The 54,363-nt window shown below is 74.9% G+C and carries 60 protein-coding genes and 1 riboswitch (2 of these 61 only partly in view); of the genes, 29 read left to right on the forward strand and 31 right to left on the reverse strand.

The annotated features are described in order from the left end of the window. The 3 genes in view from ACI79C_RS10090 to ACI79C_RS10100 are tightly spaced (at most 35 nt apart) and all read right to left on the reverse strand, a layout consistent with a single transcriptional unit that may run on beyond the window. A protein-coding gene (locus tag ACI79C_RS10090; protein WP_456945511.1) for an SDR family NAD(P)-dependent oxidoreductase crosses the window boundary here: on the reverse strand, window positions 1–60 show its 5' end (the start). The gene continues 732 nt to the left of window position 1, outside the view; only the first 60 of its 792 coding nucleotides appear in the window; it begins with the start codon at window positions 58–60; the stop codon falls past the left edge of the window. Window positions 61–95: 35 nt separating this feature from the next. After that, the gene (locus ACI79C_RS10095; protein WP_456945512.1) at window positions 96–1,223 is read right to left on the reverse strand and encodes a carboxylate-amine ligase; all 1,128 of its coding nucleotides are present in this window, start codon (window positions 1,221–1,223) and stop codon (window positions 96–98) included. Beyond that, the gene (locus ACI79C_RS10100) at window positions 1,220–3,193 is read right to left on the reverse strand and encodes an alpha-amylase family protein (protein ID WP_456945513.1); all 1,974 of its coding nucleotides are present in this window, start codon (window positions 3,191–3,193) and stop codon (window positions 1,220–1,222) included. The genes ACI79C_RS10095 and ACI79C_RS10100 overlap by 4 nt, the downstream gene beginning before the upstream one ends. 103 nt (window positions 3,194–3,296) lie before the next feature. Here ACI79C_RS10100 and ACI79C_RS10105 point away from each other — a divergent pair, with 103 nt between their 5' ends. The 3 genes from ACI79C_RS10105 (at window position 3,297) to ACI79C_RS10115 (ending at window position 6,885) form a co-directional block, all read left to right on the forward strand. Further along, window positions 3,297–4,250, forward strand: a complete 954-nt coding sequence (locus ACI79C_RS10105) for a S1C family serine protease (protein ID WP_456945514.1) — start codon at window positions 3,297–3,299, stop codon at window positions 4,248–4,250. Between the two features lie 95 nt (window positions 4,251–4,345). Beyond that, a complete protein-coding gene (locus tag ACI79C_RS10110) occupies window positions 4,346–5,278 on the forward strand; it encodes a GGDEF domain-containing protein (RefSeq protein ID WP_456945515.1) in 933 nt (310 codons plus the stop codon). 209 nt (window positions 5,279–5,487) lie between these two features. Next, a complete protein-coding gene (locus tag ACI79C_RS10115) occupies window positions 5,488–6,885 on the forward strand; it encodes an FAD-dependent oxidoreductase (protein ID WP_456945516.1) in 1,398 nt (465 codons plus the stop codon). Between the two features lie 31 nt (window positions 6,886–6,916). Here ACI79C_RS10115 and ACI79C_RS10120 read toward each other — a convergent pair whose 3' ends face one another. After that, window positions 6,917–7,723, reverse strand: a complete 807-nt coding sequence (locus tag ACI79C_RS10120) for an SDR family oxidoreductase (RefSeq protein ID WP_456945517.1) — start codon at window positions 7,721–7,723, stop codon at window positions 6,917–6,919. Window positions 7,724–7,847: 124 nt separating this feature from the next. On the opposite strand from ACI79C_RS10120, the gene ACI79C_RS10125 reads away from it, so the two are divergent. Beyond that, window positions 7,848–8,471, forward strand: a complete 624-nt coding sequence (locus tag ACI79C_RS10125; protein WP_456945518.1) for a CAP domain-containing protein — start codon at window positions 7,848–7,850, stop codon at window positions 8,469–8,471. A 133-nt stretch (window positions 8,472–8,604) separates the two neighbouring features. Here the strand turns inward: ACI79C_RS10125 and ACI79C_RS10130 are convergent, their stop codons facing one another. Together ACI79C_RS10130 and ACI79C_RS10135 are read right to left on the reverse strand one after the other, a co-directional pair. Then, a complete protein-coding gene (locus tag ACI79C_RS10130) occupies window positions 8,605–8,787 on the reverse strand; it encodes a hypothetical protein (protein ID WP_456945519.1) in 183 nt (60 codons plus the stop codon). 45 nt (window positions 8,788–8,832) lie between these two features. Continuing rightward, the gene (locus ACI79C_RS10135; protein ID WP_456945520.1) at window positions 8,833–9,804 is read right to left on the reverse strand and encodes a helix-turn-helix transcriptional regulator; all 972 of its coding nucleotides are present in this window, start codon (window positions 9,802–9,804) and stop codon (window positions 8,833–8,835) included. Between the two features lie 92 nt (window positions 9,805–9,896). Here ACI79C_RS10135 and ACI79C_RS10140 point away from each other — a divergent pair, with 92 nt between their 5' ends. Next, a complete protein-coding gene (locus tag ACI79C_RS10140) occupies window positions 9,897–10,421 on the forward strand; it encodes a DinB family protein (RefSeq protein WP_456945521.1) in 525 nt (174 codons plus the stop codon). A 9-nt stretch (window positions 10,422–10,430) separates the two neighbouring features. On the opposite strand, the gene ACI79C_RS10145 is transcribed toward ACI79C_RS10140, so the two are convergent. From ACI79C_RS10145 to ACI79C_RS10155, 3 genes are all read right to left on the reverse strand, one after another. Then, window positions 10,431–10,679 carry a hypothetical protein gene (locus ACI79C_RS10145; RefSeq protein WP_456945522.1) on the reverse strand — a complete coding sequence of 83 codons (249 nt, stop codon included), beginning with the start codon at window positions 10,677–10,679 and terminating at the stop codon, window positions 10,431–10,433. Between the two features lie 44 nt (window positions 10,680–10,723). Beyond that, window positions 10,724–11,668: a hypothetical protein gene (locus ACI79C_RS10150; RefSeq protein ID WP_456945523.1), complete on the reverse strand. Its 945-nt coding sequence runs from the start codon at window positions 11,666–11,668 to the stop codon at window positions 10,724–10,726. Window positions 11,669–11,748: 80 nt separating this feature from the next. Then, window positions 11,749–12,189, reverse strand: a complete 441-nt coding sequence (locus ACI79C_RS10155) for an ArsI/CadI family heavy metal resistance metalloenzyme (RefSeq protein WP_456945524.1) — start codon at window positions 12,187–12,189, stop codon at window positions 11,749–11,751. Between the two features lie 130 nt (window positions 12,190–12,319). On the opposite strand from ACI79C_RS10155, the gene ACI79C_RS10160 reads away from it, so the two are divergent. From ACI79C_RS10160 to ACI79C_RS10175, 4 genes are read left to right on the forward strand one after another with little or no spacing between them, the layout of a single operon-like run. Continuing rightward, window positions 12,320–12,661 carry a metalloregulator ArsR/SmtB family transcription factor gene (locus ACI79C_RS10160; protein ID WP_456945525.1) on the forward strand — a complete coding sequence of 114 codons (342 nt, stop codon included), beginning with the start codon at window positions 12,320–12,322 and terminating at the stop codon, window positions 12,659–12,661. After that, on the forward strand, window positions 12,658–13,776 hold the full coding sequence (arsB, locus tag ACI79C_RS10165; protein ID WP_456945526.1) for an ACR3 family arsenite efflux transporter: 1,119 nt from the start codon (window positions 12,658–12,660) through the stop codon (window positions 13,774–13,776). Before ACI79C_RS10160 ends, arsB begins: the two co-directional genes overlap by 4 nt. Beyond that, window positions 13,773–14,177 (forward strand): arsenate reductase ArsC, encoded by a 405-nt coding sequence (locus tag ACI79C_RS10170; protein ID WP_456945527.1) that lies wholly within the window; start codon window positions 13,773–13,775, stop codon window positions 14,175–14,177. Before arsB ends, ACI79C_RS10170 begins: the two co-directional genes overlap by 4 nt. A 46-nt stretch (window positions 14,178–14,223) precedes the next feature. Then, a complete protein-coding gene (locus tag ACI79C_RS10175) occupies window positions 14,224–14,433 on the forward strand; it encodes a hypothetical protein (RefSeq protein WP_456945528.1) in 210 nt (69 codons plus the stop codon). A gap of 57 nt (window positions 14,434–14,490) precedes the next feature. Here ACI79C_RS10175 and ACI79C_RS10180 read toward each other — a convergent pair whose 3' ends face one another. Then, on the reverse strand, window positions 14,491–14,754 hold the full coding sequence (locus ACI79C_RS10180; RefSeq protein ID WP_456945529.1) for a DUF2283 domain-containing protein: 264 nt from the start codon (window positions 14,752–14,754) through the stop codon (window positions 14,491–14,493). A gap of 86 nt (window positions 14,755–14,840) precedes the next feature. Next, window positions 14,841–15,206 carry a YciI family protein gene (locus ACI79C_RS10185; protein WP_456945530.1) on the reverse strand — a complete coding sequence of 122 codons (366 nt, stop codon included), beginning with the start codon at window positions 15,204–15,206 and terminating at the stop codon, window positions 14,841–14,843. Window positions 15,207–15,490: 284 nt separating this feature from the next. Between ACI79C_RS10185 and ACI79C_RS10190 the strand changes: the two genes are divergently transcribed. Further along, window positions 15,491–16,048, forward strand: a complete 558-nt coding sequence (locus tag ACI79C_RS10190; RefSeq protein WP_456945531.1) for a dihydrofolate reductase family protein — start codon at window positions 15,491–15,493, stop codon at window positions 16,046–16,048. A gap of 596 nt (window positions 16,049–16,644) precedes the next feature. Next, window positions 16,645–17,034 (forward strand): hypothetical protein, encoded by a 390-nt coding sequence (locus ACI79C_RS10195; protein ID WP_456945532.1) that lies wholly within the window; start codon window positions 16,645–16,647, stop codon window positions 17,032–17,034. Window positions 17,035–17,219: 185 nt separating this feature from the next. On the opposite strand, the gene helR is transcribed toward ACI79C_RS10195, so the two are convergent. Further along, window positions 17,220–19,373, reverse strand: coding sequence for an RNA polymerase recycling motor ATPase HelR (helR, locus tag ACI79C_RS10200; protein ID WP_456945533.1), 2,154 nt, complete (start codon window positions 19,371–19,373; stop codon window positions 17,220–17,222). Window positions 19,374–19,656: 283 nt separating this feature from the next. Here helR and ACI79C_RS10205 point away from each other — a divergent pair, with 283 nt between their 5' ends. Together ACI79C_RS10205 and ACI79C_RS10210 are read left to right on the forward strand one after the other, a co-directional pair. Next, the gene (locus tag ACI79C_RS10205) at window positions 19,657–19,953 is read left to right on the forward strand and encodes a hypothetical protein (RefSeq protein WP_456945534.1); all 297 of its coding nucleotides are present in this window, start codon (window positions 19,657–19,659) and stop codon (window positions 19,951–19,953) included. Between the two features lie 8 nt (window positions 19,954–19,961). Beyond that, the gene (locus ACI79C_RS10210) at window positions 19,962–20,426 is read left to right on the forward strand and encodes an SRPBCC family protein (RefSeq protein ID WP_456945535.1); all 465 of its coding nucleotides are present in this window, start codon (window positions 19,962–19,964) and stop codon (window positions 20,424–20,426) included. A gap of 31 nt (window positions 20,427–20,457) precedes the next feature. Here ACI79C_RS10210 and ACI79C_RS10215 read toward each other — a convergent pair whose 3' ends face one another. After that, the gene (locus ACI79C_RS10215) at window positions 20,458–22,071 is read right to left on the reverse strand and encodes a gamma-glutamyltransferase family protein (protein WP_456945536.1); all 1,614 of its coding nucleotides are present in this window, start codon (window positions 22,069–22,071) and stop codon (window positions 20,458–20,460) included. Between the two features lie 177 nt (window positions 22,072–22,248). Between ACI79C_RS10215 and ACI79C_RS10220 the strand changes: the two genes are divergently transcribed. Further along, a complete protein-coding gene (locus ACI79C_RS10220; protein ID WP_456945537.1) occupies window positions 22,249–23,088 on the forward strand; it encodes an SRPBCC family protein in 840 nt (279 codons plus the stop codon). A gap of 108 nt (window positions 23,089–23,196) precedes the next feature. On the opposite strand, the gene mgrA is transcribed toward ACI79C_RS10220, so the two are convergent. Together mgrA and ACI79C_RS10230 are read right to left on the reverse strand one after the other, a co-directional pair. Further along, the gene (gene mgrA / locus ACI79C_RS10225) at window positions 23,197–24,231 is read right to left on the reverse strand and encodes an L-glyceraldehyde 3-phosphate reductase (RefSeq protein ID WP_456945538.1); all 1,035 of its coding nucleotides are present in this window, start codon (window positions 24,229–24,231) and stop codon (window positions 23,197–23,199) included. Between the two features lie 105 nt (window positions 24,232–24,336). Further along, window positions 24,337–24,642 carry a hypothetical protein gene (locus ACI79C_RS10230; protein WP_456945539.1) on the reverse strand — a complete coding sequence of 102 codons (306 nt, stop codon included), beginning with the start codon at window positions 24,640–24,642 and terminating at the stop codon, window positions 24,337–24,339. A gap of 99 nt (window positions 24,643–24,741) precedes the next feature. Here ACI79C_RS10230 and ACI79C_RS10235 point away from each other — a divergent pair, with 99 nt between their 5' ends. Then, on the forward strand, window positions 24,742–24,903 hold the full coding sequence (locus ACI79C_RS10235) for a hypothetical protein (protein WP_456945540.1): 162 nt from the start codon (window positions 24,742–24,744) through the stop codon (window positions 24,901–24,903). 6 nt (window positions 24,904–24,909) lie between these two features. Here ACI79C_RS10235 and ACI79C_RS10240 read toward each other — a convergent pair whose 3' ends face one another. Further along, window positions 24,910–25,677: an IclR family transcriptional regulator gene (locus tag ACI79C_RS10240; RefSeq protein ID WP_456945541.1), complete on the reverse strand. Its 768-nt coding sequence runs from the start codon at window positions 25,675–25,677 to the stop codon at window positions 24,910–24,912. A gap of 194 nt (window positions 25,678–25,871) precedes the next feature. Here ACI79C_RS10240 and ACI79C_RS10245 point away from each other — a divergent pair, with 194 nt between their 5' ends. Together ACI79C_RS10245 and ACI79C_RS10250 are read left to right on the forward strand one after the other, a co-directional pair. Beyond that, window positions 25,872–27,218 (forward strand): SLC13 family permease, encoded by a 1,347-nt coding sequence (locus ACI79C_RS10245; protein ID WP_456945542.1) that lies wholly within the window; start codon window positions 25,872–25,874, stop codon window positions 27,216–27,218. Window positions 27,219–27,249: 31 nt separating this feature from the next. Further along, the gene (locus ACI79C_RS10250; protein WP_456945543.1) at window positions 27,250–28,242 is read left to right on the forward strand and encodes a hypothetical protein; all 993 of its coding nucleotides are present in this window, start codon (window positions 27,250–27,252) and stop codon (window positions 28,240–28,242) included. Window positions 28,243–28,306: 64 nt separating this feature from the next. Here ACI79C_RS10250 and ACI79C_RS10255 read toward each other — a convergent pair whose 3' ends face one another. After that, entirely contained in the window at window positions 28,307–29,413 is a 1,107-nt protein-coding gene (locus ACI79C_RS10255; RefSeq protein WP_456945544.1) for an NDMA-dependent alcohol dehydrogenase, read from the reverse strand. A 230-nt stretch (window positions 29,414–29,643) separates the two neighbouring features. On the opposite strand from ACI79C_RS10255, the gene ACI79C_RS10260 reads away from it, so the two are divergent. The 5 genes from ACI79C_RS10260 to ACI79C_RS10280 all read left to right on the forward strand — a co-directional run bounded on the left by ACI79C_RS10260 (window position 29,644) and on the right by ACI79C_RS10280 (window position 33,339). Next, entirely contained in the window at window positions 29,644–30,093 is a 450-nt protein-coding gene (locus tag ACI79C_RS10260) for a hypothetical protein (RefSeq protein WP_456945545.1), read from the forward strand. A 98-nt stretch (window positions 30,094–30,191) separates the two neighbouring features. Continuing rightward, window positions 30,192–30,524 (forward strand): GNAT family N-acetyltransferase, encoded by a 333-nt coding sequence (locus ACI79C_RS10265; protein WP_456945546.1) that lies wholly within the window; start codon window positions 30,192–30,194, stop codon window positions 30,522–30,524. A 27-nt stretch (window positions 30,525–30,551) separates the two neighbouring features. Further along, complete coding sequence (locus ACI79C_RS10270) at window positions 30,552–31,055, forward strand: VOC family protein (RefSeq protein ID WP_456945547.1); 504 nt, start codon at window positions 30,552–30,554, stop codon at window positions 31,053–31,055. A gap of 356 nt (window positions 31,056–31,411) precedes the next feature. Then, window positions 31,412–31,573: riboswitch (cyclic di-AMP (ydaO/yuaA leader) on the forward strand. 2 nt (window positions 31,574–31,575) lie between these two features. Beyond that, window positions 31,576–32,676 carry a LysM peptidoglycan-binding domain-containing protein gene (locus tag ACI79C_RS10275; RefSeq protein ID WP_456945548.1) on the forward strand — a complete coding sequence of 367 codons (1,101 nt, stop codon included), beginning with the start codon at window positions 31,576–31,578 and terminating at the stop codon, window positions 32,674–32,676. 222 nt (window positions 32,677–32,898) lie between these two features. Then, complete coding sequence (locus ACI79C_RS10280; protein ID WP_456945549.1) at window positions 32,899–33,339, forward strand: ArsR/SmtB family transcription factor; 441 nt, start codon at window positions 32,899–32,901, stop codon at window positions 33,337–33,339. Here ACI79C_RS10280 and ACI79C_RS10285 read toward each other — a convergent pair. The 6 genes from ACI79C_RS10285 to ACI79C_RS10310 all read right to left on the reverse strand — a co-directional run bounded on the left by ACI79C_RS10285 (window position 33,295) and on the right by ACI79C_RS10310 (window position 40,694). Further along, window positions 33,295–33,609, reverse strand: coding sequence for an STAS domain-containing protein (locus tag ACI79C_RS10285; protein ID WP_456945550.1), 315 nt, complete (start codon window positions 33,607–33,609; stop codon window positions 33,295–33,297). The two genes, ACI79C_RS10280 and ACI79C_RS10285, sit on opposite strands and share 45 nt — an antisense overlap. Window positions 33,610–34,258: 649 nt before the next feature. Beyond that, window positions 34,259–35,131 carry an Ltp family lipoprotein gene (locus ACI79C_RS10290; protein WP_456945551.1) on the reverse strand — a complete coding sequence of 291 codons (873 nt, stop codon included), beginning with the start codon at window positions 35,129–35,131 and terminating at the stop codon, window positions 34,259–34,261. Between the two features lie 285 nt (window positions 35,132–35,416). Further along, on the reverse strand, window positions 35,417–38,281 hold the full coding sequence (locus tag ACI79C_RS10295) for a vitamin B12-dependent ribonucleotide reductase (protein ID WP_456945552.1): 2,865 nt from the start codon (window positions 38,279–38,281) through the stop codon (window positions 35,417–35,419). Between the two features lie 81 nt (window positions 38,282–38,362). Next, entirely contained in the window at window positions 38,363–38,920 is a 558-nt protein-coding gene (gene nrdR / locus ACI79C_RS10300) for a transcriptional regulator NrdR (RefSeq protein ID WP_456945553.1), read from the reverse strand. Between the two features lie 383 nt (window positions 38,921–39,303). Beyond that, complete coding sequence (locus ACI79C_RS10305; RefSeq protein WP_456945554.1) at window positions 39,304–39,906, reverse strand: hypothetical protein; 603 nt, start codon at window positions 39,904–39,906, stop codon at window positions 39,304–39,306. 146 nt (window positions 39,907–40,052) lie between these two features. Continuing rightward, complete coding sequence (locus ACI79C_RS10310; RefSeq protein ID WP_456945555.1) at window positions 40,053–40,694, reverse strand: LysM peptidoglycan-binding domain-containing protein; 642 nt, start codon at window positions 40,692–40,694, stop codon at window positions 40,053–40,055. 202 nt (window positions 40,695–40,896) lie between these two features. Here ACI79C_RS10310 and lexA point away from each other — a divergent pair, with 202 nt between their 5' ends. Then, the gene (gene lexA / locus ACI79C_RS10315; protein WP_456945556.1) at window positions 40,897–41,649 is read left to right on the forward strand and encodes a transcriptional repressor LexA; all 753 of its coding nucleotides are present in this window, start codon (window positions 40,897–40,899) and stop codon (window positions 41,647–41,649) included. Window positions 41,650–41,670: 21 nt separating this feature from the next. On the opposite strand, the gene ACI79C_RS10320 is transcribed toward lexA, so the two are convergent. The 3 genes from ACI79C_RS10320 to hflX all read right to left on the reverse strand — a co-directional run bounded on the left by ACI79C_RS10320 (window position 41,671) and on the right by hflX (window position 45,005). After that, on the reverse strand, window positions 41,671–42,720 hold the full coding sequence (locus ACI79C_RS10320; protein WP_456945557.1) for a hypothetical protein: 1,050 nt from the start codon (window positions 42,718–42,720) through the stop codon (window positions 41,671–41,673). Next, complete coding sequence (locus ACI79C_RS10325) at window positions 42,692–43,441, reverse strand: phosphatase PAP2 family protein (RefSeq protein WP_456945558.1); 750 nt, start codon at window positions 43,439–43,441, stop codon at window positions 42,692–42,694. Before ACI79C_RS10325 ends, ACI79C_RS10320 begins: the two co-directional genes overlap by 29 nt. Before the next feature lie 67 nt (window positions 43,442–43,508). Beyond that, a complete protein-coding gene (hflX, locus tag ACI79C_RS10330) occupies window positions 43,509–45,005 on the reverse strand; it encodes a GTPase HflX (RefSeq protein WP_456945559.1) in 1,497 nt (498 codons plus the stop codon). A gap of 147 nt (window positions 45,006–45,152) precedes the next feature. Between hflX and ACI79C_RS10335 the strand changes: the two genes are divergently transcribed. After that, window positions 45,153–45,374: a hypothetical protein gene (locus ACI79C_RS10335; protein WP_456945560.1), complete on the forward strand. Its 222-nt coding sequence runs from the start codon at window positions 45,153–45,155 to the stop codon at window positions 45,372–45,374. Between the two features lie 9 nt (window positions 45,375–45,383). On the opposite strand, the gene dapF is transcribed toward ACI79C_RS10335, so the two are convergent. From dapF to ACI79C_RS10350, 3 genes are read right to left on the reverse strand one after another with little or no spacing between them, the layout of a single operon-like run. Continuing rightward, a complete protein-coding gene (gene dapF, locus ACI79C_RS10340) occupies window positions 45,384–46,250 on the reverse strand; it encodes a diaminopimelate epimerase (protein ID WP_456945561.1) in 867 nt (288 codons plus the stop codon). Then, complete coding sequence (gene miaA / locus ACI79C_RS10345) at window positions 46,247–47,170, reverse strand: tRNA (adenosine(37)-N6)-dimethylallyltransferase MiaA (RefSeq protein WP_456945562.1); 924 nt, start codon at window positions 47,168–47,170, stop codon at window positions 46,247–46,249. The genes dapF and miaA overlap by 4 nt, the downstream gene beginning before the upstream one ends. Further along, window positions 47,167–47,886: a hypothetical protein gene (locus tag ACI79C_RS10350; protein WP_456945563.1), complete on the reverse strand. Its 720-nt coding sequence runs from the start codon at window positions 47,884–47,886 to the stop codon at window positions 47,167–47,169. Before ACI79C_RS10350 ends, miaA begins: the two co-directional genes overlap by 4 nt. A gap of 40 nt (window positions 47,887–47,926) precedes the next feature. Between ACI79C_RS10350 and ACI79C_RS10355 the strand changes: the two genes are divergently transcribed. Next, entirely contained in the window at window positions 47,927–49,519 is a 1,593-nt protein-coding gene (locus ACI79C_RS10355; RefSeq protein WP_456945564.1) for a DUF349 domain-containing protein, read from the forward strand. A 92-nt stretch (window positions 49,520–49,611) separates the two neighbouring features. On the opposite strand, the gene miaB is transcribed toward ACI79C_RS10355, so the two are convergent. Next, the gene (miaB, locus tag ACI79C_RS10360; protein ID WP_456945565.1) at window positions 49,612–51,063 is read right to left on the reverse strand and encodes a tRNA (N6-isopentenyl adenosine(37)-C2)-methylthiotransferase MiaB; all 1,452 of its coding nucleotides are present in this window, start codon (window positions 51,061–51,063) and stop codon (window positions 49,612–49,614) included. A 44-nt stretch (window positions 51,064–51,107) separates the two neighbouring features. Continuing rightward, on the reverse strand, window positions 51,108–51,290 hold the full coding sequence (locus ACI79C_RS10365; RefSeq protein ID WP_456945566.1) for a hypothetical protein: 183 nt from the start codon (window positions 51,288–51,290) through the stop codon (window positions 51,108–51,110). A gap of 215 nt (window positions 51,291–51,505) precedes the next feature. On the opposite strand from ACI79C_RS10365, the gene ACI79C_RS10370 reads away from it, so the two are divergent. From ACI79C_RS10370 to ACI79C_RS10385, 4 genes are all read left to right on the forward strand, one after another. Continuing rightward, window positions 51,506–52,225, forward strand: a complete 720-nt coding sequence (locus ACI79C_RS10370) for an amino acid ABC transporter ATP-binding protein (RefSeq protein WP_456945611.1) — start codon at window positions 51,506–51,508, stop codon at window positions 52,223–52,225. 22 nt (window positions 52,226–52,247) lie between these two features. After that, window positions 52,248–53,141, forward strand: coding sequence for a glutamate ABC transporter substrate-binding protein (locus ACI79C_RS10375; RefSeq protein ID WP_456945567.1), 894 nt, complete (start codon window positions 52,248–52,250; stop codon window positions 53,139–53,141). A gap of 70 nt (window positions 53,142–53,211) precedes the next feature. Next, on the forward strand, window positions 53,212–53,862 hold the full coding sequence (locus ACI79C_RS10380; RefSeq protein WP_456945568.1) for an amino acid ABC transporter permease: 651 nt from the start codon (window positions 53,212–53,214) through the stop codon (window positions 53,860–53,862). Continuing rightward, window positions 53,859–54,363: the 5' portion of an amino acid ABC transporter permease gene (locus ACI79C_RS10385; protein ID WP_456945569.1), read on the forward strand. 395 nt of this gene lie beyond the right edge of the window; 505 of the gene's 900 nt are visible here — the first part of the coding sequence; its start codon is at window positions 53,859–53,861; its stop codon lies off the right edge, out of view. The genes ACI79C_RS10380 and ACI79C_RS10385 overlap by 4 nt, the downstream gene beginning before the upstream one ends.

The raw sequence follows: 54,363 nt of genomic DNA on the forward strand, positions 1-54,363 counted from the left end.
TTCGAGGCCGATCCCGCTGGAGGCACCGGTGACGAGGGCGAGCGGTCGGGGTCCGGTCATGGGTGCCCCCTACCCGGGCCGTCGCAGGCCACGCGTCAGCCGTCGCCGACCGCGCCGTCCCTGACCAGCTCCGCGGCCACCGCGCGCAGGTCCCCGGTCGCGTACCAGGTCCGCCGCTGCCGGGCCGCCGACGTCCCCCGCCGCTGCAGGCGGAGCAGCAGCCGCGCGACCTCGTCCTCCTCGTCGTGCGCCCGGAGGTCGTCGGCGAGCTCGGCCAGCAGCCGGTCGACGGCGGCCCGCGCCGGTACCGGCTCGCCGCGGACCGGGTCGTAGAGCTCCCCGCCGAGGCCGTCCTTGGCCGCTCGCCAGCGGGCCGCGCGGAGCAGCTCGGGCCGCACCTCGGGCACCGGCTCGCCGCGCTCCGCCCGGCCGGCGAGCACGCGCACGAGCGAGCGGGCGAGGGCGGCGTGCAGGACGACGTCGTCCAGCGCGGTGCACACGTCGGCGAGCCGGAACTCGACCGTGGGGTAGCGGGCCGAGGGGCGCAGGTCCCAGTACAGGTGCCGGGCGTCACCGATGACGTCCCCCCGCACGAGGGCGTCGACGACGGCCCGGTAGCGGTCCGCGCTGCCCAGGTGCTCGGGCGGACCGGCGTTGGGCCAGCGCGACCACCACGGCGTCCGGAAGCTCTCGTAGCCGGTGTCGGCACCGTCGTGGAACGGCGAGCTGCCGGTCATGGCCAGCAGCACCGGCAGGTAGGGCCGCGCGCGGTCCATCACGGCCACGGCGGTCTCCAGGTCCGGGACGCCGACGTGCACGTGGCAGCCGCAGATGTCCTGCTGGCGGGCGAGCACCGCCCAGCGGGCCACCATCTCGTCGTACCGCGGGTCGGGCGTGAGCGGCTGGTCGCGCCAGGAGCCGAACGGGTGCGTGGAGGCGGCCAGGACCGCCAGCCCGGCGCGCGCCGCCGCGGTCGCGGCCTCGGTCCGCGTGGTGACCAGCTGGGCGCGCAGCTCGGCGAGGGTCGAGCACACGCCGGTCGCCGTCTCCAGCTGGGTCGTCGCGATCTCGGCGTGGACGTGGGCGCCCGCCGCGCCGGCGAGCGCCGCGGCGGCGACCTCGGGCGCCGGGGCGAGCGCGAGCGTGCCGGGGTCGACGAGGTGGAACTCCTCCTCCACGCCCACGGTCGCGCCGGCCGCCGGCGACGGCGGAGCGCTCGTCACGGTTCGGCGAACCACGCGAAGCCCAGGCCCGGGACGACCAGCCGCCCGTCCCGGACCTCGAGCGGGCCGTCGCTGCCGTGCACCAGGGGGAAGGTGCCGAAGCCGGTGACCGTGTCGGCGTCGACCTCCTGCGCCTCGGGGCTGACGTTGGCCAGCCCGACGAACGTGCCGCTGCGCGGGTGGCGCCGCGACCACGCCAGCACCGCGTCGCTGCCGGCGTCCAGCAGGACCGACTCGACGCCGCCGCGCAGCGCCAGGATCGAGCGGCGTGCCTCCCCCAGCCGCCGGATGCGCGCGAAGACCCGGCCCTCGAGGGTGGTGGGGTCCTCGCGGCGCGCGGCGGCGGCCCAGTCCATCGGCGGCCGGTGCATCCAGCGGTTGTCCGGCGCGCGCTCGGGGTCGGCGAGGTAGCCGGTGTCGTTGCGCAGCGCGAGCTCGTCACCCATGTACAGCAGCGGGATGCCGCCGAAGCCGTAGACGACCGAGTACAGCAGCACCAGCCGCCGGATCCCGGCCTCGAGGGCGGCCTCGTCCCCGTCGGCCAGCGCCTGCTCGATGCCGCACAGCGAGGCCGCCGCTCCGGAGACGCGCGCGTCACCGGTGGCCTCGTTCTCCTGGAACAGCGCCCCGCGGGCGAAGGAGCCCGGGAAGCGGCCGGCGTAGAAGTCGTTGAGGAAGCGCCGGTGGGCGAACCCGTCCGCGCCGGCGGCCGCGGCGTCCTCGTCGGTCACCGCCCAGCCGATGTCGTCGTGGCCGCGGACGTAGGTGACCCACGTGGCGCTCGGCGGGATCGGCCGCATCCGGCCCAGCGCCGCCCGGGCCAGCCGGACGTCGCGGGTGGCCAGGCTGCTCCACAGCAGGACCATGAGCGAGTTGTGGTAGGCCAGCTCGCACTCGGGGCGGAAGCGGTCGTGCCCGCCGAGGTAGGGCACCAGGTCGTCGGGCGACACGATCGCCTCGGCCTTGAAGACGACGCCGGGTGCGGCCAGCCGGGTGAGCGCGTGCAGCAGCTGGAGCAGGGAGTGCCCCTCGGGCAGGTTCTGGCAGGAGGTGCCCAGCCGCTTCCACATGAACGGGACGGCGTCCATGCGGAAGACGTCGACGCCGCGGTTGGCCAGCCAGGTGATCTCGCCGAGCATCGCCAGGGTGACCTCGGGGTTGGCGTAGTCGAGGTCCCACTGGTAGGGCCAGAACGTCGTCCACACCCAGCCGCCGGCACCGCCGAGGGCCTCGGGCACCCAGCTGAACGAGCCCGGCGCCCGGTCGGGGAACACCTCCGGGATGGTGGCGTCGTAGGCGTCGGGCAGCGTGCGGTCGGGGAAGGCCGTGTAGAAGCCGGCGCGGGCGGGGTCGCCGGCCAGCCAGCCCTGCGCCCACGGGTGCTCGCGGGCGGTGTGGTTGAGCACGAGGTCGATGCACAGGCTCATGTCCCGCTCGTGCAGCGCCGCGGCGACCCGCTCGAGGTCGGCCATCGTGCCCAGCCGCGGGTCGACCGCGCGGTAGTCGGCCACCGCGTAGCCGCCGTCGTTCTCGCCGGGGCGCGGCCGCAGCAGCGGCATGAGGTGCAGGTAGGTGGTGCCCAGCTCGGCGAGGTGGTCGAGGTGGTCGGGCAGCCGGTCGAGGGTGCCGCAGAAGCGGTCGACGTAGCAGACGTAGCCCTGCACGCGGGCGCGCTGGAACCACGCCGGGTCGATCTCGCGGCGGCGGTCGATGCGGCGCAGTTCCTCGGGCCGCTGCGCCGCGGCGGCCAGGACGACCTGCAGCGCCCGCTGGAACAACTCGTCGGCGGCGTCCCCGTACAGCTCCGCGAGCGGCTCGTGGACGTCGAAGAGCGCGAGGTCGGCCCGGGCCAGGAAGGCGTCGCCCTCGGCCTCCCCCAGCGCGGCGACCGCCTCCTTCGCCACCTGCGGGCGCAGCGTCGCCCAGGACCGTGCCGCCGCTGCCCTGCGCTCGGCCGCCGAGACCGTCATCGGGCCAGTATCGGGGCGCTGTTCGCCCACGGCATGACGCCCGCCACATGCGCTCCCGGAGGAGTTCACTGGTGTCTGTAATCCGGTAATCAGGAGGTGCGCCATGAGCCTGGCCCCGGGCCCGGACACCGAACCGGCGCTGGACGCCTACTCCCGCGTGGTCACCGCCGTGGCCGCCGAGCTGACCCCGCACGTCGCCGCGCTGCAGGTCAGCACCGGCGACGGGCGTGGCGGCGCCGGGTCGGCGGTCGTCGTCCCCGGGGAGGGACTGCTGCTGACCAACGCCCACGTCGTCGGCCGGGCCCGCCGCGGCCGGGCCGTCTTCAGCGACGGCAGCGAGGCCGACGTCGACGTCGTCGGCGCCGACCCGCTGTCGGACCTCGCGGTGGTCCGCGCGCGCTCGGCGACACCGCCGCCGGCCGAGCTCGGGGACGCCGCCGGGCTGCGGGTGGGGCAGCTGGTCGTCGCGGTCGGCAACCCGCTGGGCCTGGCCGGCTCGGTGACCGCCGGGGTGGTCAGCGGCCTGGGCCGGTCCCTGCCCACGCGCGACGGCCGGACGGCGCGGGTGGTGGAGGACGTGATCCAGACCGACGCGGCCCTCAACCCGGGCAACTCCGGCGGGGCGCTGGCCGACTCCTCCGGCCGGGTCGTGGGCGTCAACACCGCCGTCGCCGGCTGGGGCCTGGGGCTGGCGGTGCCGATCAACGACACCACCCGGCGGATCGTCGCCGCGCTGACCCGCGACGGCCGCGTGCGCCGCGCCTACCTCGGGCTGGTCAGCACCCCGGCTCCCCTGCCCGCGCCGCTGGCCGAGCGCACCGGCCGCCGGTGGGGGCTGCGGATCGTCGACGTCGTCCCGGGCTCGCCGGCCGACCGGGCCGGGCTCAAGGCCGGGGACCTGGTGCTGGAGGCCGGTCGGCGGCCGGTCGCGGAGGCGCAGAGCCTGCAGCGGCTGCTGTTCGACGAGGCGATCGGCCGGTCGCTGCCGGTGACGGTGTTCCGGCGGGGCGCGATGGTCGACGTCATCACGGTGCCCACGGAGCTCACCGGCGGGTGACCCCACCCCTCCCCCGTTCGGGGGCCTGCGGTCACGCAGCGCTCCAGGACGTCACCGGTCCGGTCGATGCTGGCCGGGACGAACGGGGGACACACGTGGACGGGGACCGGCCGACAGGCGTCGCGCTGCTCGCGTTGCTGTACGCGGTCAGCGGGGCCCTGTGCGTCGTGGGGGCGCTGCACCCGATGTCGCCCGACACCCCCGTGGGACTGACCTGGGTGCTGGCCGCGGTCGGCCTCGCCGGCAGTGCGCTGCTGTGGTGGCGCCGGGCCCGGCTGGGCGCGGGGTCGGTGCACGCCGCGGTCGGGCTGGTGTCGGCACTGGTCGCCGTCCTGGCGTGGCGGTCGGTGACCGCGGTCGGCATCGTCGGCCTGGGCCCCTGCATGGTTGCCGTCGGGTTGTTCTGCGCCCACTACCTCAGTGCGCGCGCCGCCCGCCTGCACGTCGCCGCCCTGGTCGCGGCCGCCACCGCCGGGGCGGTCGCCGCGGCGCCGTCGGGCTTCGCGGTGCCGTGGCTGACCATGATGGTGACGGTCGTGGTCGTCGCCGAGGCGCAGGTGCGCATCGCCGGGCAGCTGCACCGGGCGGCCGGCACCGACCCGCTCACTGGGCTGGCCAACCGGCGCGCCTGGGAGGCCGACGCCGCCCGCAGCCTGGCCCACGCGCAGCGCACCGGGGAGCCGCTCACGGTGGCGGTCATCGACCTCGACGGCTTCAAGGCCGTCAACGACGAGGAGGGGCACGGCGCGGGCGACGCCCTCCTGCAGGCCCTCGCCGGGTCCTGGAGCTCGGAGTTGCGGATGGCCGACCTGCTCGGCCGCCAGGGCGGGGACGAGTTCGTGCTCTGCCTGCCCAACACCGACGCCGGTCACGCCGCCGAGCTGCTGGCCCGGCTGCGGGCCAGCCACCCGGCGTCCTGGTCGGCCGGGACCGCCACCGCCCGCCCCGGTGACCGCCTGTCCGACCTCGTGGTGCGCGCCGACGCCGAGCTGTACCGGAACAAGCGCCGCAGCCGCCGGACCGCCTGAGGCAGGACCGCTCGAAGGACCCCGTCCTCCCACCCTTCGCCGGCTCAGGGCGGGAGCCGGGACGGGGCCGGCGGAGCCCCTGGACGGCGCCTGCTCGGGAGGGGGCCGCGGCGATCCTCTCGACGGGCCTGCCCCGGGACGGGGCCGTCCGCCCCTGTCCCGGCCCTCGTCCCGGGCGGAGGGTGGGCGGGACTGCTCGGGAGGTCGGCATGGCGGGGATCGTGGTCTGCGGCGGAGGCACCATCGGCCTGTCCACCGCGCTGATGCTCGCCGACGACGGGCACGACGTGACCGTCGTCGAGGTCGACCCCCTGGAGCCGCCGGACACCCCGGTCGACGCCTGGGACGGCTGGCGCCGTGCCGGCGTGGCCCAGTTCCGGCAGCCGCACACGCTCTTCCCGCGCTTCCGGCTGGTCGCCGAGCAGGAGCTGCCGGGCCTGGTCGACCGGCTGTCCGCCGCCGGGTGCGCCTGGGGCGACTACACGTCGGCCCTCCCGCCGACGATCGAGGACCGCGCACCGCGGCCCGGCGACGACCGGCTGCGGTTCGTGACCGGCCGCCGTCCGGTGGCCGAGGCCGTCGTCGCCACGATGGCGGCCGAGCACCCCGGGGTCACGGTGCGCCGCGGGGTGCGGGTCGCCGGCCTCGTGCCCGGCCCGGCGCCGCTGCCCGGTGTCCCGCACGTCGCCGGCCTGCGCACCGACGACGGGGCCGTGTTGCCCGCCGACCTGGTGGTCGACGCGACCGGCCGCCGGACGCGGGGCAGCGACTGGCTCGCCGAGCTGGGCGCCCGGCCACCGCACGTGGAGCGCGACACCGGCGGGTTCGTCTACTACACGCGGTACTACACCGGCCCGGAGCAACCCCGACGGGTCGGCCCGCAGCTGACGCCGATCGGCAGCATCACGCTGATCACGCTGGTCGCCGACAACGACACCTGGTCGGTCACCGTGTTCGGACCGACCCACGACACCCCGCTCAAGGCGCTGCGCGACCCGGCGGCGTTCACCCGCGTGGTGGCGGCCTGCCCCCGCCAGGCGCACTGGCTGGACGGCGAGCCGATCACCGACGTGCTCGCCATGGCCGGCGTGCTCGACTGCTACCGGCGGCTGGTCGTCGACGGGGAGCCGGTGGTGACCGGCTACGTCCCGGTGGGCGACGCGTGGGCCTGCACCAACCCCTCGGCCGGCCGCGGCCTCTCGGTCGGCATGGTGCACGCCCAGCTGCTGCGGGCCACGGCGCGCGAGCACCTGGGCGACCCCGCGGCGCTCGTGCGGGCCTTCGACGAGGGCACCGAGCGGGAGGTGGCGCCGTTCTTCCGCAACCAGGTCGCCGCCGACCACGCGCGGATGGCCGAGATGGACGCCTTCCGTGAGGGCCGGGAGCCGCCACCGCCGAACCCGGTCCAGGCCCGGCTGCTGGCCGCCGCGATGCACGACCCGGAGGCCTATCGGGCGCTGCTCGAGACGATCACCTGCCTGGCCCTGCCCCAGGAGGTGCTGGCCCGGCCGGGGATGCGCGAGCGGCTGGAGGCCTACGCCGACGAGCCGGTGCCGGCCGCGCCCGGCCCCGACCGGCGGCAGCTGGTGGACCTGCTCGCCGGGTGACGGACCCCCTGCTCCGCCGAGGGGTCACCCGTCAGGGGCGGCGCCAGTCGTCGGAGTCGAGGTGGGAGCCCGCCATGGGGCCCATCTGCAGCATGCCGCCGTCCACCGGCCAGGACGCGCCGGTGACGTAGGCGGCCGCCGGCGAGGCGAGGAAGGCCACGACCGCGGCGACCTCACGGGCGTCCCCCGGACGGCGCAGCGGGACGCCGGGCCGCTCGTGCCCGGGCGCGGTCGGGTCCTCGTCCTCCTGCCCGGTCATCGGCGTGGCGATCTCACCGGGCGCGACGGCGTTCACGGTGATCCCGTGCTCGGCCAGCTCGATCGCGGCCACCCGGGTGAGCAGCCCCAGGCCGCCCTTGGCGGCGCAGTAGGCGGCCGCGCCGACCCGCGGCTGGTGTTCGTGGACGCTGGTGATGTTGACGATCCGCCCGCCTCGGCCGGCGGCGACCATGCGCCGCGCCGCCTTCTGCAGACACAGGAACGCACCGTCGAGGTCGGTGGCGAGCACCTCCCGCCAGGTGGCGAAGTCGGTGTCGAGGATCGTGCTCATGTGGCCGGTGCCGGCGTCGTTGACCAGGACGTCGACGCCGCCCAGCGCCTCGGCCAGGTCGTCCACCACGTCCGCGGCCTCCGGCAACCGGGTCAGGTCCAGCTGACGGACCTCGGCCCGCCGACCGAGCGCGCGGACCTCCTCGGCGGTGGACTCGGCGCCGTCGCGGTCGCGGTGCCAGGTGATCCCGACGTCGCAGCCGGACTCCGCGAGGGCGACGGCGGTCGCCTTCCCGATGCCGGAGTCCGACCCGGTGACGAGGGCGACGCGGGGCGCGGTCTGGGTCATGGGCCGACGCTAGGGGGGCCTCGCTGTCCGCGCGCGCCGGCGGAACCGGCCGTCGTCGGCAGAACGACACCGGACCGCAAAGCGACCGACCGGACCGGCCGCCCGTACGGGGTAGCAGACCGGGATGACGACCGCCCGCTGCCTGCTCGGGGCCGTCCTCGTGCTGCCCACCCTCGTGCTCGGCGGCTGCGTGGCCGTGGAGGTCCCGGTCTCCGCACCCACCACGGCGACCGGGACGGCCGCACCGACGTCGCCACCGCCGGAGGACGCCTCCGCGGCCGAGCAGGAGATGGCCCGGGCGATCCTCGACCGGGTCAACGACGAGCGGGCCGAGCGTGGTTTCGAGCCGGTGCAGTGGGACGACGACCTCGCCGCGGTGGCCCGCGCCTGGAGCGCCGAGATGGCGCGCACCGGCACGGTGCAGCACCAGGACATCCGTGCCCTGCTCCAGCGCGAGCAACTGGCGCGGTTCCAGGGCCTCGGCGAGAACGTCTTCCAGGCCACCGGCCCGGTGCCGGCGGGCACGATCCACGCCGGGTGGATGCGCTCGGACGACCACCGCGTCAACGTGCTCAACCCCGGGTGGGACCGGCTCGGGATCGGCGTCCACTGCGCGGACGACGGGTCGGTGTGGGCCACCCAGGAGTTCGGGCGCACGCGCGGGTCCGACCGTCCGGCCGTCGCCACCGGGACGCCGCCGGCCGAGCCGGTCGTGCACCCGGAGGACGACGGTCCCACGTGCGGCTGATGCCGGCCCCGTGGTCCGCCCCGCTGCCGCACCGCGGTCGCGGCACTGCTGGTGGGGTACCGGTCCGTGCAGCGACAGGCGGCGCCGGGGAGGGGCCTCCGGGGACGGCGGCCCGGCCTGATCACCACCCGGACTACGCGGCCACCTCGAGGCGTTCGTCGAGCAGCGCGTCGACCGCGGCCGCGGCCTCGGCCACCCGCCGGTCGTTCTCCCCCGACGGGCAGTGGTCCCAGGCGCTGCGGGCCACGCCCAGGGCGATGTAGGCGACGGCGATCTCCAGGTCCAGCGTGTCGATGCTGGTGACGGTGCGGGTCACGATGACCTCCGCGAGTGCGTGTCGTGTCTCTCGATGACCCGCACGCTAGGCCGGGGGTACGACGGTTCCGGCCCTCACGAACCGGTCCGCCCAGTCGCGGAGCAGGTCGACGAACTCCGGCGGCGAGAGCACCGTGAACTCGGCGCCGAGGGAGCCGAGCGCGAGCGCCGGCCAGTCCAGCGAGTCGGTCTCCATCCGCACCCGGCAGCGGCCCGGGCCCTCCTCCTCGACGGCGGCCCACCGCCCGATGCGCTGCCGCACCCGCGTGGCCGGTGCCTCCACCACGGCCTCCACCGTCCGCGCCGAGGTGGGCGCCCCCATGCCCGCGCGGACGAAGGCCACGGCGTCCTCGGCCGGGAGCCGCCGCGGCGCGAACCGCGCACCGGTGGGCCGCGGCCGGTCCAGCCGGTCGAGGCGGAAGCTGCGCCAGTCCCCGCGGGTCAGGTCGTAGGCGACCAGGTACCAGCGGCGGCCCAGCGCCACCAGCCGGTGCGGGTCGACCTCGCGCTCGGTCACCGTCCCGTCGGCGGCGGTGTAGCCGAACGCCAGCCGCTCGGTGTCGCGGCAGGCCTGGGCGACGGCGGTGAGGGTCAGGGGCTCGACGACGTCCCGGGCGCCGCCCCAGGGCGCGGGCTCGGTGACCGCCCCCAGCGCCTCCACCCGGCGGCGCAGCCGCGGCGGCATCACCTGCACCACCTTGGCCAGAGCCCGCACCGACGACTCCGCCGTCCCCGCGACCGCGCTCTGCGCCGCCGCCTGCAGGCCGACGGCGAGCGCGACCGCCTCCTCGTCGTCCAGGACCAGCGGGGGCAGGGCCGCCCCCGGCGCGAGCTGGTAGCCGCCATCCACGCCGCGTTGGGCCTCCACCGGGTAGCCGAGGTCGCGCAGCCGGTCGACGTCGCGGCGCAGCGTGCGGACGGAGACCCCGAGCCGGTCGGCCAGGTCGGCCCCGGCCCAGTACCGGCGCTGCTGCAACAAGGAGAGCAGGCGCAGGGTGCGCGCCCCCGGATCGGTCATGCTGCCGATCCTCCCGCAATTCAGGTCAGGATCTGGCACGAGGCCTCCGTAGCGTTGGTCCCGACGGAGCCGGAACCCCCAGGAGGACGACGATGACCAGCACGACGAGCACCGTGACCGGCGAGCGGGCGGACCTGCTGGAGGCCCTCGGCACGCACCGGTTCTTCCTCCGGTACACCGTGCGGGGGCTGACCGACGAGCAGGCCCGGCAGCGGACGACGGCCAGCGAGCTGACCCTCGGCGGGCTGGTCAAGCACGTGGCCCACACCGAGGCCACCTGGGCGGACTTCATCCTGCAGGGCCCCGGCGTCATGGCCGGCCCGGACGACCCCGAGCAGATGGCGAAGTGGGCCGAGGAGTTCCGGATGGGCCCGGACGAGACGCTCGAGGAGATCCTCGCCCACTACGAGGAGGTCGCCGGCCGCACCGACGAACTGGTGCGCACGCTGCCCGACCTCGACGTCTCGCACCCGCTGCCGGAGGCTCCGTGGTTCCCGCCGGGGGCGCGCCGGTCGGCCCGCCGGGTGTTCCTGCACATCGTGGCCGAGACCGCCCAGCACGCCGGGCACGCCGACATCCTGCGGGAGTCGCTCGACGGCCAGAAGACGATGGGCTGACCCGGACGGTCAGCGCGACGGCGACCGGCGGCCGGGCTCGGGGGGATCCCCGGGCGCGGGCGCCGGCGCCGCCCGCTCGGCCTGCACCTGGACCTCGACGTGGGTGCCGTGGGCGGCCGGGTCCCAGATCTCCTCGAACGGCGCCATCACCGACCCGCCGACACCGCGGCGTCGAGCGCGCCTGCCCAGCCACGCGTAGCCGGCCGGGACCAGCACCAGCGCGGCCGCGACCTCGAGGACCAGGGCGAGCTCCCCCACGCGGTCAGCCTACGGACCGGGCGAGCCCGTCGGCGTCGGTCGGGTCAGCCGCGCGCCTCCAGCTCGGCGACGTGGGCCAGCGCCCGGTCGCGGGCCGCCGCGGCCTCGCCGGCCTGGCGCTCGGCGGTGCGGCGGTGCCGCTCGGCCCGTCTGAGCTCCTCGGCGGTCTCGGCGGCCTCCCGCTCGGTGCGGGCGAGCTCGTCGGCCAACTCCTCGACGCGGGCCTGCAGATCGGCCCGCCGGGCGTCGAGGTCGTCGACCCGACGCTGCTCCTCCTCGGCCGCGGCCCGGGACTCCGCGGCGACCGTGGCCGCCTCCTCCGCGGCGCGGCGGGCCTCCTCCAGCTCCCGCCGGCGCCGCTCCTCCTCCGCCCGTCGGGCCTCCTCCTCGCGCCGCCGGGCCTCCGCCTCGCGCTGCCGCCGGCGCTCCGCGGCGTCGGCGCCCCGCCGCTCCGCGGGCTGCTCGGCGCGGTCCGCGCGGGGTGGGGACACCAGCCGGAGCGCCGGCCGGGCACCCGTCGTCCCCATCCCGCTGTAGGACATCGGCGTGGTCAGCCGCCCGGTCAGCAGCGCCTCCCCCGCCTCCGGGTCGGCCATCGCGGCACGGAGCGTCTCCTCCACCTGCGCCTCGACCGAGCTGCTCACCCGGTGGTCCTGGTCGCGGGCCAGCGCCGCGGCCTGCCGGACGAGGGCGGCGAGCACCTGGGCGCGCTGGCGGTTGAGCGCCTTGAGCTGGTCACCGGCGAGGTTCTCCTGCGCCTCGCGGAGCAGTCCGCCGAGCTCGACGAGCGACTCGATCTCCTCCCGGCGCGCCCGCACGAGGAGGTTGCAGACCCAGGCGGCCAGCGACGGCTTGGGGAGGGTCCCGATGTCCTTGGCCAGGGTCCGGTCCCCCTCGGCCCGGGCGTCGTCCTGGCGCTGCTTGCGCAGGGCGGTGAACTCCTCGGGCGGGACGGCGTAGAGCTCGTCGGCGACCTCGTCGAGTTCCACGGCGCCCCCTGTCGTCGTCGAGACCTGCGAACTCGGGGTGATCGGCGCGCGATCACCCCGAGTTCGTAGCACCCGGGAGCTCAGGAGGCGCAGCAGCGACCGTCGCCGGCGACCGCGGACAGCTCACGCTCCGTCCGGCCCTCCAGGTCGGGGCGGTGGTCGCCGGTCACCGTGTAGACCTCCCACGGCTCGCCACCGGGACCGGTCACCCAGACCTTGTCCTGGACGGCGTAGCAGCAGGCGGTCCCGTCCTCGGCGCGCGGAGCCAGGCCCGCGTCGGCCAGCCGGGACGAGGCCGCGGCGACCTCCTCGGTGGACGCCACCTCGACGCCGAGGTGGTCCATGCGGGTGGGCTCGCCGGCGGCGCCCTCCAGGAGGACCAGCTTGAGCGGCGGCTCGGCGATCGCGAAGTTCGCGTAGCCCGGACGGCGCTTGGCCGGGGCGGTGCCGAACAGCCGCGCGTAGAAGTCGGCGGCGGCGTCGAGGTCGGCGACGCGGAGCGCGAGCTGGATGCGGGACACGGGGACCTCCTCGGGTCGGTGACATCGACGTCCATCGATGTCCATGTCAGGTGACCACCTGACATCGATGCTTGTCAATACGACCGATGTCGTTACGATGAGCGCCGATGTCCCGACCGGAGGAGGACCGATGAGCGACCCCGGGCTGGCGTGCTGCACGCCGCTGACCGGCACGGCCATGTCCGCCGAGCAGGCCGAGCAGGTCGTGCCGCTGCTGAAGGCGCTCGCCGACCCGGTGCGGCTGCGGCTGGTCAGCCTGATCGCCTCCAGCGCCTCCGGTGAGGCGTGCGTCTGCGACCTCAACGACGCGTTCGACCTGACCCAGGCGACGATCAGCCACCACCTCAAGGTGCTGCACTCGGCCGGCCTGCTCGACCGGGAGAAGCGCGGCGTGTGGGTCTACTACGCCGTCCGCCGGGAGGCGCTGGCCGCCGTCGCCGGCCTGTTCGAGCCCGCGGCGGTCCCCGCGTGAGCGACACCGTCTCCGAGGTCGCCGTCCGGGGGCCGGGGGCTCCGGTCCTGCAGCGACTGTCCGTCCTCGACCGGTTCCTGCCGGTCTGGATCGTCGCGGCGATGGCCGCCGGCCTGCTGCTGGGGCGCTGGGTCCCCGGCCTCGACGACGCCCTGTCGGCGGTGGAGGTCGGCAACGTCAGCCTGCCGATCGCCGTCGGGCTGGTCCTGATGATGTACCCCGTGCTGGCCAAGGTCCGGTACACCGAGCTCGACCGGGTCACCGGCGACCGGCGGCTGATGGTCGCCAGCCTGGTGCTCAACTGGCTGGTCGGGCCTGCGCTGATGTTCGCCCTCGCCTGGCTGCTGCTGCCCGACCTGCCGGAGTACCGCACCGGCCTGGTCATCGTCGGGCTGGCCCGCTGCATCGCGATGGTGCTGATCTGGAACGACCTCTCCTGCGGCGACCGGGAGGCCGCGGCGGTGCTCGTGGCCCTCAACTCGGTGTTCCAGATCCTGGCCTTCGCCGTGCTCGGCTGGTTCTACCTGCAGGTGCTGCCCGGCTGGCTGGGCCTGCCGACCACCTCGGCGGAGTTCAGCGTGTGGGCGATCGTGCTCAGCGTCCTGGTCTTCCTCGGCATCCCGTTGCTCGCCGGCTTCCTCACCCGCACGCTCGGCGAGCGCCGCAAGGGCCGGGACTGGTACGAGGGCCGCTTCCTGCCGCGCATCGGCCCGGTGGCCCTCTACGGCCTGCTGTTCACGATCGTCATGCTCTTCGCCCTGCAGGGCGAGGCGATCACCTCCCGGCCCTGGGACGTCGCCCGGATCGCGCTCCCGCTGCTGGCCTACTTCGCCCTCGTGTTCGGCGGCTCGTTCCTGCTGGGCATGCGGCTGCGGCTGGGCTACGCCAGGACGGCGACGCTGGCCTTCACCGCGGCCGGCAACAACTTCGAGCTCGCCATCGCGGTGGCCATCGGCACCTTCGGCGTCACCTCCGGGCAGGCGCTGGCCGGGGTGGTCGGCCCGCTGATCGAGGTGCCGGTCCTGGTCGCGCTGGTCTACGTCGCCCTCTGGGCGGCCCGCCGCTTCCCCGCCGACGACCCCACCGTCCCCGCGACCGCCCGGAGCTCACGATGACGCCGTCGGTGCTGTTCGTCTGCGTACACAACGCCGGCCGCTCGCAGATGGCCGCCGGCTGGCTGGAGCACCTGGCCGGCGACGCGGTGGAGGTGCGCTCGGCCGGCTCGCTGCCGGCCGAGCAGGTCAACCCCGCCGCCGTCGAGGCCATGGCCGAGGTCGGCATCGACCTCACCGGCCAGCGGCCGAAGGTGCTCACCACCGAGGCGGTCGAGGCCTCCGACGTCGTCATCACGATGGGTTGCGGCGACGCGTGCCCGGTGTTCCCGGGTAAGCGCTACCTGGACTGGCAGCTCGAGGACCCGGCGGCCAAGGGCGTCGACGCCGTCCGGCCGATCCGGGACGAGATCGAGGGCCGCGTGCGCGCCCTGCTGGCCGAGCTGCTGCCCGGCGCACCCTGACCGGTTGGCAGGCTGCGCTCGGGGTGTGAACGAGGAGGACGTCTCTGTGGCCGGTACCGCTACCGAGGAGGAGCGGCCTGCCGCAGCCGGCCTCTCCCTGCCCCCGCGGGCCGGGTGGTTGCTCGCCACCCTGCTCGGCGCCACGTTCCTCGGCACGGGCAGCAACAACGTGGTCAACGTGCCGCTGCGCCAGATCACCGACGACCTCGCCGCGTCGGTGACCCAGGCCGTGCTGGCCGCCTCCACGGCGGTCTAGGGCACCTCGTGCGAGGTGTCCCCGAGAGGGCCGCTCACGGACACCAGTCGGGTGCGGTCACCGCGCTCGGAGGCGAGGAGGCAGCAGTCGGGGATCCAACAACTCGACCCCCAGGAGCCTGCCCTCGCGGTCGAAGTCCAAGACGACGTCGCCAACGCCGTCGACCGGGTTCTCGACGACGCGCTGGCTGACGGCCTCGCCCGGCTCGACGTCAGCCAGGTACAGGTGGCCCGCGCCGGCATCGCCGTCCCACGTCAGCTGCAGGGTCACGTCGTCCTCGCGCCATGCCACGGGCGCATGGTCCCGCTTGCTGCCCGGCATGCGTCGATCGAGCCTGCGTGTCACCCGAGGTGACCGCAACCTCCGACCTCGCCCGGCCGGATGGCCTTCGCCGCACTCGACGCCCCTCAGGCCGGGACCTCCTGGAAGGCGCGGACCTCGATCCGGGCGCCGAGCGCCTTGGATGCCTTCGCGGCCCAGGCGACGGCAGCCTCCCGGTCCGGTGCCTCGACCACCCAGAAGCCGCCGAGGTACTCCGGTGCCTGCGTGTACGGCCCGTCGGCGAGGGCGAGGTCGTCGCCGGTGTGGTCGACGGTGACCGCCGTCGACGGCGGGTGCAGTCCCCCCGCGAAGACCAGAGCGCCGGACTGCGCCAGCTCCTCGAGGAAGGCACGAGCCACTGCCAGCGTGGTCTCGAGCTCGGCGGGGTCCATCGACGCCATCGTGGGCTCCTCGGCCGAGTCGTGGGGCATGGACAGGAGGTACTGCGTCATGGTGGTCCTCCGAGGTCGTCGCGGCGCGGCCCGTTCGGCCGTGCTCACGACCGGGTGACCCCGTGCGCTGCCGGATCTCATCGATCGAGGCCGGTCGGTGACACGCGTCGGCCGCGCTGGAGGTGTCCCTCCGTGCGCCGCTCGGGGACACCGACCCAGGACGGCGGCAGGAACAGCCTCGGTCCACGGAACGGGCCGGTCGACCGATGAGTTGCCAGCCCTGCGCGGGTCACAGCCTCCAGGCCCACCGAAGGGGCCGACGCGCTCGTGCCCGGAGGAGACGCATGGCCAAGCTCATCTACTCGATGATCACCTCGCTGGACGGCTTTGCCGAGGCAGCCGAGGGCGACCTCGGCACCGGGGCCGAGGACCCGGAGGTGCACTCCTTCATCGGCGACGTCTTCCGCCCCGTCGGCACGTACCTCTACGGCCGACGGATGTACGAGACGATGGTCTTCTGGGAGACCGCGCACACCCTGCCCGACGTGCCGCCGCACATCCTGCAGTACGCCCGCGATTGGCAGGCCGCGGAGAAGATCGTGTACTCCACGACGCTGGAGTCGGTGTCGAGCGAAAAGACCAGGATCGAGCGGACCTTCGACCCGGACGCGGTGCGCGAGCTCAAGGCCGAGTCCGATCACGATCTCACCGTCGACGGCCCGAACCTCGCCGCCCAGGCGATCGCCGCCGGCCTGGTGGACGAGTACCACCTGTTCATGACGACGAGCGTGGTCGGCGGCGGCAAGCGGTTCTTCCCCGACGGCGTGCGCCTCGATCTCGCGCTCGTCGAGGAGCGCTCCTTCGACAGCGGACTGGTCTACGCGCGCTACCGGACCCGCTGAGCCGCCCCGGACTCCTGCGCGCCCTGCCGCCTCCGGGACGTTCCCGCGGGAACGTCGTCGAGCCGAGCGCCTTGCACGTTGCCGCGGGAACGCTCCCTGAGGGTCGCCCCTGAGAGGGCCGCTCACTCCGCACGCCGGTCGTGCCGGAGCACCAGCTCGACCTGGACCACCACAGCGATCCCGACCGCCCCGGAGAAGTAGCGCCAGAGGGCGGCGCTGCCACGAGACCGCGAGCACCCAGGAAGTACAGGGGTGTGCCGAGGAACGACAGAGCGGTGGCCCACCAGGGCCGTCGGACCGCGCGCGAGGCGGGGAACGGGACGCGGCGAGTGCCGCACCCCTCAGGACGCCTCCACCCACCTCGACGGGTGACCGAACAGGACGGACCCGGTCCACCGCCGTCCCGAGGCGGGCCGCCGAGTTGCCCCGGTCGCTGAGCCGGGACCAGCGACTGTCGGGCTGGGTCCAGCCCTCGCAACTTCCTGGCCGAACCCATGCGCCCTCGAGGCGAGCGCCGCGCGGGCCTGCCGATGAACGAAACGACCCCGGAACCCCTCAGGCGCCTGCCGCCAACCCCTTCTCCAAGGAGCGATCCCATGCCCCTCGTCCGTCGCATCGGCGCCGTGGTGCTCGCCCTCGCCGCCGTCGTCGTCTGGTTCGCGATGGCCCCTGACGAGTCGAGCAACCGATCAGCTGACATCGCCAGCGCCTTGGCCGACTACGAGGTGAATGACGCTCGCACCCAGGGCGCGCCCCAGCAGCAGGTCGTCAACGGGTGGGTGGCGAAAGACCTGCTGACGATCATCGCCGAGCAGCAGAACGAGTCCGTGACCGACGATCGCCTGCCCGCTCTGGCCATCCTGGTCGTCCTCGGGCTGGCCCTGCACCTGGCGACGTCCACGCGGCCCGCGGAGGCTGGCGGTGCGGCATCCGCGCCGGCTGCGCCGACCGCAGGTCCCGGTCCGCAGCCGTCTGCCGCCTTCTGAGGGCGTCGGACGTTCCCACCGGCTCGCGGGATCGTCGAGCTGGTCGTCGACGAGGTCGACCGGCGAGTGGTCCACGGTCGCGCGGTGCGCTGGCGGACGCCTGACCCGTGGGACCGTCGCCCCGGCGACGTCCCCGGGACCCGCGCCGGGCCTGACCAGCGGGGACGACGGGCTGCCGGCCGACGTCAGGAGCCGCGGAGCACGACGAGCTGCTGGGTCGCCCGGGTCATCGCGACGTAGCGGTCGACCGCGCCCTCGACGCCGGTGCCGAACGCCTCCGGCTCGACGAGCACGACCAGGTCGAACTCGAGGCCCTTGGCCAGCTGCGGCGTCAGCGACCGGACGCGGGCACTCCCCCGGAACGCGGGATCGCCGATGACACAGGCCGTCCCCTCGGCGTGCGCGGCGAGCCAGGCGTCGAGCAGCGAGTCCCGTTCCGACACGGGCGCGTGCACGACGGGGACGCCGGTGCTGCGGATGGAAGTCGGCACGTTGGCGTCCGGGAGCACCGCCCGGATGGCCGGCTCGGCCTCGGCCATCACCTCGGCCGGCGTCCGGTAGTTGATGCCCAGGGACGCCAGCTCGACCCGGTCGAGCCCGATCCGCTCGAGCCGTTCCCGCCACGACTCCGGGAACCCGCCTCGCGCCTGGGCGCGGTCCCCGACGATGGTGAGGCTCCGGGACGGGCACCGGAGCAGCAGCATCTGCCACTCCGCGTCGGTCAGTTCCTGGGCCTCGTCGACGACGACGTGCGCGAACGGGCCGGCGAGCCGGTCCGGTTCGGCGGTCGGCAGCGCGTCCTGGTCGACCAGGGCGTCCCGGAGGTCCTGGTGGCGGAGGCTGGTCATCAGCAGCAGCTCGGAGTCGTCGGCCCGGACCAGCTCGTCGATGACGTCGGCCATGCGCTCCCGCTCGACCGCGACGGCGGCGTCCCGCCGCTGCTCCCGCCGGGACGCCCCGGGGTCGCCGAGCCGCTGCCGGGCGGCGTCGAGCAGCGGCAGGTCCGACACCGTCCAGGCCCGGGGGTCGGCGCGCTGCAGCGCCCGGACCTCGTCACGGCTCAACCAGGGAGCGCACCGCCGGAGGTAGGCGGGCACCGACCACAGGTCCCCGACGAGGTCGGCTGCGTCGAGCAGCGGCCAGGCGCGGTCGAAGGCAGTGCGCAGCTCCCGGTCCCGCAGCAGCGCGGCACGCACCAGGTCGGCCGGGACGTCGTCCTCGCCGTGCCCGTCGACCAGGATCGCGAGCAGCTCCTCCCACACCTGGTCGCGCGCCTCGTTGTGCGGGGTGCCCGGGTCCGCGGCCTCGAACGCCTCGGCCCAGTCCTCGGCGCTCAGCCGGACGTCGGCCCACGGGGTGGTGACCGTCATCCCCGTGGCGGGCGGCTCCTCGTAGAACCGGACCGCCGCCTCGATCGCCCCGACCAGGTCCGCGGACGCCTTCAGGCGGGCCACGGCCGGGTCGGTCTCGACCCCCGCGGACCGCCCCTCGGGCACGAGGTCGCGCAGCGTGCAGGTCTGCACGCCCTCCTCGCCGAGGCTGGGCAGGACGTCGGCGACGTAGGCCAGGTAGGGCTGGTGCGGACCGACGAACAACACCCCGCCGCGGCGGTGCCCGAGGCGCGGGTCGGAGTAGAGCAGGTAGGCGGTGCGGTGCAGGGCGACGACGGTCTTGCCCGTGCCCGGGCCGCCGTCGACGACCAGGGCGCCGGCGGACCCGGCCCGGATGACGGCGTCCTGGTCGGCCTGGATGGTGCCGAGCACGTCGCGCATCCGCGGTGACCGGCTGCTGCCCAGGCTGGCGATGAAGGCGGACTGGTCGTCCAGCGCGGCGGCGTGCCCGTCGAGGCCGTCCGGGGTGAACACCTCGTCCCAGTAGTCGCTGACCCGGCCGCGGGTCCACCGGTACCGGCGGCGGCTGGCCAGGCCCATGGGGTTGGCGTGGGTCGCCCCGAAGAACGGCTCGGCCGCGGGCGAGCGCCAGTCGACCAGCAGCCGCCGGCCCGCGCCGTCGGTGAGGCCGAGCCGCCCGACGTACACGGGATCGCTGCCGTCCGTGCCCACCATGCGCCCCAGGCAGAGGTCCAGCCCGAAGCGGCGCAGGGTGCGCAGGCGAGCGGTCAGCCGGTGGACCTCCAGGTCCCGGTCCAGCGCCTCCTGGCCGGTGCCGCCGGGCGCCCTGCGCTCGACGTCGAGGCGGTCGGACAGGTCGGCGATCGTCTGCTCGAGGCTCTCCGCGAGAGCGGCGAAGTGCCGCTCGTCGCCGGCGATCAGCGCCGGGTCGGCTTTGGCGGTGAGGCGGTCGGGGAGGTCGAACGCGCTCGTGGTCAGGGGTGTCACGTCAGCAGGGCTCCGCTCGGGGACGCACGACTCGGGACGGTGGTCTCGGCGTTCGGGGACGCGGCGCTCGACGGTTCGGCAGCGTTTCCGCAGCTCCAGGCCACGGCCGGGCGATTCTGCGGCACGGCCGGGGTCTTGCCGCAAGACCCCGGGTGCGCTGTAGCTTGGAGGTGGCGGAGAGGGTCTCCTCCCCCGTCCTCGTCTCGTCCGCCGGGACGGACGACCTCCTCGGTCATCGGGCACCGCACCGGTGCGTGTCCGGGCCGGCGGGTATGGGACCCGCATGGGAGTGCGCAACGCGGCGGTCGCGGCGGCAGGCCAGTGGACCGACCCCGACGACGGCATCCGCTACCCCGCCGGCGAGGTCCACGCATGGGAGCGCGGGCGCAACGAGACCGTCTGCGGGCTGTCGCTGAGCAGGTCCCGGCTGGCCCGCTTCCCCCACGTCGGCTGGGCCGACGTCCAGCCGGAGTCGGGCCGGCACGCGGAGGAGGTGGCGGCCGTCTGCCGCCGCTGCCGGGCGGCACTGGGCGCCCGCCGGGACGAGCGCGGCTGGACACGGACCAACCCGCGTCCCTGACCGGCAGGATGCCCGTCGTGGCCTCGACCCGGGTCGCCCGGCACATCCGGGCACCGCGCGCGGCGGTCTACCGCGCTCTGCTGGACGCCGACGCCGTCGCCCGGTGGAAGGTGCCCCCGGGGATGACCGCGCAGGTGCACGAGTTCACCGGCGGGGAGGGCGGCACGTTCCGGATCTCGCTGACCTACGACGAGCCCGGGCCGGCCGGCAAGACGACCACGCACACCGACACCTATCGCGGCCGGTTCGCCCGGCTGGTGCCCGACCAGCAGGTCGTGGAGGTCGACGAGTTCGAGTCCGACGACCCCGCCCTGCGCGGCGAGATGACGATCACGATCACCCTGGCCGACGCCGACGGCGGCACCGACCTGGTCGCGGTGCACGACGGGCTGCCCGACGTCGTCTCCCCCACCGACAACGAGACCGGGTGGCGGCTGTCCCTGGACCGGCTGGCGGCGCTCGTCGAGGACTGACCCCCGCGGTCAGGTCACCGCGACCGGGCGCTCACACGCCGAGCGCCACCCCGTCCTGTCGCGGGTCCGCACCGCCGGCCAGCGCGCCGCGGGACTCGTCCAGCGACACGACCAGTGCGCTGCCGCCGGCACCCCACGCCCCCACCTCCTGGACGACGTGGCCCCGGTCGGCCAGCCCGGCGAGCACCTCGGCCCCGAGGCGGGTCTCGCACCGCAGGGTCTCCGGGGCGCCGAGGGCGTCGGCGTCACTGCCCGGGTGCACGGTGAACCGCGGCGCGGTGACCGCCGCCTGCGGGTCCAGGCCGCTGTCGACCAGGTGGGAGAGCACCTGGGTGTTCCACTGCACCTGGCCGTCCCCGCCCGGCGTGTTGCCGGCGTGCCGGAACCGGCCCGCGGCGTCGGTGAGCACCCAGGCGTTGAGCGTGTGCAGCGGCTTGCGGCGCGGGGCGAGGGCGTTCGGGTGGCCGGGAACGAGGTAGGCGCCGCGGCCGAGCCGGTCGTTCAGCGCGATCCCGGTGCCGGGGATCGACAGCCGGGCGCCGAAGGTGAACGCCAGCGACCAGATCGCGCTCACCGCGCGGCCGTCGGCGTCCACGGCCACGCAGCTGGTGGTGTCCCCGGCCGTGCTGGTCTCCCCGGTGACCGCCGGCTCGGTGGACAGCCGGGCCCGGGCCGCGGCGAGGGCGTCGGGCGTGAGCAGCGCCCGCCAGGCGTCGCGGTCCGAGCCGCAGGAGTCGTGGCGGTCGCGGAAGGCGCGCCGCGCGGCCAGCGCCATCAGGTGGACGGCGTCGGCGCCGAGGGTCGGCAGGCCGGGCAGCTGCCCGTCGAGCAGGCCGGCCTGCTGCAGCACCATCCACCCGGGCGACGGCGGCGGCGTCTGGGAGAGCACGAGGTCGCCGTAGGGCGCGCTGATCGCCGGCTGGGCCGGGGCGTGCGCCCCCAGCGCCCACTCCTCCCCCGAGAACGGGGCCCCTCCGGCGCGCAGCACGGCGACCGCCTGCTCTGCCAGGCCGCCGCGGTAGAACGCCAGCGGGTCGCGGGCCAACAGCTCGATGCTGTCGGCCAGCTCGGGCGCCGGCAGCCGGTCCCCGACGGCGGGCACCGTGCCGGTGGGCAGCAGCCAGCGGCGCAGCCCGTCGTCGACGGACAGGGCGCCGGCGTGCTCGGCGATGTCGCCGCGGTTCTTGACCGTGCACGGCAGCCCGGCGCGGGCCGCGGCGACCGCCGGTGCCCAGAGGTCGGCGAGCGACCGGGTGGCACCCTCGGCGTGCAGGGTGGCCAGCGCGGCGGGGGCACCCGGGGTGGCGACCGCGCGGGCACCGCCGAGCGGCAGCGCGGTCAGCCCCTCCTCGAGGTAGCCCTCCGCGGTGGCGCCGTCCGGGCCGTAGCCGCTGCCGTTCACCGTCCACACCCGGCCGTCGGGCTCGCGGACGACGGCGAACGCGTCCCCGCCGACGCCGCACTGGCCGGGCAGTGCCAGCCACGCCATCGCGGTCATCGCGAGCGCCGCGTCGACCGCCGTCCCGCGGTCGGCGAGCACCCGGGCGCCGACCTGGCTGACCACCGGCGAGCTGCTGGTGACCATGCCCCCGGCGGCCAGCGTCGGCCCGCGGCCGGCCTCCTGTGCCGGCGTCCAGGCGCCCATTCAACCCACCGCCGGAGAGGGGCGACGCCGCCGACCGCGACCGAGCCCGCAGATGCCGACCAGCACCTGCCCATCCTGCCCCGCACCGGGGCGGTGGGGATGGTCTCGGTGGGGGGCGGCGCATCCTCCCCCGGCGCGCCGGGTACCCCGGGTCCCCCTGCGACGACGGAGGACGCGATGGCGACCCGGGCCGAACACTCTCTGCAGGTCGACGTGCCGGTGCGCACGGCCTACGACCAGTGGACGCAGTTCGAGGACTTCCCGCACTTCATGGGCGGCGTGACCGAGGTCCGCCAGCTCGACGACCGCCGGCTGCACTGGGTGGCCCAGATCGCCGGCGTCCGGCGGGAGTGGGAGGCGACCATCCTCGAGCAGGTGCCCGACTCGAGGATCGCCTGGGCGGCGACCAGCGGCGCCACCAACGCCGGCTCCGTCCGGTTCGAGCCCGCGGGTCCGGAGTCGACGGTCGTCCACCTGACGCTGGAGTACGACCCCGAGGGACTCGTCGAGCAGGTCGGCGACGCGCTGGGCGTCGTCGAGCGCCAGGTGCGCGCCGACCTCGAGCGCTTCAAGGCCCTGGTCGAGGACGAGGCGTACCCGACCGGCGCCTGGCGGGGCTCGATCGACGCGGGCGCCGGCGTCGGGACGCCGGGCGTCGAGGCCGCCGCGACCTCGCGCGGCGACAGCGGGAAGGCCGGGGTGTCGGGGACCGCGGTCGCGGCCGGCGCCGTCGCGGTGGCCGCCGGTGCCGCCGCCGTGGGTGCCGCGGTGGCGGCGAGCCGCTCCGGTGCGGACGACGAGCCCGAGGACAAGCCGGGACCGGTCCCCGTCCCGCCGTCGGAGCGGGCCGCCGCCACGGCGCCGGAGCCGGCCCCCGTCCCCTCCCCCGACTCGTCACCGGCGGCGGTGGGCGTGCCGTCGGAGGTGCTCGACGAGGGGCCCGAGCCGATCGCGCAGCGCACCCTCGACCCCGGCGTCGGCCGCGACGAGGACGGCACCGCCGACCGCCCCCACTGACCGTCGGCCCGGCCGCCGGCTGTCGTCAGGCGCTGACCCCGGCCCGACTCCGCGCCGCCGTCCGCTCCTCGCTCGCTGGCGCTCGCTGCGATGCTCCGCCGGCTGTCGTCAGGCGCCGGTGCGGGGCCCCTCCCACAGGTCGATGCCGGCGTCCACGGCGTGCTGGTCGATCGCGGCCAGCTCCTCGTCGCTGAAGGCCAGGCCCTGCAGCGCGCCGACGTTCTGCTCGAGCTGCTCCACGCTGCTGGCGCCGATGAGCACGGTGGTCACCCGCGGGTCGCGCAGGGCCCAGGCCAGCGCCATCTGGGCCAGGCCCTGCCCGCGCTGCCCGGCGATGTCGTTGAGTGCGCGGACGTGCGTGAGCGCCTGCTCGGTGAGCAGGTCGGTCGACAGCGACTTGTCCTGGCTGGCCCGCGAGCCCTCCGGGACGCCGTCCAGGTACTTCGTCGTCAGCATGCCCTGGGCCAGCGGGGAGAAGGCGATGCAGCCGGCGCCGACCTGCTCGAGGGTGTCGAGCAGGCCCTCGGTCTCGATCCAGCGGTTGAGCATCGAGTACGACGGCTGATGGATGAGCAGCGGCGTCCCGAGGTCGGCCAGGATCGCCGCGGCCCGCGCGGTGTCCTCCGGGCCGTAACTGGAGATGCCCACGTACAGCGCCTTGCCCGCCTGGACGGCGCGGTGCAGCGCGCCCATCGTCTCCTCGAGCGGCGTGGTCGGGTCCGGCCGGTGGGAGTAGAAGATGTCGACGTACTCGAGGCCCATCCGGCGCAGCGACTGGTCGAGGCTGGCGAGCACGTACTTCCGCGAGCCACCGCCCTGGCCGTAGGGCCCGGGCCACATGTCGTAGCCGGCCTTGGTGGAGATGACCAGCTCGTCGCGGTAGGGCGCGAGGTCGTCGGCGAGGTGCCGGCCGAAGTTGGTCTCCGCCGAGCCGTAGGGCGGGCCGTAGTTGTTGGCCAGGTCGAAGTGGGTGATGCCCAGGTCGAAGGCCCGGCGGAGGATCGCGCGCTGGCGGTCGAACGGGACGTCGTCCCCGAAGTTGTGCCAGAGGCCGAGGCTGATCGCGGGCAGGTCCAGGCCGCTGCGGCCGGTGCGCCGGTAGGTCATGGAGTCGTAGCGGGCGTCGGACGCGCGGTAGGCCATGACCGCGATCCAACCAGCGCCCGCGCTGCCCGGCTCAGTCGCGGCCGAGGGCGGCGAGGCGCTCGGCCCGGGCGGCGCGCAGCAGGTCGGCCAGCCGCGGGTCCGTCAGCGTCTCGGGCCGTGCACGCGGAGCTTGCGGAAGGACGCGCCGGTGCCGTCGAGCAGGCCGGCGGGGTCGAGCGCGGCGCCGTGGTTGAAGCCCAGGTCGAGGACCCGCCCGTAGACGGCGAGGTGGGCGTGGTGCTCGGTCCTCTTCCTGGGCCCGACGCCGTAGCCGACGGTCGCCTGGCGCGGCCAGACGACGCGGACGACGTCCGGGTCGGTGCGCCGGACCAGCTCGTCGGCAGCGCGGACGAGGGCGGCCACCTCGGGGCCGACGGCGGCGAGCAGCGCGTCGAGGTCGTCGGACACGGTGCGCCCTCCTCCCCTGGTGAGGCCGGTCGGCCCTGGCGCAGGCCCGGTCAGGGCCTAGGGTCGGGGACGACAGTCTCCGCCGCCGTCCTCCGGGAGATGACCGTGCTCCGCTTCCTCGGACTCCTGCTGGTCGTCTGGCTGGTGATCACCGTCATCGGCGCCGTGGTGGAGGGCCTGTTCTGGCTGGCGGTCGTCGGCCTGCTGTTCTTCCTGGTCACCGCCGCGTTCGGCTGGGGGAAGCAGAAGAACCGGCTCTGACCGGGGTCACCGCCGCAGGGCCACCGGGACGCCGGCCAGCTGGCGGGACACCCCGCGGGCGGTGGCGATGACCGCGGGCACGTAGCTGGGCGCCGAGGTGTCCTCCGGGGGGACGACGACCGACACGGCGGCCACGACGACTCCGCCGCGGCCGACCACCGGCGCGGCGACGGCCAGCGCCGGCAGCGGCATCGTGCTGGTGGCCACGGCCACCCCGGAACGGCGCACCTCGGCGAGGATCCGGCGCAGCCGACCGGGCTCGGTGACGGTGCGCGGCGTGAACCGCTCCAGCGGCCCGGCGAGGACGGCGTCCTGCTCCTCCTTGGGCGCCCACGCGAGCAGGACCAGGCCGACCCCGCTGGCGTGCAGCGGCAGCCGGCCGCCGATGCGCGTCGCCGTCGGGACCGCCGACCGCGTGGCGAAGTGCTCCACGACGAGGGCCGCACCGGCGTCCCGCACGGCCAGCTGGACGTTCTGCTCCGTCGCCTCGTAGAGGTCCTCGAGGAACGGCCGCGCGGTGTCCCGCAGGGCGCTCGCACGCGGCGCCGTCGCGGCCACCTCCCACAACCGCAGGCCCGCGCGGTACCGCCCGTCGGGCTGGCGCTCCAGGCCGCCCCAGGCCGCGAGCGTCTGCACCAGCCGGTGGGCCGTCGACAGCGGCATCCCGGTCTGCCGGCCGACCTCGGTGGCCGAGAGCCCGGCGGGGGCGGCACCGATCGCGTCGAGCACCGCGCAGACCTTCGACGCGACGCTGCGCGACTCCTTGTCGGACACCCGGCCTCCATCGTCTCTGCCGCGAGTTCTCCCGACTATAGGGAGGACTGTTGTCGGGGACACAGTGATCCGGGTCCCATGTCCTACAGCGACCGGGGAGGCGATCCCCGGTACGACGACCCCGGGCGCGGGCCCTCGCCCGCCCCGTCTCCCCTTGCCGTCCGGCGTGTCCGGACCCTGTCCGCGGAGTTGACGTGTCCATCGACGTACTCGCTGTCGTCGTGCTGCTCGTGGTGTTCCTCGTCGGCACCGTCAGCACGGTCAACATCGGCGCCCTCGCGCTGGTCGGGGCCTTCGGCCTCGGCACGCTGGCGCTCGGGGAGGACCTCCCCACGATCCTGTCCGGGTTCCCCGCGAACCTGTTCATCCTCCTGTTCGGCATCACCTACCTGTTCTCCGTCGCCGCCGCGAACGGCACGACGGAGTGGCTGGTGATGTCGATGGCCCGCCTGGTGCGCGGCAACGCCCGGGTCGTGCCGCTGCTGCTGTTCGCCGTCACCGCCGCGGTCACCTCCGCCGGGGCCCCCGGCCAGGCGGCGGCCGGGATCATGGCGCCGATCGGCATCAGCCTCGCCCGCGAGTTCGGCATCCGCCCCCTGCTGGCCGGCCTGATGGTCGTCACCGGCGTCGGGGCGGGCACCTTCTCGCCGCTGTCCACCCTGGGGATCATCGCCAACGAGGCCGTGGCCAGCGAGGGCTTCGACGTCAGCCCGGTGACCCTGTGGCTGGGCACCCTGGCCTTCAACGTCGTCCTCGCGGTCGCGGTGTACCTGGTCATGGGCGGCCTGCGCGCCACCGGGGAGCGGCTGGACGACGCCGTCCGCGCGCCCGGGAGCCCGGCCGACGGCAGCGGCACCCCGCTGGAGTCCGCGCCCACGGCGGGGACGGGCGCCGGCGGGGCGGCGACCGCGGTCCGGACGGCGGCTCCCGCGCCGGTCCGCCCCCGGCTCGACGCCGCCCGGGCCACCACGCTGGTCGCGATCGCGCTCGTCGCGGTGGGCTCGCTGGTGTTCGACCTGGACATCGGGATGCTGGCGATCGTCGCCGCCGTCGTGGTGCACACCGTGTTCCCGCGCAAGGAGAACACCGCCCACATCAGCTGGAACGTCATCCTGCTGGTCTGCGGGCTGGTCACGCTGATCGAGGTGCTCGACCGCGCCGGCACGATCACCCGGATCGGTGAGGGCGTCGCCGGCGTCGGCTCCCCGGTGGTCAGCGCGCTGCTGCTGTGCGGGGTGGCCGCGCTGGTGTCGGCCTTCGCGTCCAGCACCGGCGTGATCGGCGCGATCGTGCCGCTCGCCATCCCGCTGATGGCGCTGGGGCACCTGTCCCCCACGGCGCTGCTGATCGCCATCGCGCTGTCGGCCACGGTCGTCGACGCGAGCCCCTTCTCCTCCGTCGGCGCGCTGGTCGTGGCCAGCGCTCCCGAGGACCAGCAGCGCTCGGTGTCGCGGAAGCTGCTCACCTTCGGCCTGGCGATGATCGTCGTCGCGCCGCTGGCCGCCGTCCTGCTGTTCGTCCTGCCGGCCCAGCTGGGCTGACTCCCACCCACCCACGGAAGGAGTGCGACCCATGGCCGCGCCCGTGTTCACGATGGCCTGCCAGGCCTACGACCGCATGCAGCCGCTGCGCGACGGCACCGTCCGCGTCGGCGGCGCGGAGCTGAACTTCCTGGACCTGCCGGTCGAGGAGACGTTCTTCCGGATGCTCAAGTTCGGCGAGTTCGACATCGCCGAGCTGTCCCTGTCCAGCTACGTCATGACGCTGAGCAAGGGCGCGCCCTTCGTCGCGGTGCCGGTCTTCCCCTCCCGGGCCTTCCGGCACAGCGGGATCTACGTCCGCGAGGACTCCGACTTCAAGGACCCGGCCGAGCTCACCGGCGCGACCGTCGGGGTGCCCGAGTACCAGATCACCGCCTCGGTGTGGATCCGCGGCACCCTCGCCGAGCACCACGGCCTGCCGGTGGAGTCGGTGCGCTACCGCACCGGCGGGCTCGACGAGCCGGGCCGGACGGAGAAGGTGCGGCTGGACCTGCCGCCGGGGGTCGAGGTGTCCCCGATCGGCCCGGCCGACACGCTGTCCCAGCTGCTCCTCGACGGGGAGCTCGACGCGGTCTACAGCGCCCGCAACCCGGGCCCGTTCAACACCCCGGGCGGCGGCGGGATCCGGCGGCTGTTCGCCGACCCCGCGGAGGTCGAGCGGCAGTACTCCGCCCGGACCGGCATCTTCCCGATCATGCACACGCTGGTGATCCGCCGGGAGGTCTACGAGCAGCACCGCTGGCTGGCCCGAGAGCTGGTCAAGGCCTGCGCGACGGCCAAGGACGTCGGCCTGGCCGGCATCGGCGAGACCGCCGCCCTGCGCTACGCCCTGCCGTGGCTGTGGGCCGAGGTCGAGCGCACCCGCGCCACCCTGGGCGAGGACTGGTGGCCCTACGGGCTGGAGCCCAACCGGACCACGCTCGAGACGTTCCTGCGCTACCACGCCGAGCAGGGGCTCTCCCCCCGGCGGTACGAGCCCGAGGAGCTCTTCGCCCCGGAGTCGCTGGCCGCGTTCGTCATCTGACCCGCGCGTGGTCTGACGTGCGCGCAGCGCCCCCGGCCCGAACGGGCCGGGGGCGCCCGTGCGCTCAGTGCCGGTGCTGGAGGACCCCGCGGATGGTCGTGCCCTCGCGCTGGTCCCGGTAGCCCCGCTCGATCTCGTCCAGGGCGTACCTCCGGGTGATGAGCTCGTCGAGCCGGAGCCGGCCCTGCTCGTAGAGGCCCAGCAGCCGCGGGATGTCCCGGTGGGCGTTGCACATGCCGAAGAGGGCGCCCTGCACGCGCTGCTCGAAGACGGTGGCGATGTTGCCGGGCAGGCTCACCGTCTTCTCCAGCGTGTGGTCGGCCAGCCCGGTGAGCACCAGCGTGCCGCCCTTGCCCAGGCAGCGGTGCGCCCCGGCGATGATCCCGGTGTCCGTGACGCCGGTGGTCACGATGACGACGTCGGCGCCGGTGCCGCGCGAGAGCTCCCGGGCCAGCGCCGCGGCCTCCTCGGTCGTGGCGACGGCGTGCGTGGCGCCCAGCGTCCGGGCGAACTCCCGGCGGAAGGCGACCGGGTCGACGGCGACCACGTGCTGGGCCCCCACGCCCGCCGCCCCCTGGACGGCGTTGCAGCCGACCCCGCCGGTGCCCACGACCACGACCACGTCGCCCGGCCGCACCGGCCCGGCGTTCACCGCGGACCCCCAGCCGGTCGGCACGCTGCACGCCATGAGCGCGGCGACGTCCAGCGGGTGGTGGTCGTCGATCTTGACGCACGAGTACTGCGACAGCAGCGACGTCTCGGCGAATGCCCCGACGATGCAGAACCCGCCCAGCGGCTCGCCGTCCAGCGTGAACGGCCAGCCGCCGCCGGGGAGCCGGCCGGTGGCGATGGTCGCGCCCAGGTCGCACAGGTTGGACCGGCCCGAGGCGCACCAGCGGCAGTGGCCGCAGGTGGGGAGGAAGGCGGTCACCACGTGGTCGCCGGGCGCCAGGCCGGTCACGCCCGCACCGACCGCCCGGACGACGCCGGCGCCCTCGTGCCCGCCCACGATCGGATAGCGGGCGCTCTCGAACCGCAGGTGCTCGTCGGAGTGGCACAGGCCCGCGTAGGCCATGTCGACCAGGACCTCACCCGGGCCCGGGTCCCGGACCTCCAGGTCGACGACCTCCCAGTCGCCGGGTCCCCGCAGCACGGCTCCGCGTGTCCTCATGCACCGTCTCCTCGACTCGCGTCCGGACGGCGCGACGACCGCGTCCCGCGCACCGCCTCCGGTGGCCCCCCGGCCACGGGGACACCCTGCCGCACCGGTCCGGGCCTGTCCGCGCTCGGGCTCGACCCGAGGTGGACCGCTGATTCCGGGACCAACGGCCCTGCGCGGGGCACCGCCCGCTCGGCACCGTGGAGACGGCTCACCCGACACCCGTCCCGAGGAGCACCGCGTTGACCGTTGCCGCGCAGCCGCCCCGCCCCAGGACCGCCCCCACCGCCGTCGCGCGCCCCCGCCGCATCCCGGGCGGCACACCCGACGGACGGCGCTGGGAGCTGCTCGTCGAACCCACCGGGGTCACCGTGGTGATGTCCGCCGTGGCGGTCGCGGAGGCGCACGTGTGGGAGCCCGACGGCGAGGTCGTCGTCGAGTTCTGGGCCGACGGCCCCGACCTGCCGGACCCGCTGAGCGCCCAGCTGGTCGAGCAGGCCTTCGCCCACCCCGCCGTCCGGGCGCACCGGCCCATCCTGGTCTGCGCTCCCCGGCAGGACGGCACGCTGGTGCAGGAGGCACGGCGGCGGATCGAGGGCGCACGAACGCGGGCCGCCGGGACGACCTGCCTGATGGAGGGCCGCGTCGGACCGGGCCCGATCGTCCCCCGGCCGCGGGCCGCCGGTTCCTGAGCCGCCCGGGCCGCGTCTCGTCGGTCGCCGGCGGGATCGGCGTGCGCGCCGGTCCTCGCCTGCAAGACTCTGCCGTCGACCGAGAGGACCGGTGTGCGATGCCCGAGAACGAGCCGGTGGTGGTGGACGTGCCCGGGGCCGGCCGTTTCGAGGTGCGGGTGGACGGCGAGGTCGCCGGCTTCGCCGAGTACCGGCGGACCGCGTCGTCGGTCGCCTTCACCCACACCGTCATCGACCCGGCCTTCGAGGGCTGGGGGCTGGGCTCGGTGCTGGCGCGCGGCGCCCTGGACGCCACGCGGGCGGCGGGCCACGCCGTCCTGCCGTTCTGCCCGTTCATCCGCGGCTACATCCAGCGGCACCCGGCCTACCTCGACCTCGTGCCCGCCGAGCGGCGGGAGCAGTTCCGGCTCGCCCCCTCCGCCGACCGCTGACGCCCCGACCCGAGAGGACGCACCCCGATGACGACCACCGCCCCCGACCCCGCTGCACTGGAGGCCGAGCGGGCGCGCATCCGCGCCGCGTACCTGCGGCCGGCCGGCGAGCGCCCCGCCACCACCGCCCGCGGCCTGCACCACACCGCGCTGATCAGCAGCGACGTCGAGCGGACCGTGCGCTTCTACCAGGACGTCCTGGGCTTCCCGCTGACCGAGCTGATCGAGAACCGCGACTACCCCGGCTCCTCGCACTTCTTCTTCGACATCGGCAACGGCAACCTCATCGCCTTCTTCGACTTCCCCGGCCTGGACGTCGGCCCCTACGCCGAGGTGCTGGGCGGGCTGCACCACATGGCCATCAGCGTCGACCCCGAGCGCTGGCAGGAGCTGGTGCGGCGGCTGACCGCCGCCGGGGTGCCGCACGAGGTGCACAGCGGGGTGTCGGTGTACTTCCGCGACCCCGACGGCGCCCGCATCGAGCTGATCGCCGACCCGCTCGGGGAGATGTACGGCCACCAGGTCCTGTGACCGCCCCCCGGCGGCGGCCGGACCGCTCGCCAGCCGCCGCCGGGACCGCTGTGCCACCGCCGGGACCGCTGTGCCACCGCCGGGACCGCTGTGCCGCCGCCGGGACCGCTGTGCCACCGCCGGGACCGCTGTGCCGCCGCCGGGACCGCTGTGCCGCCGCCGGGACCGCTGTGCCGCCGCCGGGACCGCTGTGCCGGAGAGCACGTCCGCGGAGTCTCTCGCCCCGACCTGCCCGTCCTCCCCATGCACACCAAAGCGTGACGACCGTCACGGCGACAGTTCACATGACCCAACGTAACGTTTTGGCTGCGTTCCGCAGATGGGAGCGTGGCGCCGGTCCGCCAAACCCTGCCCACCGGTAGCCGTCTCCAGAACCTCAGGGCAGGGGTGGGGGACCCACGTTCCACGGCGCTCCGGCCGAACGGCCGGGCGCGCCTCGGGGTGAAGCCGCGACCCGCGGCCGGGCACCGATCGTCCGAACCCGACAGCTCACCTCGCCGGCGGTGATCGGAGATCACCCATGGCCAAGCACCGTGCGCCGCGCTATGTCCGGACCAAGAAGGTCATCGCCAAGGCCCCCGTCGCGGCAGGGGCCACCGTCGTCGGACTCGGCGTCCTGAGCACCCCGGCATCCGCCGCCACCACCCACGACTGGACCGGCGTCGCCGAGTGCGAGTCCGGCGGCGACTGGAGCATCAACACCGGCAACGGCTACTACGGCGGGCTGCAGTTCAGCCAGTCCACCTGGGCCGGCTACGGCGGGACCGAGCTCGCCCCCCGCGCCGACCTCGCCACCCCCGCGCAACAGGTCGAGATCGCCGAGAAGGTCCTCGCCGGGCAGGGCATCGGCGCGTGGCCGACCTGCGGGAAGCAGCTGACCGACGGCACCACGCCGGCCGCTGCCGGGACGCCGGCACCCGCGCCGGCCGCCGCTCCCGCGGCCCCGGCTGCCGCCCCGGCCCCGGAGGCCGCTCCGGCCCCGGCCGCCGCCCCGTCGGACGTCTACACGGTCCAGCGGGGCGACACGGTGGCGGGGATCGCCACCACGTTCCACCAGCCGTGGCGGGAGCTGTACCAGCGCAACGTCGGCGTCATCGGCAGCGACCCGACCCTGATCTTCCCCGGTCAGGTGTTGCTGGTCGCCGGCGCCGCGCAGGCCGCCGTCGCGCCCGTCGAGGTGGGCACCGTCGGCAACTCCGCGCCCGTGGCTGCCGCCGCCCCGGCTCAGGCCGTGGCCGCTCCGGCACCTGTTCCAGCGGTCGCGCAGATCACCAACAGCGCCGGCGCCGTGCGGCCGCAGGCCCAGGCGGCCGCCGACGCGGTGGTCAGCAACGTGGCCGGCGCCGCCGGCATCACCATCGGCGGCACCCGCGGCAGCGCGGTCGACCCGCACGGGCACCCGTCCGGGCTGGCCCTGGACTACATGGTCCTGTCCGACGCGGCCCTCGGCGACGCCATCGCCCAGTACCAGGTCGACCACTGGGACGAGCTCGGCGTCGAGTACGTGATCTGGCAGCAGCGGATCCTGACTTCGCCGACCGGCACCTGGAAGGCGATGGCCGACCGTGGCGGCGTGACGGCGAACCACTTCGACCACGTCCACGTGAACTACCGCGGCTGACCCCTCCGAGCCCGGGTCTCCGACACCACGGCAGCGACCCCCCATCCGTCCGCGGGTGGGGGGTCGCTGCCGTCGCGGGTGGGGGGTCGCTGCCGTCCGCCGCTGGGGGGCGCTGCCGTCCGCGCCCCGGGATGCGGCCCCGGCCGGGCCGACTCCCCCACCCGGGGTGGACCCCCGTCGGGGACGGGACCCCGCCGATCACCGGCCCGTAGAGTCCGGGACGTGCCCTACCGCCATGTCCCGATCGCCGCTGCGAAGGCCGATCTGTTCAAGGCCCTGGGTCATCCCCTGCGCGTGCTGGTCCTGGAGCAGCTGACCCAGGGAGAGCGGACCGTCGGGGAACTCGCGACCCAGCTCCAGGTGGAGATGTCGCAGCTCTCCCAACAACTCGCGGTCCTCCGGCGGGCTCAGGTCGTCCTCGCCCACCGCTCGGGCTCGGCGGTGCGCTACTCGCTGCGGGACCCGAGGACCTCGCAGCTGCTGGCGGTGGCGCGGCAGCTGCTGGTCACGGAGCTGACCTCCACACGAGACCTCCTCAGCGACCTCCTCGAGACCACCGACGCACCGGGCGCGACGATCCCGCCGGCCGAGGCCCCGACCCGGGCAGCGCCGCCGACGTCATCCGGATCGCTGGAACAGGGCGTCCGCTCCGGTCAGCTGTAGCACCCGGTCGACCCGCTCCGAGGCGGACCGCAGCACGAGCGTCCGACCCTGCCGGTCGGCCACCTGGGCCAGCTCGACCAGCAGGGCGACACATGCCGCGTCCAGGAAGGTCACCTCGCCGGCCTCGATGGCCGCGATCGGCGGCAGCCCGCCGGGGTGTTCGCGCCGGAGACGCTCGACGACGTCCACGTCGACCTCGCCCCGCAGCCGGAGCACCCGTCCCCCGGCCTCGGCCTCGATGCTGGCCGAACCGTCGGGACCTCCGCGCACACGCCACCCCCGGCCATCCCCCGCAGCGCTCGCCGATGTGTGAACATCGTAAAGTAGCCAACCGGGCGGGCGTCCATCGTTGCACCAGGCACGGCCCGGCGGCGGGGCGCTCGTGGGCCCGCGGCCCGCGGCCGGCCCAGACTGCGCCCCCTCGTCCCGACGGCTCCCGCCGGCGAGAACGCGACCGGATCCGTCCAGCAGCGGGCGATCCTCGGAGGACGACGTCGCGCTGGTCGCCATCCGGCTGCACCGTCAGGACCGTCCCCGGCCCGACGAGGCCGGTCCGCGGTGGGTCCCGGACGGCATTCCGGACGACGACGCCGGTCGCTGACCGGCGACCATCCGGGAACGCGGTCGATCACCTGGTTCCGGCGTGGTGGGCAGCCGGTGCAGCGGCCCTCGCGGTGCAGCGCCCCTCGCGGTGCGCCTCCCTCGCGCTGCAGCGCCCGCCGGGTGCCTGCACGTCGCGGCCGGTGACGGCGGCTCGGGCACGTCTCCGGCCGGCGCCGAGACGGGACCGCCCCGGCCGCACGAGGCGGCCGGGGCGGCACGACGAGGTCCCGAGCAGGCGGGCCTCCGGTGGGTCCGGTCAGCGCACCCGGCACCGACGTCCCGGCGTGCGCCGGGGAGCGCACCGGGTGGGCCTGGATCAGAACCCGGCCTGGCTCACCCCGTACTCGGCCTGCTCGGGGGTGAAGCCCTCGTACTCCAGCTGCTCGATGAGCCCCGAGCGCGAGAAGGACGAGTAGTCGAGGTAGTCCCTGGCGGACTGGGCGGCCTGCTCGTTCCAGTCGACGTCCAGGCGGTCGACGGCCCACGTCGCGTCACTGGTCGAGTAGCCCTCGTACTCGAGCTGCTCGATGAGCCCGGAGCGCGAGAAGGACGAGTAGTCGAGGTAGTCCCCCGCAGACTCCAGCGCGTTCTCCTGGCCGACCGTGAGATCGGGTGCCGGATCGGGCGCAGGAGCCGGGGCAGGCGCGGGAGCGGGCGCAGGTGCCGGTGCGGGAGCCGGAGCAGGCGCGGGGGCCGGCGGAGGAGTCGGGGCGACCTCCTCGACCGGCGGCGCGGTAGCAGAGGAAGGCTCCGAGGCCGGAGCCGGCGAAGGAGCCGGGGCGACCTCCTTGATCGACGGGAGCGGAGCGGAGGAAGGTCCCGACGCGGGTGCCGACGTCTCCACCACGGGCGCGCTGGAGCTGGCGACGGGGGCGCTGTCGGTGTCCTCCTTCGGCGCGACGGCTGCGCCCAGCACCGCCACGGCCAGCACCCCGGCCGGGATGAGGAACCGCTTCTGCCTGAACCAGGGGTGCCTCGGCGGCGTGGGCAGGCTCGGGCCGGGCTGGGCGGGCGGCTGCCAGGAGCCCTGCGGGATCCCGTACGGCGGCTGGGGCTGGGGAGCGCCGACCTGCTGCCTGGGCGACTGGGATGGAGGGCCGACCGGGGGCCGGTTGTCGGCCGGGGGCGTGGGGCCGGGCTGGCCGCCGTGGTCGTGGGGGTTCGGCTGAACCCCTCCTGGCTGGGTCACGAAGGGACACTCCTGCGTTGCTGACACGATGATCCTGGATGCGCTACTGAGGAGTATCGACACCGTCGGTGACCCCTTGACCCCAGCCACGGAGTCACCGACGAGCGCCGGGTGGCCTGCTCACTCCTGCGCCAGACACGCCACCGGCCCGGCTCCTGGAGGGAACCGGGCCGGTGACGACCTCAGTGGTCGGGGAGTCCCGCTGGCGGAGACCGGGACAGTGCTGCCCGAACTCGGGACGACGCCGCCCGGACCGGCGCGGACAACACGTCCCGGCCGACTACATCAGCTGCAGCCGCTGGTGGAGCCGCAGCCCTCGCAGACGTAGCAGCTGCCGGCCGGACGCATCTTCGTGCCGCAGGTCATGCACAGCGGCGCGTCGGTGGCCGTCCCGGTGACCAACTCCAGCAGCTCGGCCGAGGAGTGCGCCTCCTTGACCGACTTATCCGCCTTGGGCTCGGGCTGGGCCGGGCCCTCGGCCGGCGCGGAGGTGCGCAGCGCCTCCAGGTCGACCTCCTCCTCGACGACCTCCGGCGTGGAGGCCGAGGTGCCGTAGCCGGAGACCTGGGCGGCGCGCTCCTCGGCGCTGAAGATGCCGAGGTTGGCCCGCTTCTCCACCGGCAGGTGGTCCAGCGCCAGGCGACGGAAGATGTAGTCCATCACCGACTGGGCGATGCGGATGTCTGGGTCGTCGGTCATGCCGGCCGGCTCGAAGCGCATGTTGGTGAACTTCTGGATGTAGGTCTCCAGCGGCACACCGTGCTGCAGCGCGATCGAGATGCCGATCGAGAAGGCGTCCATGACACCGGCCAGGGTCGAGCCCTGCTTGCCCAGCTTGAGGAAGACCTCGCCGAGGCTGCCGTCCTCGTACATGCCGGCGGTCATGTAGCCCTCGGCCCCGGCGACGGAGAACGACGTCGTCATGCTGGTCCGCTTCTTCGGCAGCCGCTTGCGCACCGGGTGGGCGAGCGCAGCCGGAGCCGCCACCTCCGCGGCCGCGGCCGTCGTGTCGGCCTTCTTGGCCTTGGCGTCGGACAGCGGCTGGCCGACCTTGCAGTTGTCCCGGTAGATGGCCAGCGCCTTGAGGCCGAGCTTCCAGCCCTGGAAGTAGATGTTCTCGACGTCCTCGACGGTCGCCGTCTCCGGCATGTTGACCGTCTTGCTGATGGCGCCGGAGATGAACGGCTGCACCGCGGCCATCATCCGGACGTGGCCCATCGGGGAGATGGCCCGCTCCCCCATCGCGCAGTCGAAGACCTCGTAGTGCTCCGGGCGCAGGCTCGGGGCGTCCACGACGTGGCCGTGCTCGGCGATGTACTCGACGATCGCCTCGATCTGCTCGTCCTGGTAGCCCAGGCTGCGCAGGGCCCGCGGCACGGTCTGGTTGACGATCTGCATCGAGCCGCCGCCGACCAGCTTCTTGTACTTGACCAGCGAGAAGTCCGGCTCGATGCCGGTCGTGTCGCAGTCCATCATGAAGCCGATGGTCCCGGTGGGGGCCAGCACGGAGGCCTGGGCGTTGCGCCAGCCGTTGTCCGCGCCGATCTCCAGGCACTCCTGCCACTGGGCGGTCGCGGCCTTGAGCACGTCGGCGTCGTCGGCGCCCACCGGACGGATGGCGTCGTTGGCCGCGGCGTGCTTGCGCATGACGCGGGCGTGGGCGTCGGCGTTGCGGGCGAAGCCCTCGTACGCGCCCACGATGCCGGCCAGCTCCGCCGAGCGGCGGTAGGCCGTGCCGGTCATCAGCGAGGTGATCGCCGCGGCGAGGGTCTGGCCGCCACGCGAGTCGTAGGCGTGACCGGTCGCCATCAGCAGGGCGCCGAGGTTGGCGTAGCCGATGCCCAGCTGGCGGTAGGCGCGGGTGGTCTCACCGATGGGGTCGGTCGGGAAGTCCGCGAAGCAGATCGAGATGTCCATCGCGGTGATGACCAGCTCGACTGCCTTGACGAAGTTCCTCGAGTCGAACGTCCCGTCGTCCTTGAGGAACTTCATGAGGTTCAGCGACGCGAGGTTGCACGAGCTGTTGTCCAGGCTCATGTACTCCGAGCACGGGTTGGACGCGTTGATCCGGCCGGTCTCGGGGTTGGTGTGCCAGTCGTTGATCGTGTCGTCGTACTGGATGCCCGGGTCGGCGCACTCCCAGGCGGCCTGGGTGACCTTGCGGAACAGGCCCTTGGCGTCGATGGTCTCGATGACCGAGCCGTCGAGCCGGGCGCGCAGGCCGAACTCGGTGCCGTCCTCGACCGCGCGCATGAACTCGTCGGAGACCCGGACGGAGTTGTTGGCGTTCTGGTACTGGACGCTGGTGATGTCCTTGCCGCCGAGGTCCATGTCGTACCCGGCGTCGCGCAGCGCGCGGATCTTGTCCTCCTCGCGCGCCTTGGTCTCGATGAACTCCTCGATGTCGGGGTGGTCGATGTCGAGGACGACCATCTTGGCCGCGCGACGGGTGGCACCACCGGACTTGATCGTGCCCGCGGAGGCGTCGGCACCGCGCATGAAGGACACCGGGCCGGAGGCCGTGCCACCGGAGGACAGCAGCTCCTTCGACGAGCGGATCCGGGAGAGGTTCAGGCCGGCGCCGGAGCCGCCCTTGAAGATCAGCCCCTCCTCCCGGTACCAGTTCAGGATCGAGTCCATCGTGTCGTCGACGGCCAGGATGAAGCAGGCGCTGACCTGCTGCGGCGCGCTGGTGCCGACGTTGAACCACACGGGGCTGTTGAAGCTGAAGTACTGGTGCAGCAGCATCCAGGTCAGCTCGTGCTCGAAGATCTCCGCGTCACCCTCGGTGGCGAAGTAGCCGTGCTCGCGGCCGGCCTGGCCGTAGGTCAGCACGACCCGGTCGATCAGCTGGCGCAGGCTGCTCTCCCGCTGCGGGGTCCCCACGGCGCCGCGGAAGTACTTCGTCGTGACGATGTTGGTCGCGTTGATGCTCCACTCGGCGGGGAACTCCACGCCGCGCTGCTCGAAGTTGATCGAGCCGTCCCGCCAGTTGGTCATGACGACGTCACGACGCTCCCAGGTGACCTCGTCGTACGGGTGCACACCGGCGGTGGTGAAGACGCGCTTGACCTTCAGGCCCTTCCCCCGGGTCGGCGCCTTGGCGGCGCGACGCGTGCGGCCGGTCAAGCGATCCTCGGTCTCGGTCACGGAGCTCTCCCTCTGTTGCGGGTGGGCAAGGCGGCTGGGGAAGAGAGCCGCACTTGTTCTATCGGGTGGTGCTGACAGTTCTCAGGTGCCGGCGGCGCTGCCGGTGGAGGCGGCCTGGCCCCGCCCACTCCCCCGCCGGCGCACGGCCGGGGAGGTGTCCTGCATGCCAGGGAGCGGCGGGGTCCCGGCGGCGACGTACCGGGCCCGGAGCTCGGTGATCTCCTTCTCGAAGTCCTCGAGCGAGGTGAAGGCGCGGTAGACGCTGGCGAAGCGCAGGTAGGCGACCTCGTCCAACTCCCGCAGCGGCCGGAGGATGGCCAGCCCGACCTCGTGGCTGGGGACCTCCGCCGCGCCGGTGGCGCGGGTCGCGTCCTCCACCTGCTGGGCGAGCTGCTGCAACTGGTCCTCGTCGACCGGCCGGCCCTGGCAGGCCCGGCGGACGCCGGCCACCACCTTGGTCCGGTTGAACGGCTCACTGACACCGCTGCGCTTCACCACGGCGAGGACGGCCTCCTCCACCGTGGTGAACCGCCGGCCGCACGCGGGACACGACCGGCGCCGCCGGGTGGTGGCCCCCTCGTCGGCCTCGCGTGAGTCGATGACCCGGCTGTCGGCGTTGTGACAGAAGGGGCAACGCATCGCGGCTCCCCTCCCCTCGTGGTGGTCCGTCGCGCCCCCGCCCGACCGGCGGGCGCGGCGGCCGCGAAGCGGCCGGGGCACCCGAGCCGGGAAGCCGGCTGTGGACCCTCCTGGGGACATCCGGTGGACGTCCCGGGGAGAACCTGAGGACCGGCTGTGGACGGGCTTACAGCGGTGCAACTACTAGATGTAGGGGAACCCTAGGCCCGGCAACACAAGATCTGCAAGCCGGGACACGCCCCCGAGACACGGCCGTGACCAGGGGCGCTCTGCTGCCCCACCCGCCACGGCGACACGCCGCGACACGCCCCGCAGGAGTCGCGCGGCGGCGGCGGAGCGGTGTATGCGCGCGTCGGCACCCGACCCCGGAGGGCGGCCGGGCCTCAGCCGCGGACGGCGCCGTCGGGACGGGTCAGGCGGGGGCGGGGCACCCGCTCACCCAGCCGGAGGGGGCGGGTCAGGCAGTCGCCCTCGGCGCGCGGCGGGACCGCGACCGCCGGGAGGCCGACGCGGGTGTCGTCGTCCGCGGCCCGGTGTCGCCCGGCTCCGCCCGGTGCCCGGTGGCGCCCGGCGAGGGCGGCATCGAGCGCCGGCATCTCCGCGGTGACGTCCCCGCCGTGACGGCGCCGGCGACGGCCCTGCGCCGGGACGCCGGACGCCGTTCGCTCCGGAGCGCCGAGCACGCCGGCGACGAGCCGCTCACGGGCGGCGGCGCGGGCCAGGTCGAGGATCGGCGCGGCGGCGTCGTCCCCACGCCCAGCGGGAGGCGACGCCTCCACGACGGGCGACTCCGGCAGCCGCAGGTCGGACAGGGCGACCCAGGTCTCGCGCACACCGCCGGCGACGGTCAGCCGGACCCACACCTCGCAGGATCCGCCGGCGTCGTGGCGCCAGCCGAGGATCGACCCCGGCAACCAGGCGCCGGCCACGGACACCTCGACGGCCTGGGACTGCTGGGTGAAGACCGCTGCTCGGCTTCCGGACATCCGCGACACGCCTCTGACGTTAGGTGCCCTTTTGACCACGCAGCGTCAACGCCTCCGTACGGAGGGTTGACGAACCTGACCGCCTCGCCTTGTCGCTGTCTGGCCCCGCGGCGTGCCGGGCCCGGAGGAGGAGGGACGGGACGCCCTCAGGGCAGCAGGAGGACCTGTCCCGGCACGACGCGGGCACCGTCGAGCTCGTTGAGCTCCTCGATCACGTCGACCACGGCCCGGACGTCCTCGTCGGGCCCGGCGAAGTCTGCGGCGATGGACCACACCGTGTCCCCCGCCTGGACGACCACGCTGCGCTCCCCCACCAGCCGCAGGTCGCCGGGGTCATCGGCGACGAGAGGTCCGAGCCAGGACCCGAGCGCCACGCCGACCCCCAGCGCGAGGACCACCGCCAGCCGGCGCGCCCTGCGGGTCAGCCGCACCCCCGGACCCGGCCGGTGCCGCACCCGGCCGCAGCCGCCGCGCACGGGCCGCCCCGCCGGGGGACCGGGCACCGCGGCCCCCGCCGGCCGGGTCGGGCCCGGCCGCGTCTGCCCGGGTCGCACCGGACCCGGCCGGGTGGCGGACGAGTCGACGGGCGCGGTCGCACCGTCGTCGGTCGCCCGGACCGACTCGGGCCGGCATGCGCCCACCCGGGACACGGTCGCCCGCGACGCCGGAGGCCGTGGCCGGCGCCCGGCCGCACCGTCGTCGGCCACCGGGACCGCACGGAGCCGGGGCCGCCAGGGCACCTGTACCGCGTCGTCGAAGTCCAGCACCGCCTGCCGCATGCCCGCCACGACCACTCCTCCCACCGCTGCCCGGACCGTCGAACGCCTGTTCGATTCGAACGGCTGTGCGATGTCTACCGGATGGGTCCGACGAACGCCATCGCGCCCTGCCGGGCAGTTCGAACACGTGTTTGATCGAGAGGGCCCGGCACGCTACGGTCGGTCCCGAACGACGAGACGTGCTGCGACAGCAGCCGGCGAGGAGGCGACGGTGGCGGAGAAGAGCGGGACGTCGGGGAGCCGCCGGAGGACGACCGGCGCGCCGGCGGCCACCGAGACGGCGGCCGTGCGGACCTTCCCCGACCGGAGCGAGGCCGGGGACGGCCTGACCCAGCGCCAGCGGCGCGTCCTCGAGGTCATCCGCGACTCCATCGACCGCCGCGGCTACCCGCCCTCGGTTCGCGAGATCGGTGAGGCCGTCGGCCTGTCCTCGGCCTCCTCGGTGGCCCACCAGCTCACGGTCCTGCAGAAGAAGGGCTGGCTGCGCCGCGACCCGAACCGGCCCCGGGCCCTCGACGTCCGCCTGCCCGGCGACGCGCCGGCCGAGCTCGTGTCCACCGCCGCCCCGGCCGGCACCGACGAGGCGCCCGCCCCCACCTACGTCCCGCTCGTCGGCCGGATCGCCGCCGGTGGCCCGGTGCTCGCCGAGCAGGCGGTCGAGGACGTCTTCCCGCTGCCCCGCGAACTGGTCGGCGAGGGCACCCTCTTCATGCTCAAGGTCGCCGGCGACTCGATGGTCGAGGCGGCCATCTGCGACGGCGACTGGGTCGTGGTGCGCCAGCAGCCGACGGCCGAGAACGGCGAGATCGTGGCCGCCATGATCGACGGCGAGGCGACGGTCAAGACCTACAAGCGTCGTGACGGCCACGTGTGGCTGCTGCCGCACAACCCCGCCTACGAGCCCATCCCGGGTGACGAGGCCACCATCCTGGGTCGCGTCGTCACCGTGCTGCGCCGGGTCTGACCCGCAGGCGCCGCCCCGGGCTCAGGGGCGCCGGCGCAGCCTCCCGCCGACCCACACCAGGGCGGCGGCGACCACGGCCGCGATCGCGGCCGCCGCGACGGCCGGCATGCCGCCGTCGTCGGCGCTCAGCAGGTCGGGGAGGGAACCGTCCGCCGACGTCGACGCAGCGGCGTCGCTCGGGAGCTCGCCCAACGGGACGACGATGACGTCGGCCGGCAGTCCCTCGCTGGTCACGACCAGGCCGGAGGCGTCGGCGGTGAAGCTGACCGCCTCGCCCTGCGGCGACGCGGGCAGCGGCAGCCGGACCGGGTCGGCGGCCAGTGCACCCGCCACGTCGGAGCCCGACAGCGGCCAGACGTAGGCGTCGGTGTAGGTCCGCAGGGCCAGCAACCGGCCGTCGGGCGAGACCGCTCCCCCGGTGACCATGAGCTGCCCGGCGCGACCGACCGGACCGCCCGGGGTCCCGGTGAGCGTGAACTCGACACCCGCCACCTCGGTGAGGCCAACCGTGCCGGCGTCGACCAGCGCGCTCACCGGGCGGTACACCGAGCTGGCTCCGAGCACCTCCTTGGTCACCAGGTAAGGCGTGCCGTCCGGCGCGAGGAGCAGCGCCTCCACGTCCCGGGGTCCCTCCGGGAAGGCCAGCCGGTACACCGCGGTGCTGCCGTCCGGCCGCAGGGCCAGCAGCGCCACCGTCTCCCGCGTGCCGTTGTTGTCGCCGGTGTCGGCGAGCCACACGGTCCCGTCGGCGCCGACCGCGAGGTCCTCGGGGTCGTAGGGGTCGACCGGCGCGCTGCGCACGTCGACCACCTGGCAGCCGGCGTCCAGGACGTGGACGTCGAGCCGCTCCCCACCGTCGTTGAGGGCCAGCATGCGGTCGCCCACCACCACGAGGCCGGAGAGCTCCGCCAGCCGGGGGTCGGTGACCTGGCACTGCGTGCGAGGCGCCGTCGCCTCCTCGGCGGAGACCGGCTGCGCGGCACCGAGGACGGCGGTCAGCGCGAGGACCGTCCCCGCAGCCAGGTGCCGGCCCGGCGTGCCGCTACGCGGAGGGGTGAGCAGCTCGGGCACCGACCCAGCGTGACAGCAGGACTGCGTCCAGTGCATGGACCACGCCCAGCAGGAGGATGCCGACCGCCGCCCCGACCACCGCGTCGGTGACCCAGTGGAAGTCCAGGGACACCATGGCCACCCCGGTGGCGACCGGGCCGAAGACGCTGAGCAGCCGGAAGGCCCGCTGCACGCCCGCGGCGAGCCGGAACTCCACCGCCTGCCACCGGGCGACACCCCACATGAGGACCGCGTTGGCCACGTGCCCCGACGGGTAGGACGCACCGTCGCGGTGGAAGAACGACCCGGGATAGGCCGGTGCGGTGCGCCCGGTCCCGTACTTGAAGCCGTAGACGACGACGGTGAGCAGCGCGAGCGCGACCAGCACCCGGAGCAGCGGCACGGCGGTCCGGCGCCGCCACACCAGGTAGCCGGTCAGGACCGCCAGGACGATCAGGATGAAGCCGCGCCCGCCCAGCTGGGTCACCGCCCACACCGGCCAGTACGCGGCCGACTCCTTGAGCTGCCAGGAGCTGACCACCTCGGAGACCCGCAGGTCCATCCGCTCGAGCACACCCCGGCTGAGCAGGTCCGCGGTCACCGCGACGGTGACGAGCAGGGCGAGGACCAGCAGCCACCACGATGGCCGGCCGTCGGAGACCACCCGCTGCGGCGGGGCGGGCACGACCTCGCCGTCCGGCGCGTGCTCGCCCGGACGCCGCCGCACCGCGCCGCTGGTCACGCTCTCACGGTACCGGGACGTGACCCGATCGTGACCTCGGACGACCGACGCGGGCGCGCCGTCCCGGTCAGCCGACCGGGACGGCGAACCCCTCCAGGCTGGCGGCGAGTGCTCCGTCGACCCGGGCGGTCAGCCGGGTCCCGCCGGCCTCGTGCTCCTCGCGGAGGACCTCGCCGTCGCGGTGCACCCGGGCGACGAGGTCGCCGCGGTCGTAGGGCACCAGCACGTCGACGTCGACATCGGGCCGCGGCAGCCGCGCGGCGACGATGTCCCGCAGCTGCTCGATCCCCTCACCGGTGCGCGCGGACACCCACACCGCACCCGGCAGCGCCCGGCGCAGCGTGAGGACGTCGTCCTCGCTCATGGCGTCGACCTTGTTGACCACGATCAGCTCCGGCACCGCCGCCGCATCGATCTCGCCGAGGACGACGTGGACGGCGTCGATCTGACCCAGCGGGTCCGGGTCGGATCCGTCGACGACGTGCAGCAGCAGGTCGGCGGCGGCCACCTCCTCCAGCGTCGACCGGAAGGCGTCGACCAGCTGGTGCGGCAGGTGCCGCACGAAGCCGACGGTGTCGGTGAGCGTGTACTCGCGGCCGTCGGGCGAGGTGGCCCGGCGCACCGTCGGGTCGAGGGTGGCGAACAGCGCGTTCTCCACCAGCACACCGGCGCCGGTGAGCCGGTTGAGCAGGCTGGACTTGCCGGCGTTGGTGTAGCCGGCGATCGCCACGCTGGGGACGGCGTTGCGCCCGCGACTGCTGCGCTGCGTGGCGCGTGCGGTCGCCATGCCCGCGATCTCCCGGCGCAGCTTGCTCACCCGCGCCCGGATGCGCCGCCGGTCGGTCTCGATCTTGGTCTCACCCGGACCGCGGGTCCCGATGCCGCCACCACCGGCGACCCGGCCACCGGCCTGCCGGGACAGCGACTCACCCCAGCCGCGCAGCCGCGGGAGCATGTACTGCATCTGGGCGAGCTCGACCTGCGCCTTGCCCTCACGGCTGGAGGCGTGCTGGGCGAAGATGTCGAGGATCAGCGCGGTCCGGTCGACCACCTTGACCTTGAGGATCTTCTCCAGCGCGTTGAGCTGGCCCGGCGTCAGCTCTCCGTCGCAGATGACGGTGTCGGCGCCGGCCGCGGCGACGATGTCGCGGATCTCGGCGGCCTTGCCCGAGCCCACGTAGGTGCCCGCGTCGGGCTTGTCCCGCCGCTGGCTCACCGCCTCCAGGACCTGCGACCCCGCGGTCTCGGCCAGCGCGGCGAGCTCGGCCAGGGACCGGTCGGCGTCGGCCTGCGTCCCCTCGGTCCAGACGCCGACCAGCACGACGCGCTCCAGGCGCAGCTGGCGGTACTCGACCTCGGTGACGTCGGCGAGCTCCGTGGACAGACCCGCGACGCGGCGGAGGGCGCCGCGTGCCTCGAGGTCGTAGGAGCCGGTCGTCTCCTCCGGCTCGTCCCACTGCCCGGCCGGCGCGGGACGGGTGGCCTCCTCGGCCGGTTCGGGGGCGGCCCGTAGGGCCCGGTCCCCGGCGCCGTCGATCGCGGCGCGGTTCTGTGCTGTCGTCATCGTGTCCAGCGTGGCACGCCCCACCTGCCGGGGCATCTGAGTTGTCATCGCCGGGTACAACACCGCGGGCGTCCGAGACCATCCCGACGCGTGACCTCGTCGTCCCCGGGTAGGGCCCGGTCCCGACGATCGCGAGGAGGCCGGAGCATGACCGAGAGCAGCGGCAGCAGCAGCCTGGGCAGCGGCGAGGAGCTCGACGACCCGGGTCGCGACCCCAAGGGCCTCAACCCGCCGCGCAACCCGCTGGGCGCCGGCCCCGACCAGGACAGCGGTCGCGGCGAGCCCAAGGGCAGCCCCGGGATCGCCGGACAGTCGATGATGCCCGAGTCGCCGGAGGAGACGGAGAACACCAGGGACCAGGGGGCCTGAGCCGGCCGGTCAGCTCGCGAGCCACTCCGGCGTGAGCTCACCGGCGGCCACGACCACGGCCGGGCCGGTGAGCACCGTCGTCCCGTCGACGCGGACGGTGAGCCGGCCGCCGGGGACGTCCACGGTGACCGTGCCCGTGTCGGCGCCGCCGGCCTCCAGCGCCGCCCAGGCGGCCGCGCACGCGCCCGTCCCGCACGACCGGGTCTCCCCCACGCCACGCTCGGACACCCGCAGCCGGATGTGGGCGGCCGGCGCCAGGACGTTCACGAACTCGACGTTGACCCCGTCGGGGAAGAGCCCGGTGTCCACGCCCGGGGCGACGGTGAGGTCGAGGGTGTCGACGTCGACGTCGGTCAGGCAGGCCAGGTGCGGGTTGCCCATCGTGACGGCGCGGCCGGGGAACGCCGCGCCGTCCAGGTGCGCCGCGCCGGTCCCGAAGGGCCGGGCGGGGCCCATGTCGACCCAGTAGCCACCGTCGGGCGCGGCGCCGACCCGGCGCGGCCCGCCGCGGGTGCCCACCAGGACGCCGGACTCGCACGCGGCGCGGTCCAGCAGCCCCTCGGTGACCAGGACGTGCAGGAACAGCCGGATGCCGTTGCCGCACATCTCGGCGTGCGAGCCGTCGGCGTTGCGGTGGTCCATGAACCACTCGCAGCGGTCGAGGTCCTCCCCGAGGACGGCCGGCGCGTCGGGGACGTGCACGCTGCGGACGACGCGCAGCACGCCGTCCCCACCGAGGCCGGCCCGGCGCTCGCACAGCCGGCGGACCATCGCGGCGTCCAGCCGGTCCTCCGGCCAGGCCGTGCCGTCGGGGTCGGGCAGGACGACGAAGTCGTTCTCCGTGCCGTGTCCGATCAGCACCCGGTTGGCGGTCACCGGCCGATCGTATGCGCGGCGATCAACGCGTCGGCCGCGTCGACGAGGTCGGGGCGCGCGGCGTCCAGCCAGGTGGTCGCGGCGTCGCGGCGGAACCACGACCGCTGCCTCCGGACGAATCGGCGCGTGGTCGACACGGTGCGCTCGCGGGCCTCCTCGGCGGTCAGCTCGCCGTCGAGCTGGGCGAGCACCTGCGCGTAGCCCAGCGCCCGCGAGGCGGTGGGACCCTCCCGCAGGCCGTCGGCAGCCAGCGTCTCCACCTCGGCGACGAACCCCGCGGCCCACATCCGGTCGACGCGGGCGGCGATCCGCTCGTCGAGGTCGGCCGGGTCGCGGTCCAGGCCGACGACCACGGCCGGGTAGTGCGGCCGGGGCTCGGGCAGCTGCGCGCGGAAGGGGCCGCCGGTGATCTCCACGACCTCCAGCGCGCGCACGATCCGCCGTCCGTTGCTCGGCAGGACCGCCGCGGCCGCGGCCGGGTCGACGGTGGCCAGCCGGGCGTGCAGGGCCGCGGGGCCGACATCGGCCAGCTCGCCCTCCAACCGGGCCCGCACCGCCGGGTCGGTGCCCGGGAAGTCCAGCTCGTCGAGGACGGCGCGCACGTACAGCCCCGACCCCCCGACCAGCAGGGGCACCGTGCCCGCTGCCCGCAGCCGGTCGACCTCGGCGCGGGCCAGGCGGCGGTACTCGGCGACCGACGCCGCCTGCCGCACGTGCCAGACGTCGAGCAGGTGATGCGCGACGCCGCCCTGCTCGGCGGCGTCGGGCTTGGCGGTGCCGATGTCCATGCCGCGGTAGAGCTGCATGGAGTCGGCGTTGACCACCTCACCGCCCAGCCGCCGCGCCAGGGCCACCCCCAGCGCGGTCTTGCCCGTGGCGGTGGGGCCGACCAGGGCGACCACCGGCGGCTGCGCCGTCACGGGACCAGCCAGTCGGCGACGAGGTACCCGACGCCGAAGGGCGCCGCGTCCGCGAGCAGCCGCCCCCGCACCTCCCGGCCGGCCAGGACGGCTCCGACCGCGCGCCAGGTGGGGACGCCGGCGGCCAGCAGGCGCTCCCCCTCCGCGGGATCGAGCCCGGCGAGCGCCGCGGCGTCCCCGGAGGCCAGCGCAGCGGCGACGGCGGCGTCAAAGGGCCCGGCGGCCTCGTCGAGGTACCCGGGCGCCTTGACCGTGCGGCGCGCCGACCCGTCCCCCATCGCCAGGACACCGACCGGACCGGGCAGTTCGGCGAGGGCGTCGGCGAGGTCGTCAGGCGTCACCCCCAGCCGGAGGCCGGCGTACCCGGCCTGGTGCAGCAGCCAGGCGCCCACCGTGTGCGCCAGCGGAGTGCGCCGGCCACCCGGCCGCTCCGGCCCCGCGAACGGCACGTCGAGGTCCACGCCGAAGCCGCGCAGGTCGCCGCCGTCCCCCGGGCCGAAGCGGCTCCCGCCCCCGCTCCCCACGACGACGACCACCTCGGGCCGGTGGGCGAGCGCGGCATCGACGGCCTCGGCGCAGGCGGTCCGCAGCTGCCGGGTGTCGGCTCCGGGCCGGCCCTCCACCTGGGGCAGCAGCAGCGGCGGGCAGGGACAGAAGGCGACGGTGAGGGGACCCGCGGCCCCCTTCCCGTCGGATCCGGCCGGGCTGGAGCTCACCGGAGCAGTGTCCCGGATGCGACGTGGGACACTGCGGTGCGTGTCGAGCACGGAGAACGCCGCAAACACCTCGCAGCAGGTCCCCACCACGGACACGGCCGGTTCCGAGGCGGTCACCCCCGAGGCGGGGACGGCGGCCGCGGCCGCCCCCGGCGACGCCGCACTGGCCGACCCGGCCGCGGGGACGCCCGAGGTCGCCCCGCCGTCCGAGCAGGGCGCGGAGGCTCCCGCCGCGACCGAGGACGCGCCAGGCGCGGCCGTGCCGGAGGAGGTCGTGCCGGTGGAGGTCGTGCCGGGAGACCTCACCCCGGGTGCCGTCACCCCGGGTGCCGTCACGCCGGGAGCCGTCGTCCCGGAGACGGCTGCCCCTGCGCTCGCCCCGGCGCGGCCGGCCGCCCCCGTGCAGCCGGCCGCCGCGGCGTCGGACCCGTCGCAGTGGGGCCGCGTGGACGAGGACGGCACCGTCTACGTCCGCACCGCCGAGGGCGAGCGCGCCGTGGGCTCCTGGCAGGCCGGCGACCCGGCCGCCGGCCTGGCGCACTACGCCCGCCGCTACGACGACCTCGCCACCGAGGTCTCGCTGCTCGAGGCGCGGCTCAAGGCGCACACCGGCAATCCCAGCGAGCTGAAGTCCAAGGCCCAGGCGCTGGCCGAGCAGATCCCCGCCGCCACCGCCGTCGGCGACCTCGACGGGCTCGCCGCGCGGGCCCGGGCGATGGTCGAGACCGCCGACTCCGCGGCCGCCGAGTCGCGGGCGGAGAAGGCCGCCGCCCGCGCGGCCCAGGTCGCCCGCAAGGAGGCGCTGGCCGCCGAGGCCGAGCAGATCGCCGCCGAGTCGACCTCGTGGAAGGCCGCCGGCGACCGGCTCAAGGCCATCGTCGAGGAGTGGAAGACCATCCGCGGCATCGACCGCAAGACCGACGAGGCGCTGTGGAGTCGGTTCGCCGCCGCCCGCGACGCCTTCAGCCGCCGCCGCGGCGCACACTTCGCCGCCCTCGACGCCCAGCGCAGCGAGGCCCGGGCGGCCAAGCAGGAGCTCATCCGGGAGGCCGAGCGGCTGTCGGCCTCCACCGACTGGGGCGCGACCAGCGCCGCCATGCGCTCGCTCATGGACCGCTGGAAGGCCGTCCCCCGCACCGGCCGGGACGGCGACGACGACCTGTGGAAGCAGTTCCGCGCCGCCCAGGACGTCTTCTTCGCCGCTCGCGCCGAGTCGGACAAGGCACGCAACAGCGAGCAGCTGGCCAACCAGCAGGCCAAGGAGGAGATCCTCACCGAGGCCGAGAAGCTCGACCCCTCCACCGACCTGCGCGGAGCGCAGAACGCGCTGCGCAAGCTGCAGGAACGCTATGACGCGATCGGCCACGTGCCGCGCGGCGCGATGCGTCAGCTGGAGGACCGCATGCAGGCCGTCGAGCAGCGCGTTCGCGGCGCGGTGGACTCCTCACGCGCCCGGGTCGCGCCGGAGAACCCGATGGTCATCTCGATGCGCCAGGCGGTGACCAAGGCCGAGGAGCAGCTGGCCAAGGCCGAGGCCGCCGGGAACGCCGCGCGCATCGAGGAGGCGCGGGCCAACCTGGCCACCCGCCGCGAGTGGCTGGCCGAGGCCGAGAAGGCCGCGTCCCGCCGCTGAGAGAGGACCCCCTCCTCCCCACCCCTCGCACGCTCGGGGCGGCGCCCCGGGGGGCCGCTCGGGGCGGCGCCCCGGAGAACGCCGCGGGTGGGCTACGCCGGGGCGCCGATCCGCGGCATGCCCAGCAGCACGCCGGGCGTGGTGGGCCGGGTGCCGGCCTCGGCGGCGTCGCCGGCGCGGGTCCGCCGGTGCGACAGCAGCGGCCCGTCGGCCACGAGGTGGTGCGGCGCGGCCTGGGTGACGACGGTCTCGACCACGTCGCCGGGCCGGACGCCGTCGGCCGCCGTGAAGTGCACCAAGCGGCCGTCACGGGCCCGGCCGGTCAGCCGCCCGGTGCGGGCGTCCTTGCTGCCCTCGCCGGCGGCGACCAGCAGCTCGACGGTGCGACCGACCTGGGCGCGGTTCTCCGCCCAGCTGATCTCCTCCTGCAGCGCGACCAGCCGCTCGTAGCGCTCCTGGACGACGGCCTTGGGCAGCTGGCCCTCCATCTCGGCCGCGGGCGTCCCGGGCCGCTTGGAGTACTGGAAGGTGAAGGCGCTGGAGAACCGGGCCTGGCGGACGACGTCGAGGGTCTGCGCGAAGTCCGCCTCGGTCTCCCCCGGGAAGCCGACGATGATGTCGGTGGTGATCGCCGCGTCGGGCATCGCCGCCCTCACCCGGTCGATGATGCCGAGGTAGCGCTCCTGCCGGTAGCCGCGGCGCATGCGGCGCAGCACGTCGTCCGACCCGCTCTGCAGCGGCATGTGCAGCTGGTGGCAGACGGCGGGGGTCTCCGCCATCGCCTCGATGACGTCGTCGGTGAACTCGCGCGGGTGCGGGCTGGTGAACCGCACCCGCTCCAGCCCCTCGATGGTGCCGGTCGCGCGCAGCAGGTCGGCGAAGGCACCCCGGTCGCGGAACTCCACGCCGTAGGCGTTCACGTTCTGGCCGAGCAGGGTCACCTCGAGCACGCCCTGGTCCACCAGCGCCTGGACCTCGGCGAGGATCTCGCCCGGACGGCGGTCCTTCTCCTTGCCGCGCAGCGACGGGACGATGCAGAACGTGCAGGTGTTGTTGCACCCCACGCTGATGGAGACCCAGCCGGAGTAGGCGGAGTCGCGCTTGGCCGGCAGCGTCGACGGGAAGACCTCGAGGGCCTCGGCGATCTCCACCTGCGCCTCGGCGTTGTGCCGGGCCCGCTCCAGCAGGGCCGGCAGCGAGCCGACGTTGTGGGTGCCGAAGACGACGTCCACCCACGGCGCGCGCTGGACGATCTGGCCGCGGTCCTTCTGCGCCAGGCAGCCGCCGACGGCGATCTGCATGCCGGGGCGCGCGTCCTTCACCGGCCGCAGGTGGCCGAGGTTGCCGTACAGCCGGTTGTCGGCGTTCTCCCGCACCGCGCAGGTGTTGAGGACGACGACGTCGGCGTCCTCCCCCTCGGCGGCCGGCGCGTAGCCGGCCGCCTCCAGGAGCCCGGACAGGCGCTCGGAGTCGTGCACGTTCATCTGGCACCCGTAGGTGCGCACCCGGTAGGTGCGCGCGGCTGCCGCCAGCTCGGTTCCCATGACGGGTCGAGGGTACGGCGCGCGGGTCCCCCGGCCGCCGTCGCTCAGACGCCCGGGCCCGGCTGGTCCTCGTCGAAGGCCGCCTGCGCCTTGCCGGTCTCGGTGTCCGGGGCGTCGGCGAGCAGCGCTCCGGGGTCGTCGTCGTCCCAGGCCTGGTCGGTCGTCCCGGGTTCGTCGACGAAGGCAGGGACGTCGTCCGGGGGCGGGTTCTCGCGGTCGCCGGCCATGGCTGCTCCTCGCGTCCGGCCGCCGCGGACCTCCCGCGGCGGGCCCGGCCCGGTACCCGTCACCCGGCCGCATGACGCGCACCACCGCCTCCGAGGGGTTGTTACGCCTTCGTGATCGACCGGTTCGGTCCCCGTCGCGTCCCGGCCCTAGGGTCGCCAGCGTGACCAGCCCCGCGAACACCGACGCGCGCACGACGGGAGGGCCTCTCGTCCGACTGTCCGGCGTCAACAAGTGGTTCGGCGAACTGCACGTGCTGCAGGACATCGACCTGTCCGTCGACCGCGGGGAGGTGGTCGTGGTCATCGGCCCCTCCGGGTCGGGCAAGTCCACGCTCTGCCGGACGATCAACCGGCTGGAGTCCATCCAGCAGGGCGAGATCACCATCGACGGCCAGCGGCTGCCCGACGAGGGCAAGGCGCTCGCGCGGCTGCGCAGCGACGTCGGGATGGTGTTCCAGAGCTTCAACCTCTTCGCGCACAAGACGATCCTCGAGAACGTCACCCTGGGCCCGGTCAAGGTGCGCCGGCAGGCGCGCGGCGAGGCCGAGCGGCGGGCCCGCGAGCTGCTCGACCGGGTCGGGGTGGGCGCCCAGGCCGACAAGTACCCGGCGCAGCTCTCCGGTGGCCAGCAGCAGCGGGTGGCCATCGCCCGCGCCCTGGCCATGGACCCCAAGGTCATCCTGTTCGACGAGCCGACCTCGGCGCTGGACCCCGAGATGATCAACGAGGTCCTCGACGTCATGACTGCGCTCGCCCGCGACGGCATGACCATGATCGTCGTCACCCACGAGATGGGCTTCGCCCGCCGCGCGGCCAACCGGGTCGTCTTCATGGACGGCGGCCGCATCGTCGAGGCGACCGACCCGGAGTCGTTCTTCACCAACCCGCAGTCGGACCGGGCCAAGGACTTCCTCTCGAAGATCCTCAACCACTGAGCCCGGTAGGAAAGGAACGCACATGCGCATCACCCGCTACGCCGCCGCCGTCGGGGCGCTGGGCCTCGTGCTGGCCGGCTGCTCCAGTGAGGCCGGCCAGCAGGCTGAGGACGAGGCCCAGAACACCGCCGAGGTGGCCGAGGACGTCCAGTTCGAGGCCGGGACGACGATGGCCGAGCTGGCCGAGTCCGGCTCGATCACCGTGGGCACCAAGTTCGACCAGCCGGGGTTCGGTCTGCTCAACCCGCAGACCCAGGACCCCGAGGGCTTCGACGTCGAGATCGCCAAGATCATCGCCGGTGAGCTGGGCATCGCGGAAGACGGCATCACCTGGACCGAGACCGTGTCGGCGAACCGGGAGCCGTTCATCCAGAACGGCCAGGTCGACATCGTCGTGGCGACCTACACGATCAACGACACCCGCAAGCAGGTCGTCGACTTCGCCGGGCCGTACTACGTGGCCGGCCAGGACATCATGGTCGCCGCGGGCAACCCCGAGGGCATCCAGGGGCCCGACGACCTCGCCGGCAAGACGGTCTGCTCGGTGGAGGGTTCCACGCCGGCGCAGAACATCCGGGACAACTACCCGGAGGCCAACCTGACCACCTACGACGTCTACTCGAAGTGCGCCGACGACCTGGCGAACGGCAACGTCCAGGCGGTGACGACCGACAACGTCATCCTCACCGGCCTGGTCGCCGGCAACCCCGAGGGCTTCGAACTGGTCGGGAACCCGTTCACCGAGGAGCCCTACGGCATCGGCCTGGCGCTCGGCGACACCGAGTTCCGGAATTGGATCAACGACGTCCTCGAGGAGTCCTACGAGGACGGCCGGTGGGCCGAGGCCTGGGACCGCACGGCCGGCTCGATCACCGGGGAGCCGGCTCCGGAGCCTCCGGCGGTCGACCGCTACTGAGTCCCCCGCGGCGTCGCCGGGTCCCCGAGCCCGGCGACGCCGCGTCCACCACTGACCTCCCGAGGGCGCGGTGCAGTTCATCCGAGACAACTTCGACCTGCTGTGGAGCGCGTTCCTGACGACGCTCTCCCTGGCGGTCGTCAGCGGCGTGTGCTCGCTGGTACTGGGCACCGTGCTCGCCGGCATGCGCGTGAGCCCGGTGCCGCCGCTGCGCGGGCTGGCCACCTTCTACGTCGAGGTGTTCCGCAACACCCCGCTCACCGTGGTCTTCTTCTTCCTCGTCTTCGGGCTGGTCTACGTCGACCTGCAGTTCCCCAGCCGGTTCATCGCGGCGGTCACCGCCCTGTCGCTCTACACCGCGGCCTTCGTGTGCGAGGCGCTGCGCTCGGGCATCAACGCCGTCCCGCCGGGCCAGGCCGAGGCGGCCCGGGCCCTGGGCCTGGACTTCGGGCAGACGCTGCGCACGGTGGTCCTCCCCCAGGCGTTCCGCACCGTCGTCCCGCCGCTGGGCAACGTGTGGATCGCCCTGGCCAAGAACACCTCGATCGCCGCGGGCTTCGCGGTGACCGACCTGACCGCCGCCCTCCAGCGGTTGTCGAACGTCAACGCCGACCAGTTGCTCGCCGTGTTCGCCGCGGTGGTCATCGGCTACCTGGTCATCACACTGCCCTCCGCGTGGGCGATCCGGGCCGTCGAGAAGCGGGTGGCGATCGTCCGATGAGCAGCACCGTCCTCTTCGACCTCCCCGGACCGCGGGCGCGCCAGCGGCAACGGGTCGGGACCGTCGTCGGCGTCCTCCTGGTCCTGGGCCTCGTGGCGCTGGCCCTGTGGCGGCTGGGCGCCAACGGTCAGCTGGAGCCTGAGCGCTGGGCGATCCTGTTCGACCCGGCCACCGGCGTGCCGCAGGCCCTCTGGGACGGGTTGCTCAACACCCTCGCGGCGGCCGCCGTCGGCATGGTGCTGGCCACCGTCCTGGGTGCGCTGCTCGCCGCCGGCCGCCTCTCGGACCACGCCTGGGTGCGGGTCCCGGTCACGGTGGTGATCGAGTTCTTCCGCGCCGTGCCGCTGCTGCTGCTGATCCTGTTCTGCCTGCTGTTCCTGCCGACCATCGGCATCTCGATGACGGCGTTCCGGGCGCTGGTCCTGGGGCTGACGCTCTACAACATGGCCGTCCTGGCCGAGATCTTCCGGGCGGGGATCCTCTCGGTGGACCGCGGCCAGC

It is taken from the genome of Geodermatophilus sp. SYSU D00697 (assembly GCF_054050175.1).

Excerpts from the sequence above, each read along its gene's own strand:
- ACI79C_RS10215 (WP_456945536.1), bottom strand. The coding sequence starts at position 22,071 with ATGGGCGCCTGGACGCCGGCACAGGAGGCCGGCCGCGGGCCGACGCTG.
- ACI79C_RS10305 (WP_456945554.1), bottom strand. The coding sequence starts at position 39,906 with ATGTCCGGAAGCCGAGCAGCGGTCTTCACCCAGCAGTCCCAGGCCGTC.
- ACI79C_RS10275 (WP_456945548.1), top strand. The coding sequence starts at position 31,576 with ATGGCCAAGCACCGTGCGCCGCGCTATGTCCGGACCAAGAAGGTCATC.
- ACI79C_RS10160 (WP_456945525.1), top strand. The coding sequence starts at position 12,320 with ATGAGCGACCCCGGGCTGGCGTGCTGCACGCCGCTGACCGGCACGGCC.
- miaB (WP_456945565.1), bottom strand. The coding sequence starts at position 51,063 with ATGGGAACCGAGCTGGCGGCAGCCGCGCGCACCTACCGGGTGCGCACC.
- ACI79C_RS10135 (WP_456945520.1), bottom strand. The coding sequence starts at position 9,804 with ATGACCGATCCGGGGGCGCGCACCCTGCGCCTGCTCTCCTTGTTGCAG.
- ACI79C_RS10255 (WP_456945544.1), bottom strand. The coding sequence starts at position 29,413 with ATGAGGACACGCGGAGCCGTGCTGCGGGGACCCGGCGACTGGGAGGTC.
- ACI79C_RS10195 (WP_456945532.1), top strand. The coding sequence starts at position 16,645 with ATGCCCCTCGTCCGTCGCATCGGCGCCGTGGTGCTCGCCCTCGCCGCC.
- nrdR (WP_456945553.1), bottom strand. The coding sequence starts at position 38,920 with ATGCGTTGCCCCTTCTGTCACAACGCCGACAGCCGGGTCATCGACTCA.
- ACI79C_RS10105 (WP_456945514.1), top strand. The coding sequence starts at position 3,297 with ATGAGCCTGGCCCCGGGCCCGGACACCGAACCGGCGCTGGACGCCTAC.
- ACI79C_RS10375 (WP_456945567.1), top strand. The coding sequence starts at position 52,248 with ATGCGCATCACCCGCTACGCCGCCGCCGTCGGGGCGCTGGGCCTCGTG.
- ACI79C_RS10220 (WP_456945537.1), top strand. The coding sequence starts at position 22,249 with ATGGCGACCCGGGCCGAACACTCTCTGCAGGTCGACGTGCCGGTGCGC.
- ACI79C_RS10205 (WP_456945534.1), top strand. The coding sequence starts at position 19,657 with ATGGGAGTGCGCAACGCGGCGGTCGCGGCGGCAGGCCAGTGGACCGAC.
- ACI79C_RS10190 (WP_456945531.1), top strand. The coding sequence starts at position 15,491 with ATGGCCAAGCTCATCTACTCGATGATCACCTCGCTGGACGGCTTTGCC.
- ACI79C_RS10270 (WP_456945547.1), top strand. The coding sequence starts at position 30,552 with ATGACGACCACCGCCCCCGACCCCGCTGCACTGGAGGCCGAGCGGGCG.
- ACI79C_RS10235 (WP_456945540.1), top strand. The coding sequence starts at position 24,742 with ATGACCGTGCTCCGCTTCCTCGGACTCCTGCTGGTCGTCTGGCTGGTG.
- ACI79C_RS10125 (WP_456945518.1), top strand. The coding sequence starts at position 7,848 with ATGACGACCGCCCGCTGCCTGCTCGGGGCCGTCCTCGTGCTGCCCACC.
- ACI79C_RS10180 (WP_456945529.1), bottom strand. The coding sequence starts at position 14,754 with ATGCCGGGCAGCAAGCGGGACCATGCGCCCGTGGCATGGCGCGAGGAC.
- ACI79C_RS10335 (WP_456945560.1), top strand. The coding sequence starts at position 45,153 with ATGACCGAGAGCAGCGGCAGCAGCAGCCTGGGCAGCGGCGAGGAGCTC.
- ACI79C_RS10170 (WP_456945527.1), top strand. The coding sequence starts at position 13,773 with ATGACGCCGTCGGTGCTGTTCGTCTGCGTACACAACGCCGGCCGCTCG.
- ACI79C_RS10210 (WP_456945535.1), top strand. The coding sequence starts at position 19,962 with ATGCCCGTCGTGGCCTCGACCCGGGTCGCCCGGCACATCCGGGCACCG.
- ACI79C_RS10250 (WP_456945543.1), top strand. The coding sequence starts at position 27,250 with ATGGCCGCGCCCGTGTTCACGATGGCCTGCCAGGCCTACGACCGCATG.
- ACI79C_RS10365 (WP_456945566.1), bottom strand. The coding sequence starts at position 51,290 with ATGGCCGGCGACCGCGAGAACCCGCCCCCGGACGACGTCCCTGCCTTC.
- hflX (WP_456945559.1), bottom strand. The coding sequence starts at position 45,005 with ATGACGACAGCACAGAACCGCGCCGCGATCGACGGCGCCGGGGACCGG.
- mgrA (WP_456945538.1), bottom strand. The coding sequence starts at position 24,231 with ATGGCCTACCGCGCGTCCGACGCCCGCTACGACTCCATGACCTACCGG.
- ACI79C_RS10120 (WP_456945517.1), bottom strand. The coding sequence starts at position 7,723 with ATGACCCAGACCGCGCCCCGCGTCGCCCTCGTCACCGGGTCGGACTCC.
- ACI79C_RS10185 (WP_456945530.1), bottom strand. The coding sequence starts at position 15,206 with ATGACGCAGTACCTCCTGTCCATGCCCCACGACTCGGCCGAGGAGCCC.
- ACI79C_RS10115 (WP_456945516.1), top strand. The coding sequence starts at position 5,488 with ATGGCGGGGATCGTGGTCTGCGGCGGAGGCACCATCGGCCTGTCCACC.
- ACI79C_RS10265 (WP_456945546.1), top strand. The coding sequence starts at position 30,192 with ATGCCCGAGAACGAGCCGGTGGTGGTGGACGTGCCCGGGGCCGGCCGT.
- ACI79C_RS10100 (WP_456945513.1), bottom strand. The coding sequence starts at position 3,193 with ATGACGGTCTCGGCGGCCGAGCGCAGGGCAGCGGCGGCACGGTCCTGG.
- ACI79C_RS10140 (WP_456945521.1), top strand. The coding sequence starts at position 9,897 with ATGACCAGCACGACGAGCACCGTGACCGGCGAGCGGGCGGACCTGCTG.